The 56451-nt window shown below is 59.5% G+C and carries 55 protein-coding genes and 3 pseudogenes (2 of these 58 only partly in view); 27 read left to right on the top strand and 31 right to left on the bottom strand.

Translation table 11 applies throughout. The features are described from left to right. On the top strand, positions 1–338 hold the end of the coding sequence (locus CWM57_RS05275) for an L-cystine transporter (protein WP_061154921.1). It extends 1054 nt beyond the left edge of the window; only the last 338 of its 1392 coding nucleotides appear in the window; the start codon falls outside the window, past its left edge; its stop codon occupies positions 336–338. A 57-nt stretch (positions 339–395) separates the two neighbouring features. Here the strand turns inward: CWM57_RS05275 and cedA are convergent, their stop codons facing one another. After that, the gene (gene cedA / locus CWM57_RS05280) at positions 396–650 is read right to left on the bottom strand and encodes a cell division activator CedA (protein ID WP_071839162.1); all 255 of its coding nucleotides are present in this window, start codon (positions 648–650) and stop codon (positions 396–398) included. A gap of 190 nt (positions 651–840) precedes the next feature. On the opposite strand from cedA, the gene katE reads away from it, so the two are divergent. After that, complete coding sequence (gene katE, locus CWM57_RS05285) at positions 841–3099, top strand: catalase HPII (RefSeq protein WP_074386141.1); 2259 nt, start codon at positions 841–843, stop codon at positions 3097–3099. Between the two features lie 57 nt (positions 3100–3156). Here katE and chbG read toward each other — a convergent pair whose 3' ends face one another. The 8 genes from chbG to osmE all read right to left on the bottom strand — a co-directional run bounded on the left by chbG (position 3157) and on the right by osmE (position 9081). Further along, positions 3157–3915, bottom strand: coding sequence for a chitin disaccharide deacetylase (gene chbG, locus CWM57_RS05290; RefSeq protein WP_100632201.1), 759 nt, complete (start codon positions 3913–3915; stop codon positions 3157–3159). 12 nt (positions 3916–3927) lie between these two features. Then, positions 3928–5274, bottom strand: a complete 1347-nt coding sequence (locus CWM57_RS05295; RefSeq protein ID WP_008807751.1) for a 6-phospho-beta-glucosidase — start codon at positions 5272–5274, stop codon at positions 3928–3930. Between the two features lie 110 nt (positions 5275–5384). Further along, positions 5385–6209 (bottom strand): transcriptional regulator ChbR, encoded by an 825-nt coding sequence (gene chbR, locus CWM57_RS05300; protein ID WP_061154926.1) that lies wholly within the window; start codon positions 6207–6209, stop codon positions 5385–5387. A gap of 27 nt (positions 6210–6236) precedes the next feature. After that, a complete protein-coding gene (gene chbA / locus CWM57_RS05305) occupies positions 6237–6584 on the bottom strand; it encodes a PTS N,N'-diacetylchitobiose transporter subunit IIA (RefSeq protein ID WP_004179419.1) in 348 nt (115 codons plus the stop codon). Between the two features lie 53 nt (positions 6585–6637). Next, a complete protein-coding gene (gene chbC, locus CWM57_RS05310; RefSeq protein ID WP_008807749.1) occupies positions 6638–7996 on the bottom strand; it encodes a PTS N,N'-diacetylchitobiose transporter subunit IIC in 1359 nt (452 codons plus the stop codon). An 11-nt stretch (positions 7997–8007) separates the two neighbouring features. Beyond that, a complete protein-coding gene (locus CWM57_RS27435; protein ID WP_165784142.1) occupies positions 8008–8124 on the bottom strand; it encodes a hypothetical protein in 117 nt (38 codons plus the stop codon). A gap of 19 nt (positions 8125–8143) precedes the next feature. After that, positions 8144–8464, bottom strand: a complete 321-nt coding sequence (chbB, locus tag CWM57_RS05315; protein ID WP_002901547.1) for a PTS N,N'-diacetylchitobiose transporter subunit IIB — start codon at positions 8462–8464, stop codon at positions 8144–8146. 278 nt (positions 8465–8742) lie between these two features. Next, entirely contained in the window at positions 8743–9081 is a 339-nt protein-coding gene (gene osmE / locus CWM57_RS05320) for an osmotically-inducible lipoprotein OsmE (RefSeq protein WP_008807747.1), read from the bottom strand. 282 nt (positions 9082–9363) lie between these two features. On the opposite strand from osmE, the gene nadE reads away from it, so the two are divergent. Continuing rightward, a complete protein-coding gene (gene nadE / locus CWM57_RS05325) occupies positions 9364–10191 on the top strand; it encodes an ammonia-dependent NAD(+) synthetase (protein ID WP_008807746.1) in 828 nt (275 codons plus the stop codon). A 98-nt stretch (positions 10192–10289) separates the two neighbouring features. Then, positions 10290–11153, top strand: a complete 864-nt coding sequence (cho, locus tag CWM57_RS05330) for an excinuclease Cho (protein ID WP_074386143.1) — start codon at positions 10290–10292, stop codon at positions 11151–11153. Positions 11154–11241: 88 nt separating this feature from the next. Here the strand turns inward: cho and spy are convergent, their stop codons facing one another. From spy to CWM57_RS05360, 6 genes are all read right to left on the bottom strand, one after another. Continuing rightward, positions 11242–11727: an ATP-independent periplasmic protein-refolding chaperone Spy gene (gene spy, locus CWM57_RS05335; RefSeq protein ID WP_072096650.1), complete on the bottom strand. Its 486-nt coding sequence runs from the start codon at positions 11725–11727 to the stop codon at positions 11242–11244. Positions 11728–12070: 343 nt separating this feature from the next. Beyond that, positions 12071–13036, bottom strand: a complete 966-nt coding sequence (gene astE, locus CWM57_RS05340) for a succinylglutamate desuccinylase (protein ID WP_100675721.1) — start codon at positions 13034–13036, stop codon at positions 12071–12073. 9 nt (positions 13037–13045) lie between these two features. Then, on the bottom strand, positions 13046–14371 hold the full coding sequence (astB, locus tag CWM57_RS05345; protein WP_100675722.1) for an N-succinylarginine dihydrolase: 1326 nt from the start codon (positions 14369–14371) through the stop codon (positions 13046–13048). Beyond that, entirely contained in the window at positions 14368–15846 is a 1479-nt protein-coding gene (astD, locus tag CWM57_RS05350; RefSeq protein WP_100675723.1) for a succinylglutamate-semialdehyde dehydrogenase, read from the bottom strand. Before astD ends, astB begins: the two co-directional genes overlap by 4 nt. After that, positions 15843–16877, bottom strand: coding sequence for an arginine N-succinyltransferase (gene astA / locus CWM57_RS05355; protein ID WP_100675724.1), 1035 nt, complete (start codon positions 16875–16877; stop codon positions 15843–15845). Before astA ends, astD begins: the two co-directional genes overlap by 4 nt. Beyond that, positions 16874–18094, bottom strand: a complete 1221-nt coding sequence (locus CWM57_RS05360) for an aspartate aminotransferase family protein (protein WP_100675725.1) — start codon at positions 18092–18094, stop codon at positions 16874–16876. The genes astA and CWM57_RS05360 overlap by 4 nt, the downstream gene beginning before the upstream one ends. Positions 18095–18532: 438 nt before the next feature. On the opposite strand from CWM57_RS05360, the gene xthA reads away from it, so the two are divergent. The 8 genes and pseudogenes from xthA (at position 18533) to CWM57_RS05400 (ending at position 26185) form a co-directional block, all read left to right on the top strand. Then, entirely contained in the window at positions 18533–19339 is an 807-nt protein-coding gene (gene xthA / locus CWM57_RS05365; protein WP_100632195.1) for an exodeoxyribonuclease III, read from the top strand. A gap of 213 nt (positions 19340–19552) precedes the next feature. Further along, a complete protein-coding gene (locus CWM57_RS05370) occupies positions 19553–20209 on the top strand; it encodes a TVP38/TMEM64 family protein (protein WP_100675726.1) in 657 nt (218 codons plus the stop codon). Continuing rightward, positions 20196–20906, top strand: coding sequence for a TVP38/TMEM64 family protein (locus tag CWM57_RS05375; protein ID WP_074386150.1), 711 nt, complete (start codon positions 20196–20198; stop codon positions 20904–20906). Before CWM57_RS05370 ends, CWM57_RS05375 begins: the two co-directional genes overlap by 14 nt. Further along, a complete protein-coding gene (locus CWM57_RS05380) occupies positions 20903–21463 on the top strand; it encodes a carboxymuconolactone decarboxylase family protein (RefSeq protein ID WP_074386151.1) in 561 nt (186 codons plus the stop codon). Before CWM57_RS05375 ends, CWM57_RS05380 begins: the two co-directional genes overlap by 4 nt. A gap of 2 nt (positions 21464–21465) precedes the next feature. Then, a pseudogene (locus tag CWM57_RS05385) lies at positions 21466–22641 on the top strand (ABC transporter substrate-binding protein); the annotation flags it as partial. Continuing rightward, positions 22617–24152 (top strand): ABC transporter permease subunit, encoded by a 1536-nt coding sequence (locus CWM57_RS05390; protein WP_100675727.1) that lies wholly within the window; start codon positions 22617–22619, stop codon positions 24150–24152. The pseudogene CWM57_RS05385 and the gene CWM57_RS05390, both read left to right, overlap by 25 nt. Next, positions 24152–24784 (top strand): ATP-binding cassette domain-containing protein, encoded by a 633-nt coding sequence (locus tag CWM57_RS05395; RefSeq protein ID WP_023297432.1) that lies wholly within the window; start codon positions 24152–24154, stop codon positions 24782–24784. The genes CWM57_RS05390 and CWM57_RS05395 overlap by 1 nt, the downstream gene beginning before the upstream one ends. A 93-nt stretch (positions 24785–24877) precedes the next feature. After that, the gene (locus CWM57_RS05400; protein WP_100675728.1) at positions 24878–26185 is read left to right on the top strand and encodes a sulfurtransferase; all 1308 of its coding nucleotides are present in this window, start codon (positions 24878–24880) and stop codon (positions 26183–26185) included. Positions 26186–26236: 51 nt separating this feature from the next. Here CWM57_RS05400 and CWM57_RS05405 read toward each other — a convergent pair whose 3' ends face one another. Beyond that, positions 26237–26860: a CDP-alcohol phosphatidyltransferase family protein gene (locus CWM57_RS05405; protein WP_100675729.1), complete on the bottom strand. Its 624-nt coding sequence runs from the start codon at positions 26858–26860 to the stop codon at positions 26237–26239. An 86-nt stretch (positions 26861–26946) separates the two neighbouring features. On the opposite strand from CWM57_RS05405, the gene CWM57_RS05410 reads away from it, so the two are divergent. After that, entirely contained in the window at positions 26947–27357 is a 411-nt protein-coding gene (locus CWM57_RS05410) for a pyrimidine (deoxy)nucleoside triphosphate diphosphatase (RefSeq protein ID WP_100675730.1), read from the top strand. 182 nt (positions 27358–27539) lie between these two features. Next, positions 27540–28883 carry an NADP-specific glutamate dehydrogenase gene (gene gdhA / locus CWM57_RS05415; RefSeq protein WP_004176526.1) on the top strand — a complete coding sequence of 448 codons (1344 nt, stop codon included), beginning with the start codon at positions 27540–27542 and terminating at the stop codon, positions 28881–28883. Between the two features lie 160 nt (positions 28884–29043). Here the strand turns inward: gdhA and CWM57_RS28390 are convergent. The 3 genes and pseudogenes from CWM57_RS28390 to selD all read right to left on the bottom strand — a co-directional run. After that, a pseudogene (locus CWM57_RS28390) lies at positions 29044–29160 on the bottom strand (NAD(P)H-quinone oxidoreductase); the annotation flags it as partial. Positions 29161–29331: 171 nt separating this feature from the next. Further along, on the bottom strand, positions 29332–31278 hold the full coding sequence (locus tag CWM57_RS28020; protein WP_074386158.1) for a DNA topoisomerase III: 1947 nt from the start codon (positions 31276–31278) through the stop codon (positions 29332–29334). Positions 31279–31282: 4 nt separating this feature from the next. Further along, positions 31283–32326 (bottom strand): selenide, water dikinase SelD, encoded by a 1044-nt coding sequence (selD, locus tag CWM57_RS05430; protein WP_074386159.1) that lies wholly within the window; start codon positions 32324–32326, stop codon positions 31283–31285. Positions 32327–32551: 225 nt separating this feature from the next. On the opposite strand from selD, the gene phoC reads away from it, so the two are divergent. Beyond that, positions 32552–33298 (top strand): acid phosphatase PhoC, encoded by a 747-nt coding sequence (phoC, locus tag CWM57_RS05435; protein ID WP_074386160.1) that lies wholly within the window; start codon positions 32552–32554, stop codon positions 33296–33298. 248 nt (positions 33299–33546) lie between these two features. Here phoC and CWM57_RS05445 read toward each other — a convergent pair whose 3' ends face one another. Next, positions 33547–34098, bottom strand: coding sequence for an NAD(P)H nitroreductase (locus CWM57_RS05445; RefSeq protein WP_008807622.1), 552 nt, complete (start codon positions 34096–34098; stop codon positions 33547–33549). Between the two features lie 165 nt (positions 34099–34263). Between CWM57_RS05445 and sppA the strand changes: the two genes are divergently transcribed. The 5 genes from sppA to yajD all read left to right on the top strand — a co-directional run bounded on the left by sppA (position 34264) and on the right by yajD (position 39855). Next, entirely contained in the window at positions 34264–36117 is a 1854-nt protein-coding gene (gene sppA / locus CWM57_RS05450; RefSeq protein ID WP_008807623.1) for a signal peptide peptidase SppA, read from the top strand. A gap of 138 nt (positions 36118–36255) precedes the next feature. Continuing rightward, complete coding sequence (gene ansA, locus CWM57_RS05455; protein WP_061154945.1) at positions 36256–37275, top strand: asparaginase; 1020 nt, start codon at positions 36256–36258, stop codon at positions 37273–37275. A gap of 9 nt (positions 37276–37284) precedes the next feature. Continuing rightward, complete coding sequence (gene pncA / locus CWM57_RS05460) at positions 37285–37926, top strand: bifunctional nicotinamidase/pyrazinamidase (RefSeq protein ID WP_100675733.1); 642 nt, start codon at positions 37285–37287, stop codon at positions 37924–37926. A 171-nt stretch (positions 37927–38097) separates the two neighbouring features. Then, on the top strand, positions 38098–39351 hold the full coding sequence (locus CWM57_RS05465) for a glycoside hydrolase family 18 protein (protein WP_100675734.1): 1254 nt from the start codon (positions 38098–38100) through the stop codon (positions 39349–39351). Positions 39352–39510: 159 nt separating this feature from the next. After that, positions 39511–39855, top strand: coding sequence for an HNH nuclease YajD (yajD, locus tag CWM57_RS05470; protein ID WP_002901254.1), 345 nt, complete (start codon positions 39511–39513; stop codon positions 39853–39855). 96 nt (positions 39856–39951) lie between these two features. On the opposite strand, the gene CWM57_RS05475 is transcribed toward yajD, so the two are convergent. Continuing rightward, positions 39952–40230 (bottom strand): YeaC family protein, encoded by a 279-nt coding sequence (locus CWM57_RS05475; protein WP_004203787.1) that lies wholly within the window; start codon positions 40228–40230, stop codon positions 39952–39954. Between the two features lie 43 nt (positions 40231–40273). Next, entirely contained in the window at positions 40274–40687 is a 414-nt protein-coding gene (gene msrB, locus CWM57_RS05480; RefSeq protein WP_061154948.1) for a peptide-methionine (R)-S-oxide reductase MsrB, read from the bottom strand. A gap of 337 nt (positions 40688–41024) precedes the next feature. Here msrB and gapA point away from each other — a divergent pair, with 337 nt between their 5' ends. Both gapA and CWM57_RS05490 read left to right on the top strand, forming a co-directional pair. Continuing rightward, a complete protein-coding gene (gapA, locus tag CWM57_RS05485; RefSeq protein ID WP_061154949.1) occupies positions 41025–42020 on the top strand; it encodes a glyceraldehyde-3-phosphate dehydrogenase in 996 nt (331 codons plus the stop codon). 74 nt (positions 42021–42094) lie between these two features. Continuing rightward, complete coding sequence (locus CWM57_RS05490; protein WP_074386233.1) at positions 42095–42979, top strand: D-hexose-6-phosphate mutarotase; 885 nt, start codon at positions 42095–42097, stop codon at positions 42977–42979. A 55-nt stretch (positions 42980–43034) separates the two neighbouring features. Here CWM57_RS05490 and CWM57_RS05495 read toward each other — a convergent pair whose 3' ends face one another. Both CWM57_RS05495 and CWM57_RS05500 read right to left on the bottom strand, forming a co-directional pair. Then, positions 43035–43886 carry an aldo/keto reductase gene (locus CWM57_RS05495; RefSeq protein WP_413773440.1) on the bottom strand — a complete coding sequence of 284 codons (852 nt, stop codon included), beginning with the start codon at positions 43884–43886 and terminating at the stop codon, positions 43035–43037. A 94-nt stretch (positions 43887–43980) separates the two neighbouring features. After that, complete coding sequence (locus CWM57_RS05500; RefSeq protein WP_100675736.1) at positions 43981–44727, bottom strand: MipA/OmpV family protein; 747 nt, start codon at positions 44725–44727, stop codon at positions 43981–43983. 416 nt (positions 44728–45143) lie between these two features. Between CWM57_RS05500 and yeaG the strand changes: the two genes are divergently transcribed. Both yeaG and CWM57_RS05510 read left to right on the top strand, forming a co-directional pair. Next, positions 45144–47078 (top strand): protein kinase YeaG, encoded by a 1935-nt coding sequence (gene yeaG / locus CWM57_RS05505; RefSeq protein WP_008807632.1) that lies wholly within the window; start codon positions 45144–45146, stop codon positions 47076–47078. An 85-nt stretch (positions 47079–47163) separates the two neighbouring features. Next, positions 47164–48447 carry a YeaH/YhbH family protein gene (locus CWM57_RS05510; protein WP_012968476.1) on the top strand — a complete coding sequence of 428 codons (1284 nt, stop codon included), beginning with the start codon at positions 47164–47166 and terminating at the stop codon, positions 48445–48447. Between the two features lie 45 nt (positions 48448–48492). On the opposite strand, the gene CWM57_RS05515 is transcribed toward CWM57_RS05510, so the two are convergent. Next, complete coding sequence (locus tag CWM57_RS05515) at positions 48493–49053, bottom strand: hypothetical protein (protein WP_100675737.1); 561 nt, start codon at positions 49051–49053, stop codon at positions 48493–48495. 158 nt (positions 49054–49211) lie between these two features. On the opposite strand from CWM57_RS05515, the gene CWM57_RS05520 reads away from it, so the two are divergent. Continuing rightward, positions 49212–49694, top strand: coding sequence for a glutathione peroxidase (locus CWM57_RS05520; RefSeq protein WP_074386236.1), 483 nt, complete (start codon positions 49212–49214; stop codon positions 49692–49694). Positions 49695–49815: 121 nt separating this feature from the next. Here the strand turns inward: CWM57_RS05520 and CWM57_RS05525 are convergent, their stop codons facing one another. Both CWM57_RS05525 and CWM57_RS05530 read right to left on the bottom strand, forming a co-directional pair. After that, positions 49816–50127, bottom strand: a complete 312-nt coding sequence (locus CWM57_RS05525; RefSeq protein WP_029884489.1) for a hypothetical protein — start codon at positions 50125–50127, stop codon at positions 49816–49818. Between the two features lie 116 nt (positions 50128–50243). Next, a pseudogene (locus CWM57_RS05530) lies at positions 50244–51119 on the bottom strand (LysR family transcriptional regulator); the annotation flags it as partial. 97 nt (positions 51120–51216) lie between these two features. On the opposite strand from CWM57_RS05530, the gene CWM57_RS05535 reads away from it, so the two are divergent. Next, positions 51217–52269 (top strand): SDR family oxidoreductase, encoded by a 1053-nt coding sequence (locus CWM57_RS05535; RefSeq protein WP_100675738.1) that lies wholly within the window; start codon positions 51217–51219, stop codon positions 52267–52269. Between the two features lie 9 nt (positions 52270–52278). On the opposite strand, the gene CWM57_RS05540 is transcribed toward CWM57_RS05535, so the two are convergent. Further along, positions 52279–53160 carry a LysR family transcriptional regulator gene (locus tag CWM57_RS05540; RefSeq protein WP_048267775.1) on the bottom strand — a complete coding sequence of 294 codons (882 nt, stop codon included), beginning with the start codon at positions 53158–53160 and terminating at the stop codon, positions 52279–52281. Positions 53161–53335: 175 nt separating this feature from the next. On the opposite strand from CWM57_RS05540, the gene CWM57_RS05545 reads away from it, so the two are divergent. Continuing rightward, positions 53336–54526 carry an MFS transporter gene (locus CWM57_RS05545; RefSeq protein ID WP_100675739.1) on the top strand — a complete coding sequence of 397 codons (1191 nt, stop codon included), beginning with the start codon at positions 53336–53338 and terminating at the stop codon, positions 54524–54526. Here the strand turns inward: CWM57_RS05545 and CWM57_RS05550 are convergent. The 3 genes in view from CWM57_RS05550 to glnP are tightly spaced (at most 21 nt apart) and all read right to left on the bottom strand, a layout consistent with a single transcriptional unit that may run on beyond the window. Further along, positions 54523–55539 carry a C45 family autoproteolytic acyltransferase/hydolase gene (locus tag CWM57_RS05550; RefSeq protein ID WP_100675740.1) on the bottom strand — a complete coding sequence of 339 codons (1017 nt, stop codon included), beginning with the start codon at positions 55537–55539 and terminating at the stop codon, positions 54523–54525. The genes CWM57_RS05545 and CWM57_RS05550 overlap by 4 nt on opposite strands. 21 nt (positions 55540–55560) lie before the next feature. Further along, positions 55561–56283: a glutamine ABC transporter ATP-binding protein GlnQ gene (gene glnQ, locus CWM57_RS05555; protein WP_012542105.1), complete on the bottom strand. Its 723-nt coding sequence runs from the start codon at positions 56281–56283 to the stop codon at positions 55561–55563. Positions 56284–56285: 2 nt separating this feature from the next. Next, positions 56286–56451, bottom strand: the 3' end of a protein-coding gene (glnP, locus tag CWM57_RS05560) for a glutamine ABC transporter permease GlnP (protein WP_100631724.1). It continues 491 nt past the right edge of the window; the window shows 166 of its 657 coding nt (coding positions 492–657); its start codon lies off the right edge, out of view — the gene reads right to left on this strand; its stop codon occupies positions 56286–56288.

Consider the following 56451-nt stretch of genomic DNA (forward strand, 5'->3'; position numbering starts at 1 on the left):
CCATGCTGGCGGTCATGGTCGCGCCGACCGTGGGCATCAACCCACTGGATCCGATGTGGATTGCCACCCTCGTGGGCATCGTCACCGTCAGCTCGGCGGGCGTCGCCGGGGTGGGCGGCGGGGCCACCTTCGCCGCGCTGATCGTCCTGCCGGCGATGGGCCTGCCGGTGACCCTGGTAGCGCTGCTGATCTCCGTCGAACCGCTGATCGACATGGGGCGTACCGCGCTGAACGTTAACGGCTCAATGACCGCCGGGACCCTGACCAGCCAGTGGCTGCGCCAGACCGACAAGTCGATTTTCGATAGCGAAGAAGAGGCCGAACTGGCGCATCGCTAAACGGTAAGCACAAAAAAACCGCTGATTATCAGCGGTTTTTTTATTTCTGCAGCAGACTCAGGCTTCAATCTCACCTTCCTGACGCACCTGGTTAGCCCAGCGCTGGGCCGACTCCGGCACGCTGAACGCCGGTGAGCGGCGAAAATGCTCCCCCATCAGCAGAAAGGCGACATACTTCCCGCGCAAAATCCAGACATCGCGAAAATGGTCCATTTTCACGGCATGTTCCGGGGGCGCAGGCTCCACGCGCGGCACGTAGCTAATGACAGGGCGATTTTGTTGGCGCAATGATTTCATAACAAATGGATTCACTAAACAGAGCGGGAAACAGAAACCTCTATCATAGCCGATTGTGGACCCGTTCGTCGCCCCCCTGCCGCCGATGCGCATTTTAGGATAACTCCATGCCCCTGCGCCGGGCGCAGGCAGCGTAATGTTCTATAGTTAGAAGGGTTTTGGTTTATCAACGACCACTTTTAGCAATGAAAGCAGGAGACGAGTAATGTCTGATAAGCACCCAAACCCTCACCACCAGCAGGCACCGGTCCACGACAGCGAGGAAGCGAAACCGGGTCTCGACTCGCTGGCGCCGGATGACCGGGAGTGGCGACCCACGCCGAAACCCACCGCCCCAGGCGCCGAACCGACCGCCCCCGGCAGCCTGAAAGCACCGGAAACCCACAGCAGCAAACTTGACGCCCTTGAGCCGCAGCGTAAAGGCGGAGAAGACTTTCCGCTGACCACCAACCAGGGCGTACGTATTGCCGACGATCAGAATTCGCTACGCGCCGGCGCCCGCGGCCCAACGCTGCTGGAAGATTTCATTCTGCGGGAGAAGATCACCCACTTTGACCATGAGCGTATTCCTGAGCGTATCGTTCATGCCCGCGGCTCAGCGGCCCACGGTTACTTCCAGCCCTACAAAAGCCTGGCGGCGTTGACCAAAGCCGATTTTCTCTCGGCAGCCGATAAGATCACCCCGGTTTTTGTGCGCTTCTCCACCGTGCAGGGTGGCGCAGGATCGGCGGATACCGTCCGCGATATTCGTGGTTTCGCCACCAAGTTTTACACCGACGAGGGGATATTCGACCTGGTCGGCAACAATACCCCGGTCTTTTTTATCCAGGACGCGCTGAAATTTCCCGACTTCGTCCACGCCGTGAAGCCTGAGCCCCACTGGGCTATCCCGCAGGGGCAAAGCGCCCACGATACTTTCTGGGACTATGTCTCCCTGCAACCGGAAACGCTGCACAATGTGATGTGGGCGATGTCGGATCGCGGCATCCCGCGCAGCTACCGCACCATGGAAGGCTTTGGGATCCACACCTTCCGCCTGATCAACGCCGAAGGCAAAGCCACTTTCGTCCGCTTCCACTGGAAACCGGTGGCCGGCAAGGCGTCGCTGGTGTGGGATGAAGCGCAGAAGCTGACCGGTCGCGACCCCGATTTTCATCGCCGCGACCTGTGGGAGGCCATCGAAGCCGGGGACTACCCGGAATTTGAGCTTGGCCTGCAGCTCATCCCCGAGGAGAACGAGTTTGATTTTGACTTCGATCTGCTCGATCCCACCAAGCTGATCCCCGAGGCGCTGGTGCCGGTCTTACGGGTTGGCAAGATGGTTCTCAATCGCAATCCGGACAACTTCTTTGCCGAAAACGAACAGGCGGCCTTTCATCCCGGGCATATCGTACCGGGCATTGATTTCAGCAACGATCCGCTGCTACAGGGGCGCCTCTTCTCTTACACCGATACGCAAATTAGCCGCCTGGGTGGGCCGAACTTCCATGAAATCCCCATCAACCGTCCAACCTGCCCGTATCACAATTTCCAGCGCGACGGGATGCACCGGATGGACATTGACACCAATCCGGCCAACTACGAGCCCAACTCCATTAACGACAACTGGCCGCGCGAGACGCCGCCAGCGGCCAAACGCGGCGGCTTTGAGTCCCTCGCCGAGCGCGTCGACGGCGAAAAAATCCGCCAGCGCAGTCCTTCGTTCGGCGAATATTACGCCCAGCCGCGTCTGTTCTGGTTGAGCCAGACGCCGATTGAGCAGCAGCATATTATCGATGGTTTCAGCTTCGAACTCAGCAAAGTGGTCCGCACCTGGATCCGCGAGCGGGTGGTCGATCATCTGGCCCATATTGATACTAAACTGGCGGAAGCGGTCGGGGCGAATTTAGGTATCGAACTGAGCGACGATCAGCGCAACATTACCCTGCCCTCCCCGGTCAATGGCGTGGAGAAAGACCCCAGCCTCAGCCTCTACGCCGACGCCGAAGGGGATGTGAAAGGTCGCGTAGTGGCCGTCCTGCTCAACGAATGCACCTCGGCGCAGGATCTGGTCCATCTTCTGCAGGCGCTGCAGGCCCAGGGCGTGCACAGCAAGCTGCTCTACTCGCGGATGGGCGAGGTCATCGCCGACGACGGATCTCCCGTGCCGATCGCCGGCACCTTCGCCGGTTCCCCATCGCTGACGGTGGATGCTGTGGTGGTGCCTGGCGGCGACCTCAGCGCCCTGAGCCAGAGCGGCGACGCGCGCTATTACCTGCTGGAAGCCTATAAGCATCTGAAGCCGATCCTGCTGGCAGGGGATGCGCGACAGCTGACGTCCGTTTTGCAGGTCCCAGCCCAGGGTGAAGAGGGGGTCATCGTCACCGATGCTCTCGACACGCCAGCGGCGGACACACTGCTCGCCCTGATGACGGCGCATCGCGTATGGTCGAGAAGTCCAAAAATCGCCTCTATTCCGGCGTAGTAAAAAGCCCGGCACACGGTGCCGGGCTTGATTCACTTTCCCTTTCCACCCTCGGGCTTAGACGTCGCGGTAGGTTCCCAGGCGATAACCCCGATCAACCACCGCCGCTTTCAACGAGGCTGACGTCAGCACATCAAGCTCACCCAGCCGCGGGTAGCAGTAGGCGCTGCCCATAATGGTCTGATCGACAAAAGCCGGATGACACATCACCTCCAGGGAACGCTCCCCGCGGGCCATTGAGGCATCCAGCGTCTGCAGAAACAGTTCCTCAGAGACGGCTTCGCCGTAAAACTCGCTGCTGAAGCCTGCGCTGCTGCGCGCCGCCTGTTGATCGAGCCCACTCTGCGCCGCCACCTGGCGGTCAATACGTAACGCGATACCCTTCTCGCGGGCAAAGGCCGCCACGATGGGATAGATTTGGGCGATCATATGCACATGGTGGTGGCTGTCGAGATGCGTCGGCTCATGACCAAAGAGATCGACAAAACGACGGTACTGACACGCCAGCTCGTGGGCGATCTCCTCCAGCGGCAGGCGACCTTCTTCTGCCTGCTGCCAGATCCATTTGCCCAGCCGGCCTTCGCGGGTTAATCCCGGCATGGCCGACAGCGGCTCGCCCAGCGTCAGCACAAAGTGCATGCCGACCGCCAGCTCCGGGGTACTGCGGCTTAGCTGGGCGGCGTGGTCAATGGCCGCGCCGTTGACCAGCGCCGTGGTCGATGTCACCACGCCGTTGCGGCAGGCCTCGATAATGCCGTAGTTCTGCCCTTTACTGAGGCCGAAGTCGTCGGCATTGACGATCAATACGCGTTCCATTGGCCGCTCCTGTTAAGATTTCAGTTTTTCGATAGTCGCCGCAAAGTTCGGCAGCCATTTCTCATGGGCCAGAATCATCTCCCGCGCCAGCTGCTCGGCGTCACGATCGGAATGGATCAGAGGGCTTAAGTTCAGCGCCAGCAGCACGTCATTCAACTCGCCGCTGATCGCCGCCTGGCTGGCCGCCACTTCGAACCCCTTGATGGTGTAGATAAGCCCCAGTACCTTCTCATCGAAATGGGTGATGCGCGGCGTCGGCTTCGCGCCGTCGCGACCTAAGGTGCAGCTCATCTCGACCGCCCAGTCCGCCGGGATATTATCGACATGGCCATGATGCGGGATATTCACATAGTGCTCAGTCTGCTTGTCGTTATAGATAGCGTTGATCACTTCGCAAGCGGCATCGGAGTAATAGGCGCCGCCGCGCTGCTCCAGCTCCTTCGGCTTGACCTTGAGATCCGGATTTTTATACAGCTCAAACAGCTGTTTCTCCACCTTCTGCACCACCTGAGCGCGCGCGCCGCCCTTATAGTACTCGCCCATCTCAATCGCCAGCATCTCTTTTGGCTTAAAGTAGTAGAGCAGATAGGAGCACGGGATCAGGCGCAGGGAGCGGATCAGCCCCTCGCTAAACGGCAGGTCGAAGATATTTTTCACCGAGTTCGCGGTCAGGCGGCCAGAGGCCACGCCGTCCAGCAGTTCATCGAAGCGCGAGACGCCGTTAACCAGCACGTCGCGGACGAACACCAGATGATTCAGACCGAACAAGTCGATATTCAGCTCATCGCTCGGGCTCAGCTGCAGCACGTCGGTGATGAACATCTTCATGCCGATAGGAATGTTGCACACGCCGATAAAGCGTTTGAAACTGGTGTGGCGATAGACTGCCTCGGTGACCATGCCCGCCGGGTTGGTGAAGTTGATGATCCACGCGTCCGGGCAAATCTCCTGCACATCTTTCACAATATCGAAAATCACCGGGATGGTGCGCAGCCCTTTAAACAGCCCGCCCGCCCCGTTGGTCTCCTGGCCCAGGTAGCCGTGGCTCAGCGGAATACGCTCATCTTTTTCACGTGCCTTCAGCTGGCCCACGCGCAGCTGGGTGGTGACAAAATCCGCGCCCTGCAGCGCCGCACGACGATCCAGCGTTTTATAGACCTTCATCGGCACGCCGGCTTTTTCCACCATCCGCTCGCACAGCGCATGGATAATATCAAGCTTCTCCTGGCCCTCTTCCACGTCCACCAGCCACAGTTCAGTGACCGGCAGTTCATGGTAACGTTTCAGAAAGCCTTCCAGTAATTCCGGGGTATAGCTGCTGCCGCCGCCAATAGTGACTACTTTTAATTTCTGGCTCATCTTTTTCTCCCTTGGGCGCTACGCCTGGACGCAGGCCGCTCTCCGCAACAATGCGGACAGTTAACTTGAATGATTTACGGTATAAACCGGGCGGCTAAAACCGCGCGGGTTTAATTAATACTGGTCAAATGTTTGCGATAACTGCTCGGCGTAAACGACGTCAGTTTTTTAAAGGTTTTAATAAACAGGCTCGGGCTACTGTAGCCTGATTCATACGCAATATCCGTCACCGAATAGTTGGTAATTTCCAGCTGCTTTTTAGCAAAGTTGATACGGATATCGTTAATTATCTGCATCGGCGTTTTACCATAATAGCGCTGGGTTGCCCGGGTTAAATATTCCTGCGTTTTCCCCGAAAGCTGAACCATATTCTCGAGCGCGCCCTCACCGAACTTCAGTTTATCGTGCATAGCCTCAACGGTATTTTTTAACCATTGCGGAATAACATCGGCAACCGGCTCTTCGCGATAGTGGCGTAAACGGTTAATGACATAAAAGGAAACCAGCTCGATAAATTCGTCAAATTCCGTTTCGCGAAAATTGAGTGAGGCGATGACCGACTCAACGTAGCCGAGAAAAGCGCTCTGCACGGCGTAAACCTGTGACGCCACCAGGCCAAACGGCAGCAGCGGCAGATAATGTTTCTCAAAGAAGCGTCTGCTGATGCCGACGTTAAGGATGCGCGTCGCCCCAAATTCGTAAAAGCTCTGGTGGTGCGAACCCATCGGGATAAAGACGAAATCCCCGCGCTCCAGCAGCACCCGTTTGCCATTGATCTCCTGGTAATAGCGCCCGGTTAATACCACGGTAAATTCGTAGTAATCATGCTGGTGAAGCCCGCTCACGCTTTCCGTTTTGTTATAGATGACCACATGAAAGTTCTTCCCGTTGAACAGCTGTTGTTCTCTGGCGGTACTGATCTCGGTGGTCATCATCCTGGGCTGCCTCATCGTCGCGATGGCCTATTGTACCTTCTCGTGCAGCTCAATCAATTCGGCGACCAGCTCGCGGGCCAGCATCGAGGTCATCAGATGGTCCTGAGCATGGACCAGCACCAGGCTGACCTTCATTTTGCCTTCGCCCTCGTCGCTTTCGATAAGCTGGGTCTGCACACGATGCGCCTCGCTCAGCGCCTGACGCGACTGCTCCATCATCGCTTTCGCCGCGGCAAAATCGCCCTGCTTCGCCTGCTTCAGGGCGGCATAGGCCAGGCTGCGGGCCTGTCCGGAGTTGATAATCAACCCCATCACCACCTCTTCGAGGTCATTTTCCGGGGTTTCTACCGCGTCGATGTTGTCCAGATCAAACATAATATTTCCCTCATTTATCAGGCGGTACGGGACATTGCCCGTACCGCGCGGTATCAGAATTTCAGTGCGTTAGCGATGTCTTCTTCGCTCTCTTCCTGCTCGATGACGGTCTGCGCTTTATTCGACAGCACCACAAACGGCAGGTAGACCAGAGTCGCGACGCCAAGGTTGAACAGAGCCACCAGCAGGGCGGCCACGCTGCCGTTACTGTTAAAGAACGCTCCCAGACCGGTCGGCATGGTCCACGGCGCCAGGTTGGTCACCGGAGGGATAATCCCCAGGCTATAAGCCGCCAGCGTAATGGCTGCCAGAATCGGCTGGACCAGCACGAAGGGGATAAACATCACCGGGTTCATGATGATCGGCAGACCAAACAGAATCGGTTCGTTAATCTGGAAGATGCCTGACGGCAACGCCAGCTTCGCAACCTGACGATGGTCAGCACGGCGGGAAGCGATAAAGATGGCGATAATCAGACCCAACGTTGCCCCGGAGCCACCCAGCAGGATGTAGGAGTCGAGCATCGGCTTGGCCCAGAAGTGGAACTGTTTGCCTGCTTCGATAGCCGCATCAACAGAGCCGTACTGGTTATACAGCGCGATGTTTTCCAGCGCCCACGGGGTCATGATGCCGTTATCCAGCGCCGTCAGCGCCAGGGAACCGTGCACGCCGAAGAACCACAGCAGGGAGTTAAAGATTACGTATGCCCAGCCGACTACGCTGCCCATCGCCGCCAGCGGCGTGGAGATAGAGTCCATGATGATCTGGTGGAAGTTGCTGCCGTAGCTCGACAGGGCCCACGAGATAATGCCGAAGATGGAGAGGATCAAAAAGCCCGGGATCAGCGCGGAGAAAGAGCGCGATACTGACCCTGGCACGCTGTCCGGCAGTCTGATCACCCAGTTACGACGGATCACGAAGGTGAACAGTTCCGCGACAACCAGACCGATAATCATCCCGGAGATGATGTTCTGCCCGCCCAGCCAGTTGGCGCCCACCGCATAGGCTTCACCCACGCTATACGGGGTCACGGTCATGAAGGCCGCCACCGCCAGCAGGCCCGCGGCCATCGGGTCGACTTTGCGCTCTTCCGCCAGCGCGGAGCCGATAAAGAACGGCGCCATCAGCGACATAATGCCGAGGGTACCGTTATAGACGTTCCCGCCGATAGCCTTAAAGCCGTTTAAGGTTTCAATGGTGGAGGCATCCAGTCGAATGCCCATAGAATAAAAGAAAGAGCCTTCGCCGAAGCTCAGAAAAACGTTGTTAATTAATACAAACATGGCCCCGGCGAGGGTCAACGGCATTAATTTAATAAATCCGTTTTTAATCGCATTAATATGCGGCTGCTTTCCTATTTTCACTGCAAAAGGAAGGAGTACCTTTTCAAGCGAGTCGATCACTTTACTCATAGTCAATACCCTTAAAAGCCGCAATAAACTATTACGGCGATGATGTATGAAATTATTCTTTGACGGGAAAATAAACTCTTTATTTTTTGACGTCCGGCAACAGGGTGCCACCAGGCGTCAAAATACATCGAGTTTTAAAAGTTAAAATTATTGTGCTGCAGCTTTCTTAATGGCCGCGACGGCGGCTTTCAATACACCTAAACCATCCACCTTGCCATACAGAAGAGAATCGATGACTTCTACCGGTTTATTCGGCAGCAGGCGCTGAATTTCCGGTAACATATACGCAATTTGTGGCCCTAATAATACCACGTCGGCTTCCGGTCCCTTTTCACCCGCGAGGGTTTCAGGATAAGCTTCAATAATGACCGGGACTTCGTATTTTTCCGCCTGCGCCCGCATTTTGGAGACCAGCAGTGATGTAGACATGCCTGCCGAGCAGAAGAGATAAATGTGTTTCTTTTCCATGAACGCTTCCTCAATGTGTGAGACCAGGGCCTTCAGTAACCGCTGAGAGCCGGTAAGACTGGTAACATCCGGTTAATTCTGTTTATGGGTTGAGTATACGGCAAGCTGAGCCGCCAGGATAATTCGCTGTTGAACAGAATTGTCTCTCATTGACCTCTGGTTTTGACTACCCTCACATTTTCACCCAAATAATTCGCGCAATTAAATAAGCATCAGTACTCACAAAAAAGCCCGACCAGTGGTCGGGCTTACGTAGGGCTCAGTAAACAGTAGGAAGCTTACTTGGCGTTGCGCGGGTCAGTATCATACTCGGCGCAGGTCTGGTAGCCGGAGTTAATCACATGGCCGGTGTCGTCGAGGGCCACAAAGTAGGTCTCTACTTTACCATCCCGTTGACCGAGGATGTAGGTCTGGCAGGTGCCGCGGGCATGAACCATGGTCACTTCCGTTGAAGGTTTGCCAGCGATCTGCATCACCTGCTGACGCGACATCCCTTTCTTCACATCTTTCACCACCGGCTGGGTAAACTGGTCTTTGGTACGATCGTAAGCGGTACAGCCCGCCAGTAAGGTTAACGCGACGGTGACGCCCAGTATTCCTGCTAAGCTTTTGTTCATTTTGGTTCCTCTTTTCTACTGTGTAACGATAAGCCTGGAATAAATAGTGTTATTTTTCAAGCCGAACAGCGAAATCATGTCTGATTGTGTTATTGCGTAAACAGGATTGACGCGCCGCTGCCGACCGGCGGTTTCTCCCGCGCAGTGGCATCTATAATGAAATCCTATGTCATTGATTGCCTTCTTTTCCGGCAGTCAAAACCCCGGTCCTTGTCGTTTCAGCGGCAAAGAGGTAGCTTTAAGCCAACAGCTTGCCAAACAGATTCACTTTCGGAGGGCGCGATGACGCTACAACAAGAGATTATTCAGGCGCTGGGCGCAAAGCCGCAGATTGATGTCGCCGGCGAGATCCGCCGCAGTGTCGATTTCCTGAAGTCCTACCTGCAGACCTACCCGTTTATTAAATCGCTGGTGCTGGGTATCAGCGGCGGCCAGGACTCCACCCTGACGGGGAAACTGTGCCAGATGGCGATTAATGAACTGCGTGCCGAAACGGGCGACAGCAGCCTGCAGTTTATTGCCGTTCGGTTGCCCTATGGCGTGCAGGCGGATGAGCAGGACTGCCAGGACGCCATCGCCTTTATCCAGCCTGACCGGGTGCTGACGGTGAATATCAAAGCCTCAGTACTGGCCAGTGAACAGGCGCTCCGCGAAGCGGGGATCGAACTGAGCGACTTTGTTCGCGGTAACGAAAAAGCCCGTGAGCGGATGAAGGCCCAGTACAGCATCGCCGGAATGACCAAAGGGGTGGTGGTCGGCACCGACCATGCGGCGGAAGCGATTACCGGCTTCTTCACCAAATATGGCGACGGCGGCACCGACATCAACCCAATTTTCCGCCTGAACAAACGTCAGGGCAAACAGCTGCTGGCCCATCTCGGCTGCCCGGAACATCTGTATAAGAAGCTGCCGACCGCCGACCTGGAAGACGATCGCCCCTCCCTGCCAGATGAAGTGGCGCTGGGTGTCACCTACGAGAACATCGACGATTATCTGGAAGGCAAAACGCTGGACCCCAGTATCGCTAAAACGATCGAAGGCTGGTATCTGAAAACCGAACACAAGCGTCGGCCACCGATCACCGTCTTTGACGATTTCTGGAAAAAATAGTCCCTCCCCGCCCCGGCCCGCGCCGGGGTTATTTTTTGCGCTTTTCGCCGCAAAAACCGCCTGCTATACTGGATAGATAGACAGTATCAGGAGTTATTGTGGCCAGAAAGCAATCTGCCCCGCGTCTGGAGTTTGAAGCGGCGGCGATCTATGAATATCCCGAACATCTTCGCCCGTGGCTGGAGGCACTGCCAAAGCTGCCGGGTGTCTATCAGTTTCACGGCGACAGCGACACAATGCCGCTCTATATCGGTAAGAGCGTCAACCTCCGCAGCCGCGTGTTATCCCACCTGCGCACGCCCGAAGAGGCCGCGATGCTGCGTCAGTCGCGGCGTATCACCTGGCAGCGCACCGCAGGCGAGCTGGGAGCGCTGCTGCTGGAGGCGCGGCTGATTAAAGAGCAGCAGCCGCTGTTTAACAAGCGGCTACGGCGTAACAAGCAGCTCTGCGCCTGGCTACTTGCAGACGACCGGCCGCAGATTGTCTATGCCCGCGAGGTTGATTTCTCGCACCAGCAGCATCTCTATGGCCTGTTCGCCAACCGGCGGGCGGCGCTGCAGATGCTGCAGAGCCTTGCCGACGAACAGCGCCTCTGTTATGGCCTGCTTGGTCTGGAACCGCTCAGCCGCGGCCGCGCCTGCTTTCGCTCCGCGCTGGGCCGCTGCGCCGGCGCCTGCTGTGGAAAGGAGAGCGTGGAGGCGCACAGCGAGCGCCTGCTGGCGCAGATGAGTAAACTGCAGCTGGTGTGCTGGCCGTGGGCGGGGCCAGTGGCGCTGGAGGAGCGCGGCCCGGATATGACGCAGTATCACGTCATTCATAACTGGCTGTGGCTGGGGGCCGTCGACTCGCTCGACCAGGCCGCGGAGTTGACCCGTCTGCCCGCCGGATTCGACCAGGATGGTTACAAGATCCTCTGTAAGCCTTTGCTCAGCGGTCACTATCCGCTGCACCCGCTTGGCTGAGAAACCACCAATAAAAAAACCGCCGGCCCTGCCCAACGCCTGATGGCATTATTGGGCAAGACCGGCGGTCTTGATTCAGTTCGCTAAATTATTCAGCAGGTGCAGGCATTTTACCTGCCGGCGCGTTGCGTTCTGTCAGATGCTTCTCAAAATTAGCATTGAACTGTTTTTTCTGCTCTGGAGTCAGAATGTTGTAGATCTTGTTCTGCGTTTCCAGGCGAGACAGCGCCATCGCTTTATGCTGCGCTTCCATCTTATCGATCTGCGCTTCCGCTTTCGCCTTATCGAAGGTGTCGCTGGCGATCAGCTCGTGCATCGCGCGGCGTTCGTCGAGGGACGGACGCTTCATGTTCTCACGCTGGCTCTTCATGATGTCGCGGATCTGTTGTTTCTGCGCATCGGTCAGGTTCAGGCCTTTAAACATCATGTCATGCTGACCCGGGCCGCCTTTATGATGCATCATCATCGGCTTACTGTCGCTCGGCGCGGTGGTGGTATCGGCGGCGTGTGCCAGGTTAGCCGCGCCCAGAGCCAGAGTAGAGGCAACAAACAGTGCAGTGAGTTTCTTCATCATTCAATCCTTACTTTACGTTATTCTTACGGCGCGTTGCCGTGTTGACGAGATTAACTTTACGACGTTAATCGTCAATTAGTCAGAGCAAGAGTAAAACAATGAAAGTGTAAAAAACAGTTTCTCACCAATTATGGAGAAAATAAGGAATTCTGACGAAGAATTGCAATGAAAAATAAATAACCTTCTGTTTTGCAGAGAAATTATGGAGAGTATAAAAGAGGAAAGATTAAAAACAAAGCATTTTACCAGGAATAATCTGCAAATTTACACTGGGGCACGAAAAAATAAGATGGCGAAAAAAGACGCGCGAAATAAAGCAGGCCGCCCGGCGGACGGCTTGCCCTCAGGATAATTTCTCCAGCATCAGGCCAGCGCGCAGCCCCTTCGCCACCGTCGGATTGGGAAACAGGACATACTCCGGCTCAGGCCCCACCACATACCGCGTCTCGCCCTCCTCCGCCAGCAGCGTGCCGGGTTCGAAGGGGGTGAAGTTCAGCGTCTGATCCGCCATATGCAAGCGGAAATCATCGCTATGGCGAGTGATCTGCTGTACCACCCGGTAGCGCAGCGGCGCCGGATCATCGGCAATGGCCAGATCCCCCACCAGCAGCCGGGAAAGCGCTCCTTCGGCGGCGGCAAACTGCGTCAGATCGTTTTCACCCAACGGCAGCGCTTTGCCCAGCTCAAGGGTGCAGGCCAGCGCCGCGAACCGTTCGCAGCTGAAGTGAGTGAAGGTCCCGCCTGGCTGGCGATGAAACACCAGCGCCTCAAGCCCGGCGCCGCCCAGCCAGTGAAGAAAATCCTCCTCCCACGGCGTATCGCGGGCCGGGAGCACGCCGAAGCGCGGATGTAGCGACCCGCGGATCGCGGTATGCAGATCGAGGTGCCAGCGCGGACCATCGTGGTCGCGATAGAAGCGGGCCACCGCCTGCTCCAGCCGCTGCGCCCGCTGCGTCTCCTCACTGAGCGGAAACTGCCGCCAGCGCTCGCCAAACATCCGGTTCATATCACTGTGCAGATAGCGCTTATTCGCCCGCAGCGCCGGTGGGTTGCCAACGATCACCAGCAACCGCCAGCGCAGCGGGAGTGCCTCCCGGACCAGTCGCTGCACCAGGTGGTCGACTATCTCCACCGGCGCCGTTTCGTTGCCATGAATGGCGCAGGAGAGTACCAGCCCGCGCTCGCAGCGCGCATGCGGCGTCAGCTCGAGGATCCCCTCTCCCAACCAGTGCCAGCGAAAGTGAGCCGTCTCGCCGTGAAAATGGTGAGGCAAACGCCCCGCCAGGGTTAATGCCAGAAAATGTTCCACCGCGCCCCCTTATTGCTGAAATGGATAAACCGAACCGAGCTGCAGGATCTGGGTCAACCGGTCCAGCGCGTCACGCCCTTCCCGCAGCAGTTGCGGGTCGGCGAGGTCGGCCTGGGTGAGACGATCGCGATAGTAGCGATCCACCCAGTCATTGAGGGTGGCGAACAGCGTATCGTTCATCAGGACGTGCGGATTGACCGCCTGATACTCCTCGGCCGTCAACACCACCCGCAGGCGCAGGCACGCCGGACCGCCGCCGTTGGCCATACTCTCGCGCAGATCGAACACCTGTAGCGCGGCGATAGGGTTGTCCCCGGCCAGCAGCGCATTGAGGTATTCCCAGACGCCGGCATGCTCCTGCGCTTCGTGGGGCAGGATCAGCGCCATGCTGCCATCCGCCCGACTCAGCAGCTGGCTGTTGAACAGATAGGTGGCAACCGCCTCTGCCACCGTGACCCGACTGGCGGGGACCACCAGCGGCGTAAAGCCCGGCACCCGCTGCGCCAGCTGCTGGAGAAGCGCGGTCTGGTCGGCAAAGGCCTGCTCATGGCAGAACAGGACCTGACGATTGCTCACCGCGATGACGTCGTTATGGAACACCCCCGTGTCGATCGCCGCCGGATGCTGGCGGGCGAAGATCAGCTGGCGGGGATTGACCTGATTGAGGCGCGCCACCGCCTGGCTGGCCTCAAGGGTTTGCCGTGCCGGATAGCAACGCGGCGCCTCCTCGCTCCCCCGGCGGCGGCCATAGACAAAGAGCTGGACGCCGGGGGCGCCATACTCGCCGCCGAGACGATTATGGTTCGCCGCCCCTTCGTCGCCAAACCAGGCCGAGGCGGGCAGCGCCGGGTGGATGGCAAATCGCGTGCGGTCCGGGAAAATCGCCTGCAACAGCGCCTCTGTGGTCGGTGCTTCGCTGGCGCGGTGGAATTTATCCTGCAGATTCGCCACCGTCAGGTGCACCAGGCCATCCAGCGAATCGGCGGAGGGACAGACCGTCGCCGCGTTCGCCACCCACATTGCCGAGGCCGAACTCACCGCCGACAGCAGATCCGGATCCTGCTGCGCCGCCCGGGCTACCACCTGCTCATCGCTGCCGCTAAAGCCCAGCTGGCGCAGGAGCGGCACGTTGGGTCGCTCCTGCGGCGGGATCACCGCCTGCGGGTAGCCGGCGTCGGCGAGGGCTTTCATTTTTTTCAGCCCTTGCTTTGCCGCCAGCTGCGGGTTCGACACCCGGTGGCGGTGCCGGGTGGAAGCCTCGTTGCCAAAGGAGAGCCCGGCGTAGTGATGGGTCAGCCCGGGCAGACCGTCAAAGTTAACTTCGCGGGCGGTCATGACGCCTCCCCGGCCAGAAAGTCGAGCCCCGGGTTCAGGCTGGTGGGCAGCGTCAGGGTCGGCGATTCAAGGCTGGCCATCGGCCAGGCACAATAATCGGCAGCGTACCAGGCCCCCGGACGATGGTTACCGGACGCCCCGGTGCCGCCGAACGGCGCGGTACTCGCCGCCCCGGTCAGCGGTTTGTTCCAGTTAACTATCCCCGCCCGCGCTTCGAGCAGCAGTCGATCAAACGTCTCCCGTTCCGGAGAGATTAACCCGCAGGAGAGCCCGAAGCGGGTGGCGTTGGCCAGGGCAATCGCCTCCTCGAACGTGTCGTAGCGCCAGACGCCAAGCAGCGGGCCAAACACCTCTTCATCTTCGACATTGGCCACGTCGCTCATGTCGACAATACCCGGCGTCAACAGCGACGTTCCTGCCTGCAGCAAACGTGGCTCCAGCAGTGTAGCCGCGCCAGCAGCGACCCGCTGCAGCCAGGCCTGATGCACTTTCTGCGCGGCCTGCGCCGAGATAAGCCCGCCGAGGAACGGCTGCGGCTCGGCGTCCCACGCCGCCGGGATCAGCCGCTGGCTCACCGTCACCAGCCGGGAGAGGAAGGCATCGCCCGCCTCTCCGCGTCGGACCAGCAGACGGCGGGCGCAGGTGCAGCGCTGGCCCGCGGTAATAAAGGCGGACTGGATGGTCAGATGCACCGCGGCATCCACGTCCCGCGGGTCGTCGACGATCAGCGGGTTATTGCCGCCCATCTCCAGCGCGAGGATCTTCTGCGGCTGCCCAGCCAGCTGGCGATGCAGATGAAAGCCGGTGGTTGAGCTGCCGGTAAACAGCAGCCCGTCGATATCCGCCTGACCGCTGAGCGCCTCGCCGGTTTCCCGACCGCCCTGCACCAGGTTGAGCACCCCGGCGGGCAGGCCGGCCTGCTGCCATAGTTTCACCACCGCTTCGCCGCTGCGCGGGGTGAGTTCGCTGGGTTTAAAGACCACGGTATTGCCCGCCAGCAGCGCCGGCACGATGTGCCCGTTCGGCAGATGGCCGGGAAAGTTATAGGGGCCAAACACCGCCAGCACGCCGTGTGGCCGGTGACGCAGCGTGGCGGCGCCGTCGGGCAGCTCGCTGTGCTGTTCGCCGGTGCGGACGTGGTAGGCCTTCACCGAGATCGCCACCTTGTTGATCATCGCCGTCACTTCCCCGGCCGCCTCCCAGCGCGGCTTTCCGGTCTCGGCGCCGATCATCGCCGTCAGCTCCGCCTTGCTGGCCTCCAGCAGGGCGGCAAACTTTTCAACGATCGCCTGACGGGTGGCAAACGGTAGCCGCGCCCAGGCCGGGAACGCCTGGCGGGCAGCCGCTACCGCCTCGGCAACCTGTCCGGCATCCGCCGCTTCGCCCTGCCAGACAACCTTCAGGTTAACCGGATCCTGTTTACTGAAACCTGGCCCACGGCCGGGCCGCCACTCGCCGTTAATCCACAGACTCATGCGGTTTTCTCCTCAGGGATCAGGCGCACCATGCGCACCTGGTCGCCGGCATGACACTTCAGCATATCCAGCTCGCGGGCGCTGAGGGTCAGGGTGTCGCCATCCGGGTCAGCATGCACCAGCAGAGCGCGGAACTGGTGATACTGTTCGTTCGCCACCAGGCACAGCGGCCAGTCGCCGGGTGGGGTTTCACCTGCCTCGGTGGTCACCAGACGGCTTTTGCGGATCGCCCGCACCCGGTCAATGTCGCACTCCAGGGTCGGGCCGCCGTCGAATATATCGATGTAGTTCAGATAGCGGAATCCCTCTTTCTCCAGCACCGTCCGGGCGGGGGCGGTCTGCGGATGAACCTTGCCGATCACCGCCTGCGCCTCAGGGGAAAGGAAATCGATATACAGCGGATGCTTGGGCATCAGGGCGGCAATGAAAGCCTTCTGTCCGGTGCCGCACAGGTAGTCGGCGCGGGAAAACGCCATGGCAAAAAAGCGTTTGCCCAGGCTCTCCCAGAACGGCGAGTAGCCCTGCTCGTCAATCACCCCGCGCATCTCGGCGACCACCTTCTCATTGAAGCGCTCGCGAAAGGCGGCCATAAATAAGAAGCGCGATTTCGACAGCAGATAGCCATTACCCTCTTTGCGCCACTGCGGGTCGAGGAACAGGGTACACAGCTCACTGCTGCCGGTATGATCGTTGCTGAGAAACAGCGTCGGCAACGCCTGATAGACGTTGAGTTCCTTCGAGGCATGGACCTGGGTGCCGACCCGGTAGTTATACCAGGGATCGTTGAGCCCCACCGCCACCTCGATCGCGCAGATGCCCACCACCGCGCCGCTTTCGCTCTCCTCCAGCACAAAGACATAGCCCTGCTCGCTTTTCGGTAGCTCGCCGCGCCAGGTCTGCTGCGAGCGGGCGATCCGCGCCGCGAGGGTCGCTTCATCCACCGGCAGCGAGGTCAGCCCGCCGCCGGTCTCCGCTGCCAGCTTCAGCAGCCCGGGCAAATCGCCCGGCTCCACCGGTCGAATAACCATCATGATGAGACTCCTGCCACGAAACGCGCGCAGGCCCGCTCGACGCGATCCAGCCCGCTGTTCACCTCTTCTTCACTGACGTTCAGCGCCGGCGCAAAACGCACCACATTAGCGCCGGCGATCAGGATCATCACCCCCTCTTCCGCCGCCAGGTTACTGAGCGTTTTCGCCTTCCCGACCCAGGCGTCATTCAGCACGCAGCCGAGCAGCAGTCCCAGGCCGCGGATCTCCTTGAACAGGCCATAGCGGGCGTTGATCGCCTGCAGACGTTCACAAAACCACTGGTGGCGCTGTCTGACGCCGGAGAGGACTTCCGGGGTGTTGACGATCGACAGCAGCTCGCCGGCCACCGCCCCGGCCAGTGGGTTACCGCCGTAGGTGGTGCCGTGGGTGCCGACGGTCATCACGCTGGCGCAGGCCTCTGTCGCCAGCAGCGCGCCGATAGGGAAACCGCCGCCCAGCGCTTTGGCGGTGGTCAGCACATCGGGCGTCACGCCGTAGTGCATATAGGCATACAGCTCGCCGGTGCGCCCGACCCCGGTCTGCACTTCATCGAAAATCAGCAGGGCGTTGTGCTGGTCGCAAAGCTGGCGCAGGCCGCGTAAAAACTCGCCGCTGGCCGGCACCACGCCCCCTTCGCCCTGCACCGGCTCGACGATCACCGCGCAGGTTTGGTCATTGATTAAGGCCTTTGCCGACTCGAGATCGTTAAACACCGCATGCTGGATCTGCGGCGGCAGCGGGGCAAAATCCCGGGAGTAGGCCGGCTGACCGCCCGCCGAAACGGTGAACAGCGTCCGCCCGTGGAAGGCGTTCTGGAAAGCGACGATGCCGCTTTTCTCACTGCCAAAGCGATCGTGGGCATATTTACGCGCCAGCTTGAGCGCCGCCTCATTGGCCTCAGCGCCGGAGTTACAGAAGAAGACCCGGTCGGCGAAGGTGGCATCGATAAGCATTTTGGCCAGACGCAGGATCGGCTCATTGGTGTAGCCGTTGCCGGTATGCCAGAATTTGCTGGCCTGGTCAGTCAGGGCTTGCACCAGACGCGGATGGGCGTGCCCCAGCGCGTTCACGGCGATGCCGCCGGCAAAATCGATATACTCTTTGCCCTGCTGATCCCACAGCCGCGACCCGGCGCCCCGCACCGGAATAAACGCCGCTGGCGCGTAGACCGGCATCATCCATTCATCAAAGTGGTTACGCGTAATTGACTGAGACATATCGACCTCTTCCGGTAAATTAAAAGTAGCAATAATGTTAATAAATATGAGTTATTACGCTGTAAATGTAGATTGCACGGTTCGTGCCAGCCAGCGATAAAAATGCATAAACCGGTTGAGATAACGCAGAATCAAGGAGTTACAGCCGAACGCTATTCACATAAAATGCATATTTAGTGAATAAGTATCCGATAAAGGGGGATAAACAGTGATTAAAGAAGATAAGTTATGCAACGGTAAGATATAATTCTGTAATTGTGATCCTCTGCGAAATTTATCGTAGCTATTTGCCCTTTTTTGGCGCGGCATGCCCGTAAAAGGGGCAACCACGGCACGCTCATGCGCAGCGATTGGCAGAATGACGCATCCGGTGGCAGCCAGCCAGGCGAATTTCTGCTACCATCCCTGCACTATTCACCTTGCACAGTGGCAGCGACTATGAAATTCATCTCTTTTAATATCAACGGCCTGCGCGCCCGCCCACACCAACTGGCCGCCATCGTCGAAAAACACCAGCCGGACGTGATTGGCCTGCAGGAAACCAAAGTTCACGACGATATGTTCCCTCTCGAAGAGGTCGCCAAACTCGGCTATAACGTCTTTTATCATGGACAAAAAGGCCATTATGGCGTCGCGCTGCTGACCAAAGACACGCCGATTGCCGTCCGCCGCGGTTTCCCGGACGATGGCGAAGAGGCTCAGCGCCGCATCATCATGGCGGAGATCCCGTCGCCTTTCGGCAACGTCACGGTGATTAACGGTTATTTCCCACAGGGTGAAAGCCGCGATCATGAAACCAAATTCCCGGCCAAAGCGGCGTTCTATCAGAATCTGCAGAACTATCTGGAGACCGAACTCAACAAAGAGAATCCGGTGCTGATCATGGGCGATATGAACATCAGTCCCACCGATCTCGATATCGGTATTGGTGAAGAGAACCGCAAACGCTGGCTGCGTACCGGCAAATGTTCCTTCCTGCCGGAAGAGCGGGAGTGGATGGATCGCCTGCTGGGCTGGGGCCTGGTGGATACCTGGCGTCAGGCTAATCCGGACAATCAGGAGCACTTCTCGTGGTTCGATTACCGCTCCAAAGGCTTCGACGATAACCGCGGGCTGCGCATCGACCTGCTGCTGGCCAGCCAGCCTCTGGCCCAGCGCTGCGTGGAGACCGGAATCGATTATGAGATCCGCGGAATGGAAAAACCGTCCGACCACGCGCCGGTGTGGGCCACCTTCCGGCCATAATTTACGCCCTTCTCTCGCCTCCCGCTGTGCGGGGGGCAGAATTTCCTGAGCAAAATCAACAAAGCGACGGTAAACCATTGTGACGGTCGTCGGAACAGGATACTGTCGCGCGCACTTTTTGATGTCCACTGCGTCCAGACTGTACAGGAGCACCCCTCATGCAAAAGAAGCCGTCATCCGGCCATTGGTAAAGGGCTGGGACTTCTCGCGCTGGTGGCCACGCTGGCCGTTATCAGCCATCGCGTCGGTCTCCACGATCTGCTGACTCACCTTCATCTGCTTCAGGACACCCTGCGCCATCAGGGCGCCTGGGGGTATCTGGTCTATGTCGCGCTGTTTATCATTGCCACCCTGTGTCTGATCCCCGGCAGCCTGCTGGTGATCGCCGGCGGGATGCTCTTCGGCCCGCTGACAGGTTCCCTGCTCTCGTTTGCCGCCGCCACCCTCGCCTCCGCGCTGTCGTTTTTAATCGCCCGCTGGCTTGGGCGCGATCTGCTGCAGCGCTATGTGGGCCATACCGCCGTCTTCCAGGCAATTGAGCGCGGTATCGCCCGCAGCGGCTGCGATTTCCTGATCCTCACCCGCCTGGTGCCGCTCTTTCCCTACAACATTCAGAATTACGCCTACGGCCTGACGGCGATCCCTTTCTGGCCCTTTATCCTGATCTCCGCCGTGACCACCCTGCCAGGTCTGGTCATCTATTCAGTCATGGCCAGCGAACTGGCCCGCGAGGGGGTGACCCTCGCCTTCGCGCTCAAACTGAGCCTCGCCGGCGGGCTGTTGTTTGCCCTGGTGCAGATGGGCAAACGGTTTGCCCGCGCCCGCCGTGTGGCAACGCCCTGCGAGGAGGTTCGCCATGACCCAACCTGATCGCCGTCACCTGCGCCGCTCCCGGCTGGCCCTTGCGGTGGTGGCCGTCGCCGGGCTGGCCGCCTGGTGGTGGTTACCCGGCGGGCGTGCCTTTCTGCAGCAGAGTCTGACGGCGTTAGCGTCGCTGGATCCGCAGCATGTCAGAGGGTTTATCGCCTCCTGGGGGCCGCAGGCCGCGCTGGTCTCATTTGCGCTGATGATCCTCCAGGCGATCGTCGCTCCGCTGCCGGCTTTCCTGATTACCCTGGCGAACGCCGCCCTGTTCGGCGCCTTCTGGGGCGGTGCGCTGTCGTGGTTCAGCGCCATGGTCGGGGCCGGGCTCTGCTTCTGCATCGCCAGAGCGCTGGGGCGCGAAGTGGTGGAAAAACTCACCGGCCGCGCGGTGCTGCGCAGCGTCGACGGCTATTTCACTCGCTTTGGCCCGCAGACGATCCTGGTCTGCCGCCTGCTGCCGTTTGTCCCGTTTGACCCGGTCAGCTATGCCGCCGGACTAACCTCGCTGCGCTTCTGGCCCTTTATGCTGGCCACCGGCGTGGGCCAGCTGCCGGCGACTATCGTCTATTCCTGGGCCGGGAGTCTGCTCACCGGGGGCACCTTCTGGCTGGCCACCGGGCTTTCGCTGCTTTTTGCCCTAGCGGTGGTCATCTCTATCGCCAAAAATATTTACCGTGAACGTCATAAGAGATCGTCGCCATGAGCTTACCCCCGCTGGATTCTGTCCCCCTGATCCTTCGTCCGCAGGCCTGGCTGCACCGCCGGCATTACGGCCAGGTGCTGAGCCCCATTCGCTGGTGGGGACGGATCCCGTGGCTGTTTTACCTGGTTTCGCTGTTCGTGGGCTACATTGAACGCCGCCGCTCGCCGCTGGATCCAGTTCTGCGATCGCTGGTCAGCGCCCGCATCGCCCAGCTGTGCCACTGCGAATTCTGTATCGATATCACCAGCATGACACTCGCTGCGCGGAGCGGGAGCCAGGACAAGCTGCTGGCGGTCGCCGACTGGCACAGCAGTACGCTGTTCAACGACAAAGAGCGTCTGGCGCTGGCCTATGCCGAAGCCGCCACCCAGACGCCCCCGGCAGTGGATGATGCCCTGCGCAGCGCGATGGCGGCGCATTTTGACGCCCGGGCGCTCACCGAGCTGACCGCCCTGATTGGCCTGCAAAATTTATCGGCGCGGTTCAATGCCGCGATGGCGATCCCGGCCCAGGGGTTGTGTCAGATGCCCACCTCTTCCTCGCAGAATAAGGAGTAACGATGCGCCGTTTGCGTGATTACAGCCTCTGTCTGTGCCTGCTGCTACTCTGGCCGCTGGCGGTTAATGCCGACGACAGCTGGCGACAGATCCAGACGGATGCCCGCGGGCAGACCGTCTGGTTTAACGCCTGGGGCGGGGACCCGGCCGTCAACCGCTATCTGGCGTGGGTCAGCGAGGAGGTCAAACGCCACTACGCGATCGACCTGCGTATTGTCCCCATCGCCGACGCCGCCGACGCAGTGAAACGTATCCAGAGCGAGGCGCAGGCTGGCCGTCAGCGGGGCGGATCAATAGATTTGCTGTGGATCAACGGCGAAAACTTTCGCACGCTTAAGCAGGCCAACCTGCTGCTTACCGGCTGGGCAGGAATGCTGCCCAACTGGCGCTACGTCGATCTGCAAAAACCGGTCCGGGAAGATTTTTCTGTCGCCACCGACGGTGCCGAGTCGCCGTGGGGCAGCGCCCAGCTGACGTTTATCGCCCGCCGCGGGCAAACCCCGCAGCCGCCCACCAGCCCGCAGGCGCTGCTGGCCTTCGCCAGAGCCCATCCCGGCAGCGTGACCTACCCGCGGCCGCCGGACTTCACTGGCACCGCCCTGCTGGAGCAACTTCTGATCGCCCTCACCGACCAACCGGCCGCCCTGCGCCAGCCGCCGCAGACGGCGACCTTCGCGACGGTCACGGCCCCGCTGTGGCGTTATCTCGATGAGCTGCACCCGGCCCTGTGGCGGGCGGGCAAGGATTTCCCGGCGTCGCCGGCCCGCATGGATGCCATGCTCAACAATGGCACCCTCCGCTTATCGCTCACGTTTAACCCGCTGCACGCCCGGCAGAAAGCCGCCAGCGGCGAATTACCGACGGACAGCTACAGTTTCGGCTTTACCGCGGGGACCCTCGGCAACGTCCATTTCGTCACCATCCCGGCTAACGCCCGCGCCGTCGCAGGCGCCAAAGTGGTGGCCAATTTCCTGCTCTCGCCTGAAGCGCAGCTGCGCAAGGCCGATGCCGCCGTCTGGGGCGATCCGAGCGTACTGGACCCGCAGCGTCTGCCTGACGGCCAGCGCCAGGCGCTGGCGGCTACCGTGCCGCAGGATCTGCCGCCGGTGCTCGCCGAGCCGCATGCGGCGTGGGTTGACGCGCTGGAGCAGGAATGGCTGCGCCGCTACGGTACCCACTGTTCCTGCTGGCCTGGGGGGCGATGGCGGCGATCTATCTGCCGTTGCTCCCCGCCGCCGGGGAACTGGTGGGCGCTGCGCGCTCCCCGGCCCACTGGCGGGCGCTGTTCGCCGACCCGCAACTGAGCCAGGCGCTGGCCGCCACGCTCGTTTCGACGCTGCTTTCCGTCGGCGGCGCGCTGCTGATCGCCCTGACCGTCGTCGCGGCCCTCTGGCCCTCGGCCCGCTGGCGTCGACTGGCTTCCCGTCTGCCGCTGCTGCTGGCGGTGCCCCATCTTGCCCTGGCGACGGCGGCGCTGCTGCTGTTCGCCGAAGGGGGCTGGATCTGGCAGTGGCTGCCGCTTCTGACGCCGCCGGTTGACCGGTATGGCATCGGACTTGGCCTGACGATGGCCCTGAAAGAGAGTGGCTTTGTGCTGTGGGTGATCTATGGCCTGCTGGGGGAGAAACGCCTCGCCGACCAGGCGACCGCGATGAAGAGCCTCGGCTACGGCCGCTGGCAGTGTCTGCGCTGGCTGGTGCTGCCCGCGCTGCTGCCCGCCCTCGGCATGGTGCTGCTGGCCACCACCGCCTGGAGTCTGTCGGCGGTCGATGTCGCCCTGGTGCTGGGGCCCGGCAATCCGCCCACTCTCGCCGTGCTGGCGTGGCAGTGGTTAAGCCAGGGCGATGACCTGCAGCAGGCCAAAGGGGCGCTGGCCAGCCTGCTGCTGATGGCGATTCTTGGCGGACTGGCGCTGGTGGCATGGGGAGGGTGGCGGATACAGCGCCAGTACCAGCCCGATCTGCGCGGTGTGCGTCATCCTCATCCGCATGCGCTGCCCGGCCGCCTGCTGGCGACGCTGCTGCCGCTGAGCGGTCTGCTGGGCGCCCTGTTGCTGGCGGGGCTGGCGCGCTCGGCGCCGCCGCAGATGGATGCCCTGGGCAACAGCCTTGGCCTGGCGCTGACGGCCTGCGCCCTCGGCGCGGCTGTCTGCCTGCTGTGGCTGGCCTGTGGTCCGGCACGAGGGGATGGCTGGGTCTGGCTGCCGCTGGTCCTGCCGGCCCTGCCGCTGGCCGCTGGCCAGTACCGGCTGGCGCTGTATGCCTGGCTTGATGGCGAATGGTGGACCGTCCTGTGGGGCCATCTGCTGTGGGTGGTGCCATGGATGCTGTTTATTTTGCGCCCGGCCTGGCGACAACGCGACCCGCGGATGGCGATTATCGCCCGCACGCTCGGCTGGGGATCGACGCGTATTTTCTGGCTGCTGACCCTGCCCTCGCTGACCCGGCCGCTGCTGACCGCGCTGGCGGTGGGCTTTTCCGTGAGCATCGCGCAGTATCTGCCGACGCTATGGCTGGGGGCTGGCCGAATTCCGACGCTCACCAGCCAGGCGGTGGCGCTCAGCAGCGGTGGCGAGGCGCAGACGCTCGCCGCCCAGGCGCTGTGGCAATTACTGCTGCCGGCGGTATGCTTTACCCTGACGGCCCTTCTCGCCTGGCTGGCGGGCCGCTATCGACGAGGACTTCGCTAGTGCTAACAGTAAACCATCTGACCCTGAGCGTGAAACGTCAGCCGCTGCTGCGGGAGGTCGCCTTTTCGGTGGCGCCTGGAGAAGTGCTGACGCTGATGGGCCCCTCCGGTAGCGGAAAATCGACGCTGTTTGCCTGGATGATTGGCGCCCTGGCCGGCGACTTCCGCGCCGAGGGCGAGCTGTGGCTCAATGGACGTCGCTGCGATACGCTGCCGACGGAGCATCGACGCATCGGCATCCTGTTTCAGGACCCGTTACTGTTCGACCATTTCAGCGTCGGGCAAAATTTACAGCTGGCGCTGCCGGAGAGTGTGCGCGGCGAGGCGCGAAAAGCCGCAGTGGAGCAAGCGCTCAGCCGCGCCGGGCTGCATGGCTTCGCCCCACGCGACCCGGCCACGCTCTCCGGCGGGCAGCGGGCGCGGGTGAGCCTGCTGCGCGCCCTGCTGGCGCGCCCCGAGGCGCTGCTGCTCGATGAACCCTTCAGCCGTCTGGATGCCACCCTGCGCGCCGCGTTCCGCCGCTGGGTTTTTGAGGAACTGGCCCGCCAGGCCATTCCGGCGATCCTGGTGACCCACGATCGCGAGGACGGTCCGCCGGCGGGACGCTGCCTGGCGATGGAGACCTGGCAATGAAGAGCAATAGCGTGCAAACCTGCGTTACCGCAAAGAAATCAGCGCCTGGCGAGCGGAGAATACGCCCTCCACTTTTTACCGTCGGGCATTTCGATGAAACGTGTTTCTCAATTGACCGCACTCGCCCTGCTTATGGGGCTTGCTGCTTCCACCACCTGCGCCGCTGAAACCATGCCAGCGCTCACTCTCTCCCACCTGCAACAGCAGCACGGCGTGGCCATTGACACCCGCCTGAGCGCTTATTACAACGGCTGGCCTCAGCGCGCCAACGGCCCCGAAGGTCATGAGCCGCAGGCCCTGAATCTTTCCGCCCGCTGGCTCGGCGCCATGAGCGACGATCAGCTCCGCGCCTGGGCTAAGCAGCACCAGATCCAGCCGGATACCCCCGTCGCGCTGTACGGCAACCCGGAAGATAATGCCAACGTCGCGGCGCGGCTGAAACAAGCGGGCTTCACCCGGCTCAGCACCCTGAGCGATGCGCTGAGCCAGACCGACCGCCTGCAAAAGCTGCCGCACTTTGAACAGCTGGTCTACCCCCAGTGGCTGCACGACCTGCAGCAGGGAAAACGCGTAGCCGCCGCCCCGACCGGCGACTGGAAAGTGTTCGAAGCCGCGTGGGGAGCGCCGAAACTCTATCTGCTGAGCCATATCCCTGGCGCGGGCTATATCGATACCAATGAGGTGGAAAGCGAACCGCTGTGGAATAAAGTGTCCGACGCACAGCTGAAAGCGATGCTGGCGAAGCACGGCATCCGGCATGACACCACGGTGATCCTCTACGGTCGCGACGTCTACGCCGCAGCGCGGGTGGCGCAGATCATGCTGTACGCCGGGGTCAAAGACGTGCGCCTGCTTGACGGCGGCTGGCAGACCTGGTCCGACGCCGGGCTGCCGGTCGAGCGCGGCATGCCGCCGGCGCAGCAGCCGGCGCAGGACTTCGGCGCGCCGATCCCCGGCCAGCCGCAGCTGATGCTGGATACCGAACAAGCCCGCGGGCTGCTGCATCGTCAGGACGCCTCGCTGGTCAGCGTCCGCTCGTGGCCGGAGTTTATCGGCACCACCAGCGGCTACAGCTATATCAAGCCGAAGGGTGACATCGCTGGCGCCCGCTGGGGCCACGCCGGGAGCGACTCCACGCATATGGAAGACTTCCATAACCCGGACGGCACCATGCGCAGCGCTGACGATATCGCTACCCTGTGGCGCCAGTGGAACATTCTGCCGAGCCAGCAAGTGGCGTTCTATTGCGGGACCGGCTGGCGGGCCTCGGAAACCTTTATGTATGCCCGCGTCATGGGCTGGCCGCACGTCGCGGTGTACGACGGCGGCTGGTACGAATGGAGCAGCAACCCGCACAATCCGGTCGCCCACGGAGAACGTGGCCCGGAAAGCAGTCAGTAACTCGTCCCGCCTCAGCGCGTCGCCCTTTGTCGGCGACGCGCGATACCCCGTTTACGCTGTGGTCGTTACCCGCTTTAAGGTCTGGTAGCCACTGCAGATACGCGTCGCCGTCGTCAGCCAGCACAGCGCGCCAAACAGCCACGCCAGACAGGCGAAATGCGCCGGAAACAGGCAGCCGAGGACAAACAACAGGATGGTCTCCGTCCCCTCCGTCAGGCCTCCAAGATAGTACAGCGATTTATGGGCGTAGCCGGGATTGGCGATCTGATGCCTGGCCGCCAGCGCGGCAAAGGCGAGAAAGCTGCTGCCGGTGCCGATAAAGGCAAACAGCAGCCAGGCCCCCGCCAGGGCATTGTTCAGCGGATCTGCCAGAATAAAGCCGAACGGCACCAGGGCGTAGAAGAGAAAATCCAGTGCGATATCGAGAAAGCCCCCCGCGTCCGTGAGCCCGCGCCGCCGCGCCAGAGCGCCGTCCAGACCATCCAGCAGGCGGTTGAGGAGAATAGCGACCAGCGCCGCGCTATACCACCCCAGCGCCAGAAAGGGCAGCGCCAGCACACCGATGGCAAAACCGAGCAGCGTCAGCCCGTCCGGTGAAATACCCGGGCGGTCAAGCGCGCCGGCGACAGCGTTAAGCAGGGGTTTGAGGCGCGGATGCAGGTGGCTATCAAGCACGGAGGTCTCCAGCAGGGTTGGCGGTTGTCAGTCAAGGTCTGTGGCGGTGATAATAGGCCAGATTCGTCCTATTAACGTTGATGCTTATGCTAAAAATGATTGATGTTGTCGCGGCCATTATTGAACAGGATGGCAAGATTTTGCTGGCGCAGCGTCCACCCCACGCCGACCAGCCGGGGATGTGGGAGTTCGCTGGCGGCAAAGTGGAGCCTGGTGAAAGCCAGCCGCAGGCGCTGGCCCGCGAGCTACAGGAGGAGATGGGTATCATCGCCCACCCGGCATGCTATATCGCCAGCCATCAGCGGGAAGTCTCCGGCCGCCAGATCCATTTGCACGCCTGGTGGGTACCGCACTTTCAGGGCATACCGCAGGCCCACTATCATAGTCAGCTGCGCTGGTGCCTTCCCACAGAAGCGCTGGCCCTCGATCTCGCCCCGGCCGATATCCCTCTACTGCACGCCTTTATTTCCCAGCGTCCCTCCCTTTCCGTCCGCTGATCCGCCCGCCGCCTCGTCATCGCTTTTAGTTATGACTGGCGGCCAATTATAAATTTTGTTGTCGGCTTAATTTTTCCTTGCTTGCCTAAGGATTAGCGGTGTTATAGTCGGAAAATCGGTTTTTTCAAGGACCGAATCATAATAAATACATGCAACCACAACCATAAGGGGACCTTATATCTATGGATCAGACGTGCACTCTGGAAGGCTTTCTCACCCGCGTTCAACAGCGCGATCCTCATCAAACCGAATTTGCTCAAGCCGTCCGGGAGGTGATGACCACCCTGTGGCCTTTCCTTGAGGAAAATCCGCGCTATCGTCAGCTTGCTTTGCTGGAACGTCTGGTGGAACCGGAGCGCGTGATCCAGTTCCGCGTAGTGTGGGTGGATGACCGCAATCAGGTCCAGGTCAACCGCGCGTGGCGCGTGCAGTTCAACTCGGCCATCGGCCCGTATAAAGGCGGGATGCGTTTCCACCCGTCGGTTAACCTGTCGATTCTCAAGTTCCTTGGCTTCGAGCAGACCTTCAAAAACGCCCTGACCACCCTGCCGATGGGCGGCGGAAAAGGCGGCAGCGATTTCGATCCCAAAGGCAAGAGCGATGGCGAAGTGATGCGCTTCTGCCAGGCGCTGATGACCGAGCTCTATCGCCATCTTGGCCCGGATACCGACGTACCGGCGGGCGATATCGGCGTCGGCGGCCGCGAAGTCGGCTTTATGGCCGGGATGATGCGCAAGCTCTCCAACAACAGCGCCTGCGTCTTCACCGGTAAAGGCCTCTCCTTTGGCGGCAGCCTGATCCGTCCGGAAGCCACCGGTTACGGTCTGATCTACTTCACCGAAGCGATGCTCAAACGTCACGGCCTCGGCTTTGAAGGCGCTCGCGTGGCGGTTTCCGGCTCCGGCAACGTGGCGCAATACGCCATTGAGAAAGCGATGGAGCTTGGCGCACGGGTGGTCACGGCCTCCGACTCCAACGGCACCGTCGTTGACGAAGCGGGCTTCACCAAAGAAAAACTGGCCCGCCTGATCGACATTAAAGAGCGTGCCCATGGCCGCGTGGCCGACTACGCCCGCGAATTTGGCCTCACCTATCTTGAAGGCCAGCAGCCGTGGTCAGTGCCGGTGGATATCGCCCTGCCTTGCGCGACCCAGAATGAACTGGACGTCGATGCCGCCCGCCAGCTGATTGCCAATGGCGTCAAGGCCGTGGCGGAAGGCGCCAACATGCCGACCACCATCGCCGCAACCGACCTGTTCCTGGAAGCTGGCGTGCTGTTTGCCCCGGGCAAAGCGGCCAACGCCGGCGGCGTGGCGACTTCCGGCCTGGAGATGGCGCAGAACGCCGCGCGCATGGGCTGGAAAGCGGAAAAAGTGGATGCCCGTCTGCATCACATCATGCTGGATATCCACCACGCTTGCGTGCAGTACGGCGGCGAAGCGAAGCAGACCAACTACGTGCGCGGCGCGAATATCGCCGGTTTCGTGAAAGTCGCGGATGCCATGCTGGCCCAGGGCGTGATTTAACCTCCCCTGACTCCATCCCGGCGGGCAACCGTCGGGATGCGTCTCACGACGTCATCGTGATCACCACTTTCCCCAGATGCTGACCACTGTCCAGACAGGCATGGGCCTCGGCAACCTCCTGTTTCTCCGCCGCCGTCCGGCCGCGCATGGTTGAGCCGGTGACGCCGGCGGCTTTCACCGCAATGAGCACCTCATTCTCCCCAATAGCAGGGATTTCTCCTTCGCGGATCTGCAATACCTCCGGGCCGCCCGGTTGGCTAATAGCGATATCTTTCACGGGCCCTTCTTATCGCCGGTGAGAGAAATGAGCAATGATATCGGGAAGCGCGAAGACGCATTCAGGGGGAAAAGTCGTCAAGCCCTGCCCGGCTGTTTAGTGTAGACCATTGACCTGGCTGGCGGAGAAGCGGTGGCCGCGGGGATTCACATCCTCGCGACCACCGGCGGGTTACTGCGGCGGCGGCGCAGCATCGTCTGCTGCTTTTTTCCCTTTCGGCTTGCCTTTACCTTTAGTGAACGATTTTTTCGCCCCGGCTGGCGCGGCCAGGCCGCGGAACTGACGCACTGGCGTGCTCCGCGCCTGATCGATCAGCTGGAACAGCGTCCCCACCAGCGGCTGCATAAAGTCCTGATAGCGGCACTGCTTTTCGCTGATCTGCGTCAGGACCGATTCCCAGTGGGCGGTCATATCCGGGCGCGCGGCCATCTCCGGCAGGGAGTGAATCAGCGCCCGGCCAGCATCCGATGAGTGGATATAACGCCCCTTTTTGGTCAGGAAACCGCGCTTAAACAGTAGCTCGATAATCCCGGCGCGGGTCGCTTCTGTGCCGAGACCGTCGGTGGCGCGGAGGATCTTCTTCAGATCTTTATCCTGTACGAAACGGGCAATCCCGGTCATCGCCGACAGCAGCGTGGCATCGGTAAAGTGGCGCGGCGGCTGCGTCTGACGCTCCACCACTTCGCCCTTCTCGCACAGCAGTTCATCGTCTTTGGCCACCACCGGCAGCGGCGTGCCGTCGTTCTCTTCATCGCGCTCTTTGCTGCCCAGCAGCGTCCGCCAGCCAGCCTCTGCCAGAAAACGCGCCTTGGCGACAAACTTACCGTTGGCGATCTCGAGGTCAATCTGGCATTTGCGGAACACCGCGTCCGGGCAGAACTGCATCAGATACTGCCGGGCGATCAGGTGGTAAACCTTCGCTTCGTTATCGGTGAGCTTGACCTGGCTGCTGCGGGCGGTCGGGATAATCGCATGGTGCGCATCGACCTTTTTATCATCCCAGCAGCGGTTGCGGATCTCCGGATCCATCACTGGCTGCGGCAGCAGGTCCGCCGCATGGACAGCAATCGCATTCAGCACCGCATGGCGGCCGGCGAAGTGCTCTTCCGGCAGGTAGCGGCTGTCCGAACGCGGGTAGGTAATGAGCTTATGGGTTTCGTACAGCTTCTGGCAGATATCCAGCACGTTCTGCGCGCTGAAGCCGAAACGTTTGGCCGCCTCAATCTGCAGCGCCGACAGCGAGAACGGCAGCGGTGCGGGTTCGGAATCGCGCTTATCGTTATAGGCGGTCACCAGCGCCGGCTGGCCTTCGATACGTTTAACCACGTGCTCGGCCAGCGGACGATGCAGCAGACGCCCTTCTTCATCCTGGTAAGGTTCGCAGGCTTCGCTCGGCACCCAGGTGGCGACAAAGCGCTCTTCCTGCGGCGTGACGATATGCGCCTTCACGTCGAAGAAATCTTTGGCGACGAAGTTTTCAATCTCTTCATCGCGGCGTACCACCAGGCCAAGTACCGGGGTCTGCACCCGCCCTACGGAGAGCACCCCCTGATAGCCGGCGTTACGCCCCAGCAGGGTGTAGGCCCGGGTCATATTGATGCCGTACAGCCAGTCGGCGCGCGCCCGCGCCAGCGCCGACACGCAGAGCGGCACGAACTCGCTGTTGGCGCGCAGGCGGTTGATCGCCCGCTCCACCGCCTGCGGATTGAGATCGTTAATCAGACAGCGCTGCACCTGCTGACGCTTCTCCGGCGCCAGCTGCAGGTAATCGAGCACTTCGTCTACCAGCAACTGCCCTTCTCTGTCCGGGTCGCCGGCATGGATAACTTGCTCGGCGTCGCCGAGCAAGCGCTTGATCACATTGAGCTGTTTGGTGACCGAGGGTTTGGGCTGTAGCTGCCATTTCTCCGGCACAATCGGCAGGTCGGTGAGATTCCAGCGGGCATAGCGGCTGTCATAGACGTCCGGCTGCGCCTGTTCCAGCAGGTGGCCGATACACCAGGTGACCACCTGCCCGTTGCCGCACTCAATATAGCCATCGCCTTTGCGGTGCGGTTTAGGCAACACATCGGCGATCGCCCGACCGAGACTCGGTTTTTCTGCAATAAACAACCGCATCGAATCAACGGATCTCGATCATGGGTCGTCCGCCACGGGCGGTGACCAGCTCGCCGATGGCGGCCAGCTTAATGCCGAACTCCGCCGCGGCCGCCTGTACTTCCGCCTCCGCTTCCGGGGTTACCGCCAGCAGCAGGCCGCCAGAGGTCTGCGGATCGCACAGCAGGTCACGCCACTCCGCCGGCATCTCACCCATCAGATGGCCGTAGCTGGCAAAGTTGCGCCCGGTGCCGCCCGGCACTGCACCGGCGGCGATATAGGCTTCCACCCCCGGCAGTTTCGGGATATCGGCATAGCGCAGCTGCGCCTGCACGCCGGCCCCGCGGCACACCTCGCTGAGATGGCCAAGCAGACCAAAGCCGGTAACGTCGGTCATCGCCTTCACCCCGTCGATGGCGGCAAACGCAGCGCCGGCGAGGTTCATCTGGCACATGGTCTCCGTCGCCAGTCCCTGATGCTCTGGCTTGAGCAGCGATTTTTTCTCCGCAGTGGTCAGTACGCCAATGCCCAGCGGTTTAGTGAGATACAGTTTGCAGCCCGCCTGCGCGGTGCTGTTTTTCTTGATGCGCTCGGTGGGCACCACGCCGGTGACCGCCAGACCGAAGATCGGTTCCGGAGCGTCAATGGAGTGGCCACCCGCCAGTGCGATCCCGGCCTGCTGGCAGGCAAAGCGCCCGCCTTCCACCACTTCACGGGCAATTTCCGGCGCCAGGGTGTTGATCGGCCAGCCGAGAATAGCAATCGCCATAATCGGTTTCCCACCCATGGCGAAAATATCACTGATGGCGTTGGTGGCAGCGATGCGGCCAAAGTCGAACGGATTATCGACAATCGGCATAAAGAAATCGGTGGTGCTGACGATTGACGTGCCGTTACCAAGATCATAGACGGCAGCATCATCGCTGGTTTCGTTGCCGACAAGCAGGTTCGGGTCGACAAACTTCGCCTGCTCGCTATGCAGGATGGTTTCCAGCACCTTCGGGGAAATTTTACAACCACAACCGGCTCCGTGGCTGTATTGCGTTAAACGAATGGCTTGCTCGCTCATGGACATCTCCTGTCATTGCAATCCCGCTATGTTAGCGCCCAAACGTCAGGGTGGTAAGTACGACAGTCTGAAATCGCGTATGGTTGCTCATTAAGCAGACAAAAAGCCGTTTTTGCGAGATGCGACAATTTTTTCCCGACCATTTTCACTTTTACTTAAAGATGACAGAAATGTGACAACACAGCGCTGTCTTCTCTGGACTGATTATGACGTAAGGAAATTCTAATGAAAAAGCGTGTTCTTGCCCTTTGCCTGGCCAGTTTCTTCTCCGTTAGCGCCTTTGCTCTGGTTCCCCCCGGGAACGATGTCACCACCAAGCCCGATCTCTACTATCTGACCAACGCCCAGGCCATCGACAGCCTGGCGCTGTTGCCGCCGCCACCGGCGGTGGGCAGTATCGCGTTCTTAAACGATCAGGCGATGTATGAGCAGGGGCGTCTGCTGCGCAATACCGAGCGCGGGAAGCTGGCGGCAGAGGATGCCAACCTCAGCGCGGGCGGCGTGGCTAACGCCTTCTCCAGCGCCTTTGGCTCCCCAATCACCGAGAAAGACGCGCCTCAGCTCCACAAACTGCTGACCAATATGATTGAAGACGCCGGCGATCTGGCGACCCGCGGGGCGAAAGAGAAATACATGCGCATTCGTCCGTTTGCGTTCTATGGCGTCTCCACCTGCAACACCACCGAGCAGGACAAGCTGTCGAAAAACGGCTCTTACCCGTCCGGGCATACCTCTATCGGCTGGGCCACCGCCCTGGTGCTGGCGGAGATCAACCCGCAACGGCAAAACGAAATTTTGAAGCGCGGCTATGAGCTCGGCGAGAGCCGGGTGATCTGCGGCTATCACTGGCAGAGCGATGTCGATGCGGCGCGCATCGTCGGCTCCGCAGTGGTCGCTACGCTGCACACCAACCCGGCCTTCCAGCAGCAGTTGCAGAAAGCCAAAGACGAATTCGCCAAAACGCAGAAGTAACGTCATCGCCGTTGAACTCCCGGAGGCGGCGCCTGGCGCGCCTTGTCCGGGCTACAAAAACCGCGATTGATTCGAATGGTAGGGGTTGTAGGCCGGGTAAGGCGTACGCCGCCACCCGGCATAGATGCGGCTCCAAGCCTGATGCCATCGCCCGGCGGCGCTGCGCTTGCGCGGGCCTACAGACAGTCAGAGCCGGATGCGTTGACCGGGTAAGGCGCCAGCCGCCACCCGGCATCACAAGCACCGACTCAGAAGCGCGTCACAAACGGCGCGGTATCCGGCAGGGCAATGGTGGTTGAGGCTTTTAGCTGCGGCGTCCCCAGATAGAGGAAGCCGACAATTTTATCCTGCTCGCGGCACGCGAAGCCGGCCCGCACCACCGGGCTCTCGGTCAATGCTCCGCTGCGCCAGATGCCATTGAATCCCTGGGCCAGGGCCGCCATCTGCATCGCCATCACCGCACAGCCAGCGGACATCTCCTGCTCCCAGCGCGGCACCTTCGGGTGGTCTTCACAGCGCGCGACTACGGTAATGATCAGCGGCGCGCGGAACGGCGCATTGCGGGCTTTCTCTATTCCCTTCTCATCCTGGCCGGCCTCTGTGGCCCCTTTTTCCAGCAGCTGGCTGAAGCGCTCGCGGCCGTCATCGGCGATAATAAAAAAGCGCCACGGCTGCAGGGTGCCATGATCCGGGGCGCGCAGCCCGGCGCGCAGAATGTTTTCCAGCTGTTCGCCAGCCGGGGCAGGTTCCGCCAGGCGAGAAGCGCTCCGGCGATTAAGCAGTAGATCGAGAGCATCCATCTGTATAACTCCTGTGATGTCATTTTTCATAAAATTAACATGCACAAGGATTTTGTTACAGCGTGGTCGGTGATTCCTGCTGACAACCGACGGCTCACTCTTTAGGATAGCCAGACGCGGCGGCCCCTGCGGCCTGCCCTTTTTAGATAACGTTAGGGAGAAGACATGCGAACCCTTTGGCGACTGATTGCCAGCTTTTTTAAATGGACGTGGCGGATACTCAACTTTATTCGCAAACTGGCTCTGAATGCGATCTTCCTGGTGCTGGTGCTGGTGTGTATCGGTATCTGGAGCCAGTTCAGCACCACTACCAGCGAACATGCCGCGCGCGGCGCGCTGTTGCTGGATATTACCGGCGTGGTGGTGGATAAACCTTCCGCCAGCAGCAAGCTCGGCGTAATTGGCCGCCAGCTGTTTGGCGCCAGCTCGGACCGTCTGCAGGAGAACTCTCTGTTCGATATCGTGCAGACCATTCGCCAGGCGAAAGATGACCGCAATATCACCGGTATTGTGTTGGATCTGAAAAACTTCGTCGGCGGCGATCAGCCGTCCATGCAGTACATAGGTAAAGCGCTGCGTGAGTTCCGCGACAGCGGCAAACCGGTCTATGCCGTCGGCAGCAGCTACAGCCAGGGCCAGTACTACCTGGCGAGCTTTGCCAACAAAATCTGGCTCTCACCACAGGGCGAGGTTGACCTGCACGGCTTCGCCACCAATGGGCTGTACTACAAATCACTGCTGGATAAGCTGAAGGTCTCCACCCATGTCTTCCGCGTCGGCACCTATAAATCCGCCGTCGAGCCTTTCATTCGCGATGATATGTCCCCTGCCGCCCGCGAGGCGGACAGCCGCTGGATTGGCGAACTGTGGCAGAACTACCTCAACACCATTGCCGCCAACCGCCAGATCACCGCCCAGCAGCTATTCCCGGGCGCCCAGGGCATTATCGATGGCCTGCGTAAAGTGGGCGGCGATACGGCAAAATATGCGCTGGACAATAAGCTGGTGGATGAGCTGGCGACCTCCACGGAAGTGGAAAAGGCGCTGACCAAACAGTTTGGCTGGAGCAAAACGGATAACAATTACCGGGCGATCAGCTATTACGACTACAACGTGAAGACACCGTCTGACGAAGGTTCCGCCATTGCGGTGATCTTTGCCAACGGCGCCATCATGGATGGCGAGGAGACCCCGGGCAACGTTGGTGGCGATACCACGGCGGCGCAAATTCGCGATGCGCGCCTCGACCCGAAAATTAAGGCCATCGTTCTGCGCGTTAACAGCCCGGGCGGTAGCGTGACCGCCTCAGAAATTATCCGTGAAGAGCTGGCGGCAGCCAAAGCCGCCGGTAAACCGGTAGTGGTCTCGATGGGCGGCATGGCTGCATCTGGCGGCTACTGGATCTCCACCCCAGCGGATTACATCGTCGCGAACCCGAGCACCCTCACCGGCTCCATCGGCATCTTTGGCGTAATCAACACCGTGGAAAATACCCTCGGGTCGATTGGCGTCCATACCGACGGCGTCGCCACGTCGCCGCTGGCGGATGTCTCCAGCACCAAAGCGCTGCCGCCGGAAGTGCAGCAGCTGATGCAGTTGAGCATTGAGAATGGCTATCAGCGCTTTATCACCCTGGTGGCTAACGCCCGTAAGAGCACGCCGGAGAAAATCGACCAGATTGCCCAGGGACACGTCTGGACCGGGGAAGATGCCAAAGCCAACGGCCTGGTCGACAGCCTCGGCGACTTCGACGATGCGGTGGCTAAAGCCGCCGAGCTGGCGAAGCTGAAAACCTGGCACCTCAACTACTATCAGGAAGAGCCGACCTTCTTCTCGATGGTGCTGGATAGCCTGACCGGCTCGGTACGCGCCTCGCTGCCTGCGGCCATTCAGGCCTGGCTGCCTGCACCAGTCGCCGCGGCGGCCGAGACGGTGAAAGCGGAGAGCGACAAGCTGGCGGCGTTTAACGACCCGCAGAACCGCTATGCCTTTTGCCTGACCTGCGCCAACATCCGTTAATACGCAGCGGCTGCCCCGTCTCCCGGGGCAGCCTTTTTCCCGCACCTGCCAGCGCCGCCACAAAGCGAGCGGCCAACACTGTATTTTTTCCTGCGTCTCTTTATACTGCGCCTGTCTACGACCAACCTAAGCGATGCTATGCAAAAAAAATCGATTTACGTTGCCTACACCGGTGGGACCATCGGTATGCAGCGCTCTGAACACGGCTATGTACCCGTTTCCGGCCATCTGCAGCGTCAGCTGGCGCTGATGCCTGAGTTCCATCGTCCGGAGATGCCGGACTTCACGATCCATGAATACCATCCGCTGATGGATTCATCCGATATGACCCCTGAGGACTGGCAGCACATCGCCGACGATATCCGCAGCCATTACGATGAGTATGATGGCTTTGTGATCCTCCATGGTACCGACACCATGGCGTTTACCGCTTCGGCGCTGTCGTTCATGCTGGAAAACCTTGGCAAGCCGGTCATTGTGACAGGGTCACAAATCCCGCTGGCCGAGCTGCGTTCTGATGGTCAGATTAACCTGCTCAACGCCCTCTACGTCGCCGCCAACTATCCGATTAACGAAGTGGCGCTGTTCTTCAACAATCGACTGTTTCGCGGCAACCGCACCACTAAAGCCCATGCCGACGGCTTCGACGCTTTCGCCTCGCCAAACCTCGCGCCGCTGCTGGAAGCCGGGATCCATATTCGCCGTCTCGGTACCCCGCCGGCGCCGCAGGGCAGCGGGGAGCTTATCGTGCACCCCATCACCCCGCAGCCGATTGGCGTGGTGACGATTTACCCCGGCATCTCCGCCGACGTGGTGCGCAATTTCCTGCGCCAGCCGGTGAAAGCGCTGATCCTCCGCTCCTATGGCGTCGGCAATGCCCCACAGAATGGCGAGTTTATTCAGGTGCTGGCGGAAGCCAGCCAGCGCGGTATTGTGGTGGTCAATCTGACGCAGTGCATGTCCGGGAAAGTGAACATGGGCGGCTATGCTACCGGCAACGCCCTCGCCCAGGCGGGGGTCATCAGTGGTTTCGATATGACGGTGGAAGCGACGCTGACCAAGCTACACTATCTGCTTAGCCAGCAGCTGGATGTTGACGCCATTCGCGCGGCGATGCAGCAAAATCTGCGTGGCGAACTCACCCCCGACGAGGCTTAAGGAGGACGTATGGCACATCGAGCGCTGTTACTGGTTGATTTGCAAAACGACTTTTGCGCCGGCGGCGCGCTGGCGGTTCCTGAAGGCGACAGTACCGTCGAGGTGGCTAATGCGCTTATCGACTGGAGCCTGGCGCGCGGCGAGCCCATCGTCGCCAGCCAGGACTGGCACCCGGCGGATCACGGCAGCTTCGCCAGCCAGCACCAGGTGGAACCCTACACCCAGGGCGAACTCGACGGCCTGGCGCAGACCTTCTGGCCGGATCACTGCGTACAGCACAGCGAAGGCACGGCGCTGCATCCGCTGCTCAAACAGCAGGCGATCAACGCCGTGTTCCATAAGGGGCAAAACCGGGTCATTGACAGCTACAGCGCTTTTTTTGACAACGGTCACCGGCAGAAAACTGAACTGGACGGCTGGCTGCGCGGCCAGGGCATCGTGGAACTGACCGTGCTCGGCCTCGCCACCGATTACTGCGTCAAATTCACCGTGCTGGATGCCCTCGCGCTGGGCTATACGGTCAATGTCATCATCGACGGCTGTCGCGGCGTTAATCTGCAGCCGCAGGACAGCAGCCAGGCGTTTATGGAGATGGCCGCCGCGGGCGCCACGCTGTATACCCTCGATGACTGGCGGGAATCTCAGGCCTGATCCTCTCTCCCGGCGCCCTCGCGCCGGGTCTTCTTCTGCCGCCTCGCTATCGTCCATAAATTGAACTCTCTCGCAGTTTCAACAGGTTATTGCTGGTAGTCTGGCAAGGCTGTTTTTTCGCCACGCCATTTCCGTGGCGTGGTTATTTTTATATGTCAAAGAGGAACCACCATGAAACGTTTGCCCTTGCTGGCAGCCTTGCCCCTGCTTTGCGCTTCTGCGCTCTCTGCCCAACCCCTGATGTCCGTCGGCTATTTCAACGGCGGCGGCGACGTCACTGCCGGGCCGGGCGGCGATATCGATAAGCTGGACGTCCGGCAGATCACGCATCTCAACTACTCGTTTGGTCTTATCTATAACGATGAAAAAGACGAGACCAATGCGGCCCTGAAGGATCCTGCGCATCTGCACGAGATCTGGCTGTCGCCGAAGGTGCAGGAGGATCTGCAAAAGCTCCCGGCCCTGCGTAAACAGAACCCGGACCTCAAGGTCCTGCTGTCGGTCGGCGGCTGGGGGGCGCGCGGATTCTCCGGCGCGGCGGCAAGCAAAGAAACCCGGAAGGTGTTTATTCAGTCTGCGCAGGAAATAGTTGAAAAATATGGTCTGGATGGGATTGACCTCGACTGGGAGTTTCCGGTCAACGGCGCCTGGGGGCTGGTTGCCAGTCAACCGGCCGATCGCGATAACTTTACCGCGCTGTTAAAAGAGCTGCGCGCAGCGTTTGGTACGAAGAAACTGGTGACTATTGCCGTGGGGGCTAACGCAGAAAGCCCGAAAAGCTGGGTGGACGTTAAAGCGATTGCGCCATCGCTCGACTACATCAACCTGATGACCTACGACATGGCCTACGGCACGCAGTACTTCAACTCGAACCTGTATGACTCCCGCCACTGGCCGACGGTCGCCGCGGCTGATAAATACAGCGCCGATTTTGTGGTCAACAATTACCTGGCCGCCGGGCTTAAACCCAGCCAGATGAACCTCGGGATTGGTTTTTATGGCCGGGTACCGAAACGGGCTGTCGAGCCGGGGATTGACTGGACGAAAGCGGATGCGCAAAACAATCCGGTCACCCAACCCTATTTTGGGCCACAACAGATCGCGCTGTTTGCCTCGCTGGGCTATGACCTGAGCAAAGACACCTACGTGAAATACAACGATATCGTGAGCAAACTGCTCAACGATCCGCAGAAGCGTTTTACCGAGCACTGGGACGATGAAGCGAAGGTTCCGTGGCTGTCAGTGCAGTCGGCGGAGGGCAAGCCGCTGTTCGCCCTGTCGTATGAGAACCCGCGCTCGGTGGCCATTAAGGCGGACTATATCAAGGCGAAGGGCCTGGCCGGGGCCATGTTCTGGGAATATGGCGCCGATGACCAGAATCAGCTGGCCCGTCAGCTGGCGGAATCGCTGGGGATCAAACACTAACCGCGACGGTTCCACCCCATCCCCCCCTCGGGCTGCGTGACGCAGGCAACATCGCCTGCAATGCAGGTATATCGCGCCGCCCGGGATAGGTTATGATGCCTGTTATCCGCTGCGCCACGCGCTGGCGCAGCTTAACCGTTTGACAGGAGGCAGGGGGCCATGGCCTATATCCCCAAAAATTACGCGCGTCTGGAAGTGGGTTACCGCGAAAAGGCGCTCAAGCTTTTTCCCTGGGTGTGCGGACGCTGCTCGCGGGAGTTTGTCTATTCAAATCTACGCGAACTGACGGTGCACCACATCGATCACGACCACTCCAATAACCCGGAAGATGGTAGCAACTGGGAGATGTTGTGCCTGTACTGTCACGATCACGAACATTCCAAGTACACCGAAGCCGATCAGTATGGCTCCACGGTGGTGGCGGGCGAAGATGCGCAAAAGAGCGTCGGCGAGGCTACCTACAATCCGTTTGCCGATCTGAAAGCGATGATGAACAAAAAGTAAGCAGACCGGTTCGGCCGCTGCGCGCGGTCGTTCACGCTGACGCCGTCCGGCGCGGGGTGACCCCGACGCCGGAACCACGCGCCGCCGGCTGGCGGTTTATTGCAGCTTAACGGTGGCGATCGGCTTCGGCACGATGCCGAAATCTTCCTTCAGCTGCTGTTTGCTCTTCATCACCATCTGCCCGCGGGTGTCGATGGTCATGTGCTGGGCGTCGGTGTTATACCGGGCCTGCCACAGCATCACCAGCTGCAGGCTATTTTCCTTTTGCTCCGGCGTCAGCGCCACGCCATCCGGCCATTTTCCCAGCTCCACCGCCGTCGCCAGACGCTGGTAAACTTCCGGCGTCATACTGTCGATAATTTGCTCAATATCCATCTTCCGCTCCACTCCGCTTGGAATAATTTGCTGAATCGTTTCTTCAACCCTTAATCTGCTCGCCATTCTGCTCATCAGTGAAGCTCAGCGACGCCGAATTCACACAATAGCGCTCGCCGGTCGGCTGCGGGCCATCCGGAAACACGTGGCCGAGATGGGCATCACAATTTCCGCAACGGATCTCAATGCGCTGCATGCCGTGCGAGTTGTCGGTCAGGTAGCGAATGGCCTCTTCGCTCACCGGTTCGTAGAAGCTCGGCCAGCCGCAACCGGAGTCGTACTTGGTTTGGGAGTTAAACAGCGGCGCATCGCACACCAGGCAGTGATACACGCCATTCTTCTTGTTGTGCAGCAACTGTCCGGTAAAAGGCGGTTCCGTGCCATGATGTTGCGTCACGTAAAACTGCATTTCGCTTAAGCCGTTTTTCAGCTCTTCCGGGGAGGGTTTATTCGCCATGGGCTTATATCTCGCTTTGCAATGGACAACTTTCGCTCCAATTCTAACAAAACATTAACAATGAAGCGTGCACTTTTGTTCTAAACTTATGCGGTGCCAACAGGCAGCCAGATAATTGTGACTTAAATCACGTTTTTATCTTAAATGCCCTTTAAAATTCCGCGCGCAGCCCCCATATGGAATTGGGCTCAAAGGGAGAGTGAGGCAAATCAATCGCGCAAGGTCTGCTCAGGATTGATTTGTCGCAATGATTGACACGATTCCGCTTGACGCTGCGTAAGGTTTTTGTAATTTTACAGGCAACCTTTTATTCACTAACAAATAGCTGGTGGAATATATGACTATCAAAGTAGGTATCAACGGTTTTGGCCGTATCGGTCGCATTGTTTTCCGTGCTGCTCAGAAACGTTCTGACATCGAGATCGTTGCAATCAACGACCTGTTAGACGCAGAGTACATGGCTTACATGCTGAAGTATGACTCCACTCACGGTCGTTTCGACGGTACCGTTGAAGTGAAAGACGGTCATCTGGTCGTTAACGGTAAAAAAATCCGTGTTACCGCTGAACGTGACCCGGCTAACCTGAAGTGGGACGAAGTTGGTGTTGACGTTGTTGCTGAAGCAACCGGTATCTTCCTGACCGACGAAACCGCTCGTAAACACATCACCGCTGGCGCGAAAAAAGTCGTTCTGACTGGCCCGTCCAAAGACAACACTCCGATGTTCGTTCGCGGCGCTAACTTCGAAACTTACGCTGGCCAGGACATCGTTTCCAACGCTTCCTGCACCACCAACTGCCTGGCACCGCTGGCTAAAGTTATCAACGACAACTTCGGTATCGTTGAAGGCCTGATGACCACCGTCCACGCTACCACCGCTACTCAGAAAACCGTTGATGGCCCGTCTCACAAAGACTGGCGCGGCGGCCGCGGCGCAGCTCAGAACATCATCCCGTCCTCTACCGGTGCTGCTAAAGCAGTAGGTAAAGTACTGCCAGAACTGAACGGCAAACTGACCGGTATGGCGTTCCGCGTTCCGACTCCGAACGTATCCGTTGTTGACCTGACCGTTCGTCTGGAAAAAGCAGCGTCCTACGAAGAAATCAAGAAAGCCATCAAAGCCGCTTCTGAAGGCGCAATGAAAGGCGTTCTGGGTTACACCGAAGACGACGTTGTTTCTACCGACTTCAACGGCGAAATTTGCACTTCCGTGTTCGATGCTAAAGCAGGTATCGCACTGAACGACAACTTCGTGAAACTGGTTTCCTGGTACGACAACGAAACTGGCTACTCCAACAAAGTTCTGGACCTGATTGCTCACATCTCCAAATAAGTTGAGATGAAAAAGTAATCTGTAAGAGCGACTTCGGTCGCTCTTTTTTTTGTCTGCAGAGATAGGATTGCACAATGATAAATAAAATTTTTGCTCTCCCGGTGAATGAAACCATTTCTCCCGTGATCTCCCGTCGCCAGCTGGACGACCTGGAGCTGATTGTCATCGACCATCCGCAGGTGAAAGCCTCTGTGGCGCTGCAGGGGGCGCACCTGCTCTCCTGGAAACCCGCCGGTGAAGAAGAAGTCCTGTGGCTGAGCAACAACACCCCGTTTAAACAGGGCGTCGCCCTGCGCGGCGGCGTGCCGATTTGCTGGCCCTGGTTTGGTCCTTCTTCGCAGCAGGGTCTGCCGTCGCACGGCTTTGCCCGCAATCTGCCATGGACCCTGGAAGGTCATGACGAAGACGACAGCGGCGTCATGTTGACCTTTGCGCTCCAGCACAGCGCCGAAACCATGAAGCTCTGGCCGCACGAATTCACCCTCTATGCCCGCTTTAAGCTGGGCAAGACCTGCGAAATCGAGCTGGAAGCCCACGGTGAATTCGAGACCACCTCTGCCCTGCATACCTACTTCAACGTCGGCGATATCGCGGCGGTGAAAGTGAGCGGTCTTGGCGAGCGCTATATCGATAAAGTGAAGAATGCCGAAGAAGGCGTCCTGAGCAATGGCGTGCAGACCTTCCCGGACCGCACCGACCGCGTCTATCTCAACGCCGACAGCTGCAGCGTGATCCATGACGATGCGCTTAATCGCACTATCGACGTCGTGCACCATCATCAGCACAACGTGGTGGCCTGGAACCCGGGCCCGGCGCTGTCCGTCAGCATGGGCGACATGCCGGACGATGGTTACAAAACCTTCGTTTGCGTCGAAACCTGCTGCGTGACCCAGCCGCAGAAAGCCAGCGAAGAGACCCCCTCTCGCCTGGCGCAGACCATCAGCCTGAAAAAACGCTAACAGCAAAAAGCCCCGTTTCAGACGGGGCTTTTTTCTTCGCTGGCTGAGGCGCTGATTAAACCATATCCAGCCGGGCTTTTCGCTGCGGTGGCGGATAGAGGCGATCCAGCTGCGCGAGCTCCTCCGCACTGAGGACGATATCGAGCGCGGCTGCATTCTGCACCACATGCTCAATACTGGCCGCTTTCGGGATCGCCAGCACTCCGGGATGACGAATCACCCAGGCGAGCAGCAGCTGCGCGACTGTCACCCCCCGCGCGTTAGCCATATTAATGATATCGCTATGCTGAAAAAGTCCATCGCGTAAGCGCCCCGCCTGCGCCAGCGGGCAGTAGGCCATCACCGGCAGAGTGTGCTGCTGGCACCAGGGCAAGAGATCGTATTCAATGCCCCGCGATGCGAGATGATAGAGTACCTGGTTAGTCGCGCAGCGTTCGCCACCCGCCGTCCGCCACAGCGCCTGCATATCATCGGTGTCCAGATTAGAGACGCCCCAGCGGCGGATCTTGCCCTCGGCCACCAGCCTCTCCATCGCCTCGACCGTCTCCTGCAGCGGGATATCCCCGCGCCAGTGCAGGAGATACATATCGAGATAGTCGGTCTGCAGCCGGCGCAGGCTGTTTTCACAGGCGCGACGCATCGCCGTTCCGCCGGCGTGCCAGGGATAGACTTTGGACACCAGCACCACGCGATCGCGCAGGCCGCGGATCGCCTGCCCGACGACCTCTTCCGCCCCACCGTCGGCATACATTTCCGCCGTATCGATCACCGTCAGTCCGTGGTCGATGCCCGCGCGCAGTGCAGCCACTTCCTGCGGACGCTGGGCGCTGTTTTCGCCCATATACCACGTGCCCAGCCCGATGGCCGGAACCGCCGCCTGCTCGCCAAAGCGTACTGTTTTTTTCACCGTCTCCTCCTCTTTAGCTTTCTGCACCACCATAAAGCAAAACAGGGCGTGAAGCCCTGTTTTGATGCATAAAGCGCACTGTAATGATGCACAATCAGAAGGTGTAGGTGATCCCGGTTGAGATCAGGCCGCTCCAGGATTTGTCCACCATCGAGCTGTCGGTAATTTCATCCGACAGACGGGTATAGCGTGCAATGCCGTATACGCTCCAGTCGCCGAGGAAGCGATAGTTAGCCGACAGCTCCAGATACGGGTTCCAGCTGCTGTCCGGATCGTAGCTGCGCATGCCGCTGCGACGGGACTCATGCTGCGAGACACCATAGTAGTATTCGTTCTGATTGTCGCTGTTCCACTCCACGCCAATGCCCGGCGTCAGCGTCAGGTTACCGTTGGTGTAGCGGTACAGCCAGGCGAGATCCCAGTTGATACCATTACTGTTATCCAGCGTATCGCCTGCAATCGTCGTGCGCAGGAAACCATAGGGCGTGTTGTGGACATAAGACAGACCGGCCATCACGGTCGATTTACGTTTATCCAGTTGACGCATTTGCGCGCTGTCGCTGTCGCCCGGCTTGAAGTACATCGGCGACCAGTAGGCCGTTATTGACAGCTTATCGTTGGTGTCGTTCCACAGGTAGTAGCCCCCGCCCAGACCGTGGAACCAGAAGTTATCGCTCTCATAACTAATGACCGGCACCGGGTAGACATCCGCATCATATTGCTTATACGGATGCTCGACGATGCCTACGCCAGCCCCAAGAGTGAACTTCCCGTCGGCATGCGCCGCGCTGGCGGACGTCGCAATCAGCACGCCGAGTGCCAGAAGTTTGATTTTAGTCACAATCCATATTCCCGTTGTCAAATTATCAGCCCGTGCAGTTTACCGTCGTAGGCCTCATGCCTCAAATTCTTTACCCGACATGACACAAATCGTTCACTTTCCCACCCTTCTCTTACCATGAGGTGACAGCCCGGTGACAGCTTCGCGTCCTGGCGTGTCAAAAAGCGTCATTTTCAGGATGAGTTATTGATATGTCATTGAAATTGATTTTCTGCGGCATGCAAGATTTCTAAATGCATCTACGCTTAAATTTAGAAGGTGTAATTGCAGGGCACATTCACGCTACTCCACCCGCAACCTGGCATAAGGGTTGCTGGATATCTGGAGAGCGACGTTCAGCTTATGTCTTCCGGGGGCCCCCACTACTCATATGAACGGCTCTCAACCTGTGCTAAAAAACGAAAGGACGGCATGCCATGAATATATTCGATCACTATCGCCAGCGCTATGAAGCTGCCAAGGACGAAGAGTTCACACTGCAGGAGTTTCTTACCATCTGCCGGCAAGATCGCAGTGCCTATGCCAATGCGGCAGAACGTCTGTTGATGGCCATTGGTGAACCCGTCATGGTTGATACGGCTCTCGAGCCGCGGCTATCCCGTCTCTTTTCAAACCGGGTCATCGCACGCTATCCGGCCTTTGAAGAGTTTTACGGTATGGAAGACGCCATTGAGCAGATCGTTTCCTATCTCAAGCATGCCGCCCAGGGGCTGGAAGAGAAGAAACAGATCCTCTATCTGCTGGGGCCGGTGGGCGGTGGTAAATCGTCGCTGGCTGAACGGCTGAAAGCGTTGATGCAGCGCGTGCCCATCTATGTGCTGAGCGCCAACGGCGAGCGTAGCCCGGTCAACGATCACCCGCTGTGCCTGTTTAATCCGCAGGAGGATGCCCAGATCCTTCAGAAAGAGTATGGCGTGCCCACCCGCTACCTCGGCACCATCATGTCGCCGTGGGCGGCCAAGCGCCTGCACGAGTTTGGCGGCGATATCACGAAATTCCGCGTGGTCAAAGTCTGGCCATCGATTCTCGAGCAGGTCGCCATCGCCAAAACCGAACCCGGTGATGAAAACAACCAGGATATTTCGGCGCTGGTGGGTAAAGTGGATATCCGTAAACTGGAACACTATGCGCAAAACGACCCGGACGCTTATGGCTACTCCGGTGCGTTGTGCCGTGCCAACCAGGGGATTATGGAATTCGTCGAGATGTTTAAAGCGCCGATTAAGGTGCTACATCCGCTGCTGACCGCCACCCAGGAAGGGAACTACAACGGGACCGAAGGGATCTCTGCCCTGCCGTTTAACGGGATAATCCTCGCCCACTCCAACGAATCGGAATGGGTGACCTTCCGTAATAACAAGAACAATGAGGCCTTCCTCGACCGCGTCTATATCGTCAAGGTGCCTTATTGCCTGCGTATCTCTGAAGAGATCCGCATCTATGAAAAATTGCTCAACAGCAGCGAGCTGACCCACGCGCCGTGCGCCCCGGGCACCCTGGAAACGTTGGCGCGCTTCTCGATTCTGTCGCGTCTGAAAGAGCCGGAAAACTCAAGCATCTACTCGAAAATGCGGGTCTATGATGGCGAAAGCCTGAAAGATACCGACCCGAAAGCGAAATCCTATCAGGAGTATCGCGATTACGCCGGGGTGGATGAAGGGATGAACGGGCTCTCCACCCGTTTTGCCTTTAAGATCCTGTCACGGGTGTTTAACTTCGACCATGTCGAGGTGGCCGCCAACCCGGTGCATCTGTTCTATGTCCTGGAGCAGCAGATTGAGCGCGAACAGTTCCCACAGGAGAACGCCGAGCGCTACCTGGAGTTCCTCAAAGGCTATCTGATCCCGAAATACGCCGAGTTTATCGGCAAAGAGATCCAGACCGCTTACCTGGAATCCTACTCCGAGTACGGGCAGAACATTTTCGATCGCTATGTCACCTACGCCGACTTCTGGATCCAGGATCAGGAGTATCGCGATCCGGACACCGGGCAGCTGTTTGACCGTGAGTCGTTGAATGCGGAGCTGGAGAAAATTGAGAAGCCGGCCGGGATCAGCAACCCGAAAGACTTCCGTAACGAAATCGTCAACTTTGTGCTGCGCGCCAGAGCCAACAACAGCGGACGTAATCCGAACTGGACCAGCTACGAGAAACTGCGCACGGTTATCGAGAAGAAAATGTTCTCTAATACCGAGGAGCTGTTGCCGGTCATTTCGTTTAATGCCAAAACATCAACCGATGAGCAGAAAAAACACGACGACTTTGTCGACCGCATGATGGAAAAAGGCTACACCCGCAAACAGGTTCGCCTGCTCTGCGAGTGGTACCTGCGGGTTCGTAAATCGTCCTGATGCGTCAAGCCCGGCGGCACGCCGCCGGGTCAACTGCAGCTGAATGATGATAAGCAAAGTTGGCTAATGCAGTACAGGAGGGCATATGACCTGGTTCATAGACCGACGCCTGAACGGGAAAAACAAAAGCGCCGTCAATCGCCAGCGCTTTTTGCGCCGTTATAAGGCGCAGATTAAACAGTCGATTTCCGAGGCTATCAACAAGCGCTCGGTGACCGATATTGAGAGCGGAGAATCCGTCTCGATCCCGACGGACGATATCAACGAGCCGATGTTTCATCAGGGTCGCGGCGGCCTGCGCAACCGCGTCCACCCGGGCAACGACCATTTTGTGCAAAACGACCGGATTGAGCGACCGCAGGGAGGTGGAGGCGGCGGTGGCGGCGGTCAGGGGCAAGCCAGCGCCGACGGCGAAGGGAAGGATGAGTTTGTCTTCCAGATTTCGAAAGATGAGTACCTGGATCTGTTATTTGAAGATCTCGCCCTGCCGAACCTGAAGAAGAATCAGCACCGGCAGTTGAACGAGTTTAAAACCCATCGCGCGGGCTTTACCTCGAATGGGGTGCCAGCCAACATCAGCGTGGTGCGTTCGCTGCAGAACTCGCTGGCCCGGCGTACGGCGATGACCGCTGGCAAGCGCCGTGAACTGCGCGCCCTGGAGGAGGATCTGGAGACCATCAGCCGCAGCGAACCGGTGCAGCTGCTGGAGGAGGAACGCCTGCGCAAAGAGATTGCCGAGCTGCGCGCCAAAATTGAACGGGTGCCGTTTATCGACACCTTTGACTTGCGCTACAAAAATTACGAAAAACGGCCGGAGCCCTCCAGCCAGGCAGTGATGTTCTGTCTGATGGACGTCTCAGGCTCGATGGACCAGGCCACCAAAGACATGGCCAAGCGCTTTTATATCCTGCTGTATCTGTTCCTCAGCCGGACCTATAAAAACGTCGATGTGGTCTATATCCGCCACCATACCCAGGCAAAAGAGGTGGATGAACACGAATTCTTCTATTCTCAGGAAACCGGCGGCACCATCGTCTCCAGCGCCCTGAAGCTGATGGATGAAGTGGTGCAGGCCCGTTATGACCCGGCGCAGTGGAACATCTACGCCGCCCAGGCGTCGGATGGCGACAACTGGGCCGATGACTCCCCGCTGTGCCACGAACTGCTGGCGAAGAAAATTCTGCCGGTGGTGCGTTATTACAGCTACATCGAAATTACCCGCCGGGCGCATCAAACCCTGTGGCGCGAGTATGAACATCTGCAGGCGACCTTTGATAATTTCGCCATGCAGCATATTCGTGACCAGGAAGATATCTACCCGGTATTCCGCGAACTGTTTCACAAGCAGTCATCTAAAAGTGAAGCTTAATTAAATACTCAGCCAGTGAGTCGAGTGACTTGCTGGCTGTTTTCCTCAGACACAAGGCCCGATGGCACATCCATACATCATGTAAAACGGAAACAACGGAGCCAGGGCGACGGCGCCAAGCGAGCTAATCGTTTTGGTCTTATCATTGATTGATACCACAACGGGGTGCGCTAGCTGGTAGGCGGCGGCCAGATCTGACGCATCCGATGCAGTCCAAAATCCTGTCGCTTTAAACAACACCCCGAGGCGATCGTTATCAATCTGCACCGCATGATACTGATTCACCAGCTCGCTATGCTGCCCGGCATCCAGTTTGCGCTGATCCATCACCACCAGATATTCCGCCGTCACCTCATGTTGTTCCACGACAAAGTTAACCCGCACGCCGGAAGCCTGTTGGTGAAAGCGTTCATAAAAGGTCTGATAACGCTGATATTCCTGAGGCACACCGTCACGGACAAAGCGGTAACTGTATTTCGCTGAGCTGGCGACAATACCGGACGCTGAGGGTTTCACCGCCACAATAGTATCCGTAGGCGGTAAGTTTGGCGTGCTGGTACATCCTGCGAGCATTGCCACCACCAGCGATAAGACATATTTCATCATTTTCAGCCGTTCCTGTTCGCGATTTTCTCTATGACATCTGGCGTTTTTTTAACACTCCAGGTACAAATCCCTAACCCTGTGTATCATAACTGCCTAATCTGCTTCAAACATTCGCGCGATCGTCAGCGTTGAACTGTTTCTACTCTCAGGAGCCTGCTATGCCCCCTTTTTACCAATTGACGGCTACCCGCCTGCGCGGCCAGCCCCTCTCCATGTCTGACTATGCTGGCAAGGTGGTTCTGGTGGTGAATACGGCCAGCCATTGTGGCTTCACACCGCAATACGCTGGCCTGGAAGCGCTCTACAAAAAGTACGCGGCTCAGGGGCTGGTAGTGCTTGGTTTCCCCTGCAACCAGTTTGGTAAGCAGGAACCCGGCGGCGCGGATGAAATTGAGCAGACCTGTCACGTTAACTACGGCGTGAGCTTCCCGATGTTTGCGAAAGTGGACGTCAACGGCCCCGCCGCACACCCGCTGTTTCGTTATCTGAAACACGCGTTGCCCGGCGTGCTCGGCGGACGGATCAAGTGGAATTTCACCAAGTTCCTCATCGCTCGCGACGGCACACCCCTCACGCGTTTTGCGCCGTTCACGACGCCGGAGAAAATGGAGGACGCCATTGTCGCGGCCCTCACGCGCTGAGTGTTCCCGTCTTGCCACGTTCACCCACCGGTGACTGGCTGCCCATGCAAGGTAGAAGTCGATCGCACGCAGCCAGCAACCGTCTGTTGCTGGCCAATCTTCCTCCTGCCCGGTCATCAGCCTACAGCGGCGACACGGCCTCAACTTCATGCTGAAACACGTAGGGGTCGGAGAGGAGTTCGAATGCGTCGTCGTCCGGATAGGTGACCGCGACGTGATAGTCTTCGCCTGCGAAGGCTTTGACCGCCGCAAGATCCTGCCAGTAGGTGGCGAGAAAGAAATGCGCCCATTCGCCCTGGTTTTCCTGGCGCACCAGCGCGCCTCTGTTGCCGGGGATACCCCGGGCGTGTTCCACGCCGGTCAGCTCAAGGTGGCGGGCAAACCCCTCGGCATGTTGCAATGGCACACAGCCGTGCCAGGTCCTGACAATCATTTGCATTCTCCTGTGGTAATAAACGTCTCACCTTAACATCAGAAACCACCTGTAGGGGAGCGTCGAGATACCGCGCACGGCTCTGAATCCGGTGGCACCTCGCCCTCTGCCCCCGCGGTTATCTCCGGCAGTCGCGCCTCAATCAAAGCGATCACGCTTCTGACCCGCGGCGGAATAAAACGCGCATCGGGATAGACGGCATACAGGAAGCGGTCCGGTAATCGCCAGTCAGCCAGGATCGGCACCAGCCTTCCAGCCCTGAGGGCCCTGGCCGCCAGCGGTCGCTGCATCCCTCCGATGCCGATACCGGATTCCAGCGCCTGCAACAGCGCATCGCTGGTGTTGGCCCGAAAAACGGTCTTAACCTGCACGTCTCTCGTCTCGTCTGCGGAAATTATCCGCAGCGGAGCATCAAGCGGGATGCCGCTAAACCGAACGTGTGGATACTCCGCCAGGTCGTCCACGGACTGGACGGCGTAATGACCTGGTGCCGCAAAGAGCGCCGTTTCAATCCGCGCCAGAACCCGCGCAGCATGGGATGGCGGCGGCTCATGGCCGAGACGCAGCGCCACATCCACCCCTTCGGTAACCAGATCGGCGATCCGATCGTCGAGCGACAGCATCAGGTGCAGTTCAGGATACTGTTTTTGCAGCGCCAGCAGATGCGGCAGCAGAAGACTGCCAAGACCGCTTGGCAACTGGACATGCACCCGCCCCTGAAACTGAGGCTCCGCCGGGTTGAGCCGCCTTTCCGCCTCCTGCATGGCGTTCAGCACCCGCTGCATATCACGCCGGTAATGTTCACCCTGTTCAGTGAGCATCATGGCCCGCGTCGTACGATGGAGTAATACCACGCCAAGCTCCTGTTCGAGCGCGGCGATTTGCTGACTGACGGCAGATTGCTTCATCCCGAGTTGCCGGGCGGCTGCGGAAAATGAGCCGGCTTCGGCAACGCGCAGAAAGGTGGCGATGGCGATGAGCTTATTATTCATTTCATGATTCTGCTGATAAGTGTCATCCGTTTCATGGGATAGGTGGCAAAAAAATAATCTAGCACACTGTGTCGGTCACCTTCCCAGGAGAAACACCATGAACAAGACATCCTCTCAGGTCGCACTGGTCGCTGGCAGCAGCGGCATCGTTGGTCGCCAGCTGGTCAACACCCTGTTACATCGTGGATGGGAGGTTATCGGCCTCAGCCACCGCGCCCCGTCGCAACCGGAGGCGATCCCGATGATTCACGTCGATTTACGCGATGCCCGGCACAGTGCGCAAGCGCTCCAGCCGCTGTCCACCGTGACCCACATTTTTTACAGTGCCTGGATGAATGCCGGAAACTGGAGCGAAATGGTGGAACCGAACGTTACCATGCTGCGTCATCTGGTCAGCCACGTCGAACAAAACGCCCCGCTGCAGACGGTCAGCCTGATGCAGGGGTATAAAGTGTATGGCGCCCATCTTGGCCCCTTTAAAACCCCGGCGCGGGAAAGCGACCCCGGCGTACCCGGGGCTGAATTTAACGCCGCTCAACTTGCGTGGCTCCGCCACTTTCAACAAGGCAAAACCTGGCACTGGAGCGCTATCAGGCCCGGCGTGGTGGGCAGCCCGGTGCCGGGTAACGCCATGAATCTTGCGTTAAGCATCGCGCTGTACGCGTCACTGTGCAAAGCTCTGGGTTTACCGCTGCGCTTTCCCGGCACGTTAACCACCTGGCACAGCATTGTCGATCATACTGACGCCGACCTGCTGGCGGAGGCCACGCTGTGGGCCGCCACCTCACCGGCGGGCGAAAACGAGGCCTTCAACGTCAATAATGGTGATATCTGGCGCTGGTGCGAGCTGTGGCCGCGCATCGCGCAGTGGTTTGAACTGGAATGCGCCCCGCCGGTCAGGCTCTCATTTCATCAGTTATTCAGTGACTACCGTGCCGTCTGGCGCGAGCTGGCCGCAGAGCGGCTGGTGGAAACGGATATTCTGCGCCTGAGCGACGGTCAGTTTGCCGATTTCGTGTTCGGCTGGCAGTACGACATGTTTGGCGATGGCAGTAAACTGCGCCGGGCTGGCTTCCAGCGGATGCAGGCCACAGACGAGATGTTTTTCAGCCTGTTTTCGCAGCTGAGAACGGCGCGGGTGATCCCCTGAGCGTTAGCGTCAGGGCAACGCCAGCCGATCTTGATGGTCCGCAAAGAGGGTGATGAGATGGTCGGCGATAACCCGCACGCGTCTGGACCCGGCCAGGTCGGAATGCATCACCAGCCAAAGTGTCTGATCCGCACCGATCTCCGGCTGCAGGCACTGCAGCCCGTTGGCCCGCGCCATAAAGTGCGGCAGGACGCCCAGTCCAAGTCCCGCTGATACCGCGGAAACCTGGGCCACGAGCGTATTGGCTTCGACTTTACACGGTCGCCCTCGCAGGGTGCGCGTGATCCATTGGGCGGCCGGCAGGTGCTGGTGAGTCTCCGGCCACCCCACAAAGTCCGCCTCGCTCAGCGACAGGCCGTCCGCACCGGCCAGATAGCCGGCGGCGCCATAGACGCCAAACCCCACCGTCCCCAGCCGCTTTAAGGTCAAATGCCCGGCGTCAGGCTTAACCATGCGGATCGCCAGATCGGCATCCCGACGGTGCAGGTTCACCGGCTGCACACCGCTCAGCACCTCCACCCGCAGGTCAGGATAGTGGTCCAGGAGCCCTTTCAGGGACGGCAAAATAAAATGCGTGGCCAGGTTATCCGAGGTAGCCAGGCGGACAACCCCGGCGACATGCCCCTGCAGTTGCGCCGCCTCGCCGAACGCCAGGCCTGCGTATTCCAGCGCCTCCGCCCGCGCGAGCAGGGCTTCGCCATCGTCGGTCAGGCGATAGCCGCTCTGATGGCGGCTAAAAAGCGGGACCTTCAGCGACTGTTCCAGCCGATCCAGCCTGCGGGACACCGTGGCAATCCCCATGTTCATCTTGTCGGCGGCGCCGCTTAGCGTTCCCGCCCGGGCGATGGCGAGGAATATGCGCGCATCGTCCCAGTTAAACTCTGCCGTCATCTCTTTTCCATTTATGGAAAACGGATCTCCGTTTTCTGCTCTTTTTTATCATTTTCGCAGGGATGATACTGCACGCCACTCGCGGAGACAAACTGGCCATCCGATCGCCAATTCTCTCCTCACCTGAACGTCCGTGCACCATGCGCGACTTCCCTCTTCTTAGGATACGCCTGACATGAAAGAGATTACTTTACCCCTTAACCCAACCCCGACGCGCGTCTGGATAGCCGTCATTGCGCTCGGGATCTGCGCCTTTTCGATCGTCACCAGCGAACTGGCTCCGGTGGGCATGCTCAGCGCCCTGGCGGCGGATTTTCACCAGACGGAATCCGGCATGGGCCTTGCCGTCACCGCCTACGGCTGGGTGGGCGCCCTGGCGGCCCTGCTTTCCGGCGCGATGCCGGCGCGTATTTCACGCAAGGCGCTGCTGGTCGGGCTCATGCTGACCCTGGCGCTTTCCTGCCTCGCCGCGACCCGGTCTTATTCCATGTTCGCCCTGATGAGCGCCCGCATGATTGGCGCCCTGGCGCATGGCGCCTTCTGGGCCTTAATTGGCATCGTCGCCGCGCAGCTGGTCCCGCCGCGCCGGCTGGGGCTGGCTACGGCAATCATTTTTGGCGGCGTGTCGGCGGCCAGCGTGGTGGGGGTACCGCTGGCGAGCTTTATCGCCACCCTGGCGGGCTGGCGACACGCGTTTTTGGCGGTGGCCCTGTTGTCACTGGCCGCAGCGGCAGTGCTATGCTCGACGCTGCCCGCGCTGGCCGCGTCCACCCCGGTCAGGCTAGGTGTTTATCGCGAGATCTTTCGTAATCCGCTGCTCTGCGGCCTTTATGGCGCCACAGCCTGCATCATTACCGCTCACTTTGCCGCCTTCACCTATGTTGAACCGCTGCTGATAACACTGCAGGGAGTACCCGCGACCGCCCTCTCCGGCCTGCTGCTGTTATCAGGGGTTTCCGGGCTGGTGGGTAACGTTATCGCCGGTAAGCTTATCGATCGTCATCTGAAGGGGCTTATTTTTGCTTCACTGCTGCTGAGCGGGGGCGCGCTGGCGATCCTCGGCACCGGACGACTTGCGCCCCTGCCTTTCTGTTTTAGCGGGCTGCTGTTAGCCCTGTGGGGCGCCGGTATCGCGATTGTGTTCGTCGGCTTACAGACCTGGCTGCTGCGCAGCGCAGGCGCGGTCGCCCAGCCGGCGTCAGCCATTTACGTGGCTATTTTTAATGCCGCCATCGGCACCGGAGCGCTTGTCGGCGGCCAGCTGATCGCCACCGCGGGCTTGTCAGGCATGGCGTGGCTGGCGGCGGGGATCATGGCGTGCAGTACGCTGCTGATCGCCCTGCTGAAAGCGCCCTCGGACCGCTAAAGGCTGCCCTGTAAAACCGCGTTTTCACGATCCAGGGTGAAGACCTGCCACGCGACCCGGGTCGTGCTCAGGGTAAAAATGGCCGTCGCCAGCGTATTTTCGTCATCCGGATCTTCCGCAGACAGCCGGTAAATCGGTAACAGCGGATCATGCTGGTCGGAGAGCATCGCTTTCGCTGTTACCCCATCCAGCGACGGGTTCGTCGCCAGCCACGCGTCCAGGCGCTGCTGGCGTGAGCCGGAGCTCCCGGTCACGATCTGTTCAATGGTCTCAAGCTGGGGATGGATCAGATGGTTGGCATGCCCAAAGGTGGTGGTCAGCTGGCGCACTGAGCTGCCGGAGCCGGTAGCTTCAACGCTAAACAGACGGCTATCGCCCATTTGGCCCAGCGTGTGGTGAAACGCGCCCGCGCGCGGTGTCGCGGTCAGCAGGGTAATGGCGTCATCTAACGTGGTGGCATTCAGCGATGCGCGGGCCAGAATCTGGCGCGGCATACCCTCCGGACGATGCACGGCACGAATATTGTTGACCGTATTGACTATCCCCTTCTCATTCACCGCGAAGGTATGCCCGCACAGGGAGCCGGGGTAGGCGAAGCTGGTGAAGGCGAGGCCCACATCCGGTGTCACGTGGACGATGGCGCAGTCACCGCGCAGCTGCGGGAAGCCATCTTCATTATGCGCAATAATTAACTCGCCCTCAGCGCTTATCCCCGCCAGGGTAGTGCAGCCATCTGACGTCGAACGCACCAGATCGCCGCGACAGTTCCAGGCAAACACCTCATCCACCGGCGCCTGCAGCCCCTCCGCCATGCCCTCCAGTTCCTGCCAGATCAGCGGGAACTGAGCCTGGACGGCTGCGCGCATGCGCTGGGTTTGTTCCGCCGTTTTCATGGCGGTTACGGTTTGCCACAGCGCTGTTTGCCTGATTTTAGTATGCCAGGCCTCACGACCAAACGCGCCAAGCTGCTGACCCACCGCATAGGCGGAACCACGGATTGCGATTGTTTTCATATTGTCATCATTCACTTATGTTCAGGATACGTGTTGCAAAAACTCTTGCAGACGCGGATTGCTGCTGGCAGTGAGCAGCACCTCAGGTGAACCATCTTCGGCAATGGTGCCGCCATCAATAAAGATCAACCGGGAAGCCACCTCTCTGGCAAAGCCAATCTCATGGGTCACAATCACCATCGTCATGCCCTCTTCGGCCAGCGAGCGCATGACCTTTAACACCTCATGCCGCAGTTCGGGATCGAGGGCGGATGTTGGTTCATCAAATAACATCATTTTGGGTTTTACCGCCAGGGCACGAGCTATCGCCACGCGTTGCTGCTGCCCCCCTGAGAGCTCTGCCGGATAGTGGTTGGCGCGTTCACGCAGACCCACGCGGTCCAGCAACGCCAGCGCCTGCTCCCGCGCCGCGGCCTTACTCTGCTTACGCACGCGAACCGGACCGAACATGACATTCTCAAGGGCGGTCAGATGCGGGAACAAATGAAATTGTTGAAACACCATACCGGCTTCGCGGCGAATATCACACTCATTCGCGTGCGGATCCGTAATATGCATGCCCGCCACCAGCAGCGTTCCCGAGGAGATCTCCTCCAGTTTGTTAATGCAGCGTAACAGGGTCGATTTTCCCGAGCCGGAGGGGCCAATGATCACCACCACCTCGCCCGCTTCAATCTTTAAATTGATATCGTGCAGCACCTGAGTGGCGCCGAAGTTTTTCGCCACCGCGCTAAATTCAACCATGCTCATAAAATATGGATCCTTTTCTCAAGTTGTTTCAGCAGGAAGCTCAGACACAATGTCAAAAACAGATAAATCATCGCCACCGCCGTCCACACCTCCAGCGCCCGAAAGTTACCGGCAATAATCTCTTGTCCCTGGCGGGTTAATTCTGCCACGCCAATCACAATA

It is taken from the genome of Klebsiella sp. G-Nf4, from assembly GCF_002810615.1.
Taxonomy (GTDB): domain Bacteria; phylum Pseudomonadota; class Gammaproteobacteria; order Enterobacterales; family Enterobacteriaceae; genus Klebsiella; species Klebsiella variicola.

Bases quoted from the DNA above. Each gene is read 5' to 3' on its own strand.
- katE (WP_074386141.1), top strand. From the start codon at position 841: ATGTCTGATAAGCACCCAAACCCTCACCACCAGCAGGCACCGGTCCAC.
- chbG (WP_100632201.1), bottom strand. From the start codon at position 3,915: ATGGAACGCGTATTGATCGTCAATGCCGACGACTTCGGCCTCAGTAAA.
- CWM57_RS05295 (WP_008807751.1), bottom strand. From the start codon at position 5,274: ATGAGCCAGAAATTAAAAGTAGTCACTATTGGCGGCGGCAGCAGCTAT.
- chbR (WP_061154926.1), bottom strand. From the start codon at position 6,209: ATGATGACCACCGAGATCAGTACCGCCAGAGAACAACAGCTGTTCAAC.
- chbA (WP_004179419.1), bottom strand. From the start codon at position 6,584: ATGTTTGATCTGGACAACATCGACGCGGTAGAAACCCCGGAAAATGAC.
- chbC (WP_008807749.1), bottom strand. From the start codon at position 7,996: ATGAGTAAAGTGATCGACTCGCTTGAAAAGGTACTCCTTCCTTTTGCA.
- CWM57_RS27435 (WP_165784142.1), bottom strand. From the start codon at position 8,124: ATGTATTTTGACGCCTGGTGGCACCCTGTTGCCGGACGTCAAAAAATA.
- chbB (WP_002901547.1), bottom strand. From the start codon at position 8,464: ATGGAAAAGAAACACATTTATCTCTTCTGCTCGGCAGGCATGTCTACA.
- osmE (WP_008807747.1), bottom strand. From the start codon at position 9,081: ATGAACAAAAGCTTAGCAGGAATACTGGGCGTCACCGTCGCGTTAACC.
- nadE (WP_008807746.1), top strand. From the start codon at position 9,364: ATGACGCTACAACAAGAGATTATTCAGGCGCTGGGCGCAAAGCCGCAG.
- spy (WP_072096650.1), bottom strand. From the start codon at position 11,727: ATGATGAAGAAACTCACTGCACTGTTTGTTGCCTCTACTCTGGCTCTG.
- astB (WP_100675722.1), bottom strand. From the start codon at position 14,371: ATGACCGCCCGCGAAGTTAACTTTGACGGTCTGCCCGGGCTGACCCAT.
- astD (WP_100675723.1), bottom strand. From the start codon at position 15,846: ATGAGTCTGTGGATTAACGGCGAGTGGCGGCCCGGCCGTGGGCCAGGT.
- astA (WP_100675724.1), bottom strand. From the start codon at position 16,877: ATGATGGTTATTCGACCGGTGGAGCCGGGCGATTTGCCCGGGCTGCTG.
- CWM57_RS05360 (WP_100675725.1), bottom strand. From the start codon at position 18,094: ATGTCTCAGTCAATTACGCGTAACCACTTTGATGAATGGATGATGCCG.
- xthA (WP_100632195.1), top strand. From the start codon at position 18,533: ATGAAATTCATCTCTTTTAATATCAACGGCCTGCGCGCCCGCCCACAC.
- CWM57_RS05375 (WP_074386150.1), top strand. From the start codon at position 20,196: ATGACCCAACCTGATCGCCGTCACCTGCGCCGCTCCCGGCTGGCCCTT.
- CWM57_RS05380 (WP_074386151.1), top strand. From the start codon at position 20,903: ATGAGCTTACCCCCGCTGGATTCTGTCCCCCTGATCCTTCGTCCGCAG.
- CWM57_RS05390 (WP_100675727.1), top strand. From the start codon at position 22,617: ATGGCTGCGCCGCTACGGTACCCACTGTTCCTGCTGGCCTGGGGGGCG.
- CWM57_RS05400 (WP_100675728.1), top strand. From the start codon at position 24,878: ATGAAACGTGTTTCTCAATTGACCGCACTCGCCCTGCTTATGGGGCTT.
- CWM57_RS05410 (WP_100675730.1), top strand. From the start codon at position 26,947: ATGCTAAAAATGATTGATGTTGTCGCGGCCATTATTGAACAGGATGGC.
- gdhA (WP_004176526.1), top strand. From the start codon at position 27,540: ATGGATCAGACGTGCACTCTGGAAGGCTTTCTCACCCGCGTTCAACAG.
- CWM57_RS28020 (WP_074386158.1), bottom strand. From the start codon at position 31,278: ATGCGGTTGTTTATTGCAGAAAAACCGAGTCTCGGTCGGGCGATCGCC.
- selD (WP_074386159.1), bottom strand. From the start codon at position 32,326: ATGAGCGAGCAAGCCATTCGTTTAACGCAATACAGCCACGGAGCCGGT.
- phoC (WP_074386160.1), top strand. From the start codon at position 32,552: ATGAAAAAGCGTGTTCTTGCCCTTTGCCTGGCCAGTTTCTTCTCCGTT.
- CWM57_RS05445 (WP_008807622.1), bottom strand. From the start codon at position 34,098: ATGGATGCTCTCGATCTACTGCTTAATCGCCGGAGCGCTTCTCGCCTG.
- sppA (WP_008807623.1), top strand. From the start codon at position 34,264: ATGCGAACCCTTTGGCGACTGATTGCCAGCTTTTTTAAATGGACGTGG.
- ansA (WP_061154945.1), top strand. From the start codon at position 36,256: ATGCAAAAAAAATCGATTTACGTTGCCTACACCGGTGGGACCATCGGT.
- pncA (WP_100675733.1), top strand. From the start codon at position 37,285: ATGGCACATCGAGCGCTGTTACTGGTTGATTTGCAAAACGACTTTTGC.
- CWM57_RS05465 (WP_100675734.1), top strand. From the start codon at position 38,098: ATGAAACGTTTGCCCTTGCTGGCAGCCTTGCCCCTGCTTTGCGCTTCT.
- yajD (WP_002901254.1), top strand. From the start codon at position 39,511: ATGGCCTATATCCCCAAAAATTACGCGCGTCTGGAAGTGGGTTACCGC.
- CWM57_RS05475 (WP_004203787.1), bottom strand. From the start codon at position 40,230: ATGGATATTGAGCAAATTATCGACAGTATGACGCCGGAAGTTTACCAG.
- msrB (WP_061154948.1), bottom strand. From the start codon at position 40,687: ATGGCGAATAAACCCTCCCCGGAAGAGCTGAAAAACGGCTTAAGCGAA.
- gapA (WP_061154949.1), top strand. From the start codon at position 41,025: ATGACTATCAAAGTAGGTATCAACGGTTTTGGCCGTATCGGTCGCATT.
- CWM57_RS05490 (WP_074386233.1), top strand. From the start codon at position 42,095: ATGATAAATAAAATTTTTGCTCTCCCGGTGAATGAAACCATTTCTCCC.
- yeaG (WP_008807632.1), top strand. From the start codon at position 45,144: ATGAATATATTCGATCACTATCGCCAGCGCTATGAAGCTGCCAAGGAC.
- CWM57_RS05510 (WP_012968476.1), top strand. From the start codon at position 47,164: ATGACCTGGTTCATAGACCGACGCCTGAACGGGAAAAACAAAAGCGCC.
- CWM57_RS05515 (WP_100675737.1), bottom strand. From the start codon at position 49,053: ATGATGAAATATGTCTTATCGCTGGTGGTGGCAATGCTCGCAGGATGT.
- CWM57_RS05520 (WP_074386236.1), top strand. From the start codon at position 49,212: ATGCCCCCTTTTTACCAATTGACGGCTACCCGCCTGCGCGGCCAGCCC.
- CWM57_RS05525 (WP_029884489.1), bottom strand. From the start codon at position 50,127: ATGATTGTCAGGACCTGGCACGGCTGTGTGCCATTGCAACATGCCGAG.
- CWM57_RS05535 (WP_100675738.1), top strand. From the start codon at position 51,217: ATGAACAAGACATCCTCTCAGGTCGCACTGGTCGCTGGCAGCAGCGGC.
- CWM57_RS05540 (WP_048267775.1), bottom strand. From the start codon at position 53,160: ATGACGGCAGAGTTTAACTGGGACGATGCGCGCATATTCCTCGCCATC.
- CWM57_RS05545 (WP_100675739.1), top strand. From the start codon at position 53,336: ATGAAAGAGATTACTTTACCCCTTAACCCAACCCCGACGCGCGTCTGG.
- CWM57_RS05550 (WP_100675740.1), bottom strand. From the start codon at position 55,539: ATGAAAACAATCGCAATCCGTGGTTCCGCCTATGCGGTGGGTCAGCAG.
- glnQ (WP_012542105.1), bottom strand. From the start codon at position 56,283: ATGGTTGAATTTAGCGCGGTGGCGAAAAACTTCGGCGCCACTCAGGTG.